The sequence below is a fragment of the Paenibacillus sp. NRS-1760 genome (assembly GCF_050467785.1).
In the GTDB taxonomy this organism is placed as follows: Bacteria; Bacillota; Bacilli; order Paenibacillales; family Paenibacillaceae; genus Pristimantibacillus.
Genome location: NZ_JBITPK010000014.1, coordinates 1 through 57,671, shown reverse-complemented (window position 1 = coordinate 57,671; position 57,671 = coordinate 1). Strand labels below are relative to the sequence as shown.

The window sequence follows — 57,671 nt, the reverse complement described above, 5'->3', positions numbered from 1 at the left end:
AATGGCGAGATTTGGCTATCGTACCGCCTTGTTGTGCAATCGGGTTCGATTTATAACACTTACCTAAAAACCAAAAAAAGTACCGATGGCGGCATCACCTGGTCAGATTTAACGAACGGCCAAATCGGCTCTGCCACAGCAAACTCGTTCAAAGGATTATGGGAACCGCATCTTCAAATGCTTGGCAATACAATAGCTGTATATTATGCGGATGATAGTCCTGCCACTGTAGGCAATACAGGCCTTCAGAAGCTTATTATGAAAACATGGACCGGTAACGGCTGGAGCGGCGAAACGATTGTCAGCGACGGTGTTGCCGCAGGCTCTAGAGATGGAATGCCAGTTATTACCCAAATGGCTAATGGCCAATACATCCTAGTGTTCGAAGCGACAGACGTCGCAGGTCATCCTTTTGTTATAAAATATAAAATATCGTCGGATGGTTATAACTGGAACGTCCCTCGTCAAACCCTTTATGTTCCTTCCAAAGCCGGAAAAAAAGCTGGTGCGCCTTTTGTTGTTAAGCTTGGAGATGGCCGCTTGCTTGCTTCTTTTCAAACGGACAATGACAGTACGAATACCGGTGACGCATTCTCTTCCATGTACACGATGATTAGCGCAGACAATGGTGCAACTTGGCAATATCGGACTAATATTTTCCCAGTAAGCGACTCGACCAGCTCCAATTGGAATGCCTTACTGCCCATAGATTCTACTCACGTCCTTGCAGCGACGAGTGCAGACTATCCAAGCAGCGGAGTGTATATTCGATTTGGTCATGCAGTTACACCATCGAACACAAACCTAGTAACAAATTGGAGTTTTGAAACGGCAAATGTAAGCGGCTGGACGACATTTGGCGATGATTTCCCCGCTCGAATTAAAGTACATGGCACAAACGATGGTGTCGGTGTACCCGCCGCCCAGGGCAATTATTTTATCGGACTAGCCGGAACGAGCGGACCTGCATCAGCTTATGTTGGCCAAACGATTAGCGGTCTTGATAATGGCAGCTATACGCTGCGTGCGTATATGCGGAGCAGCGGCGGTCAAAATTCTTGCGTAATGGAAGTAAAAGATTTTGGCGGAACGTCGCGTCAAACCAACTGCCCCGTAACCACGGCTTGGACGCCGGTTACACTCTCGAACATCGCAGTTGTAAACGGGCAAGCAACCATAGGCTTTTTCACATCAAACAGCCAAGCGAGCCAATGGGTCGATATTGACCGGGTTGAGTTTACTCGCAACGATGTTTACAATGGTGTCGTTTCAGGCGGTGTATACAAGCTTGTTAATACAAATAGCGGCAAAGCGCTTGAGGTTGATGCTTGGGGAACAACGAATGGCTCCAATGTGCAAATTTGGACGGAGGGTGCGAATCAGGCAAATCAGCTCTGGCAAATTACGCATGTCGGGGGCGGAGCATACAAGCTCATTAACACGAACAGCGGCAAAGCGCTTGATGTCAGCGGGGCAGGAACAGCTAACGGCACCAATGTTCAAATCTGGGATTATGCGAACTCAGATAACCTGCATTGGAAAATCATTGACACCGGGAGCGGTTACTTCAAGCTTATCCACTCACTCAGCAATAGGGCGCTGGATGTCGCTGCTTCTGGCACAGCCAACGGATCAAACGTTCAAATCTGGGATGATCTCGGAAACGGCGCCCAAAGATGGAAGCTTGTTCGCGTTAGCTGATACGGCAACCCCTGTTTGTTTCATTAGCATAAAAAAGTATTCAATACATGGGTTGTCCTAGAAGGTAAACAGCTTATCAGACATTTCATCACCGTATTAACGCATCTGTCCTACCGTGGTCTTTCCGGCAACAACTAGTCTAAAATAGGTCACCTTTCTATCCACGAAGCGTTTGGAATTTGATTCTTGTGTAATTGTGTAATATGAAGGATTGCATAAAAAGTAAGCCATGAAGTAAATACTCATCTCGCAGAAGCTCCCTAGACCATTCTAGAGAGGAGTATTTATTCATGGCTTCATTTCAGGTTACACTTGGTCTAAATCACCAATGATGCATCCAGCTGTTTATCGAAGAGTCTCGGGACGCAGGCGTAACAGTTAAAGATGGGGTTTCACACATAAGCATGGACTTCGCACCTTTGTAAAATTGATCTAGAAAATAGTCTTAAATTTGCTCATCACCAACGATAAAGCTCAATAGGAGCCTATCCAGCAAAAATAAGACTAAAATATAGTCCTATATTCATCAAACGTGCCCTTCTCACCAAAATAGATCTAGAAAATAGTCTTATTTTCGCTCATCGCCCAGGATAAAGCACGATAGGAGCCAATTCGGCAAGAATAAGACTAAAATATTGGCCTATTTTCATCAAACGTGCCCTTCTCACCAAAATAGAGCTAGAAAATAGTCTTATTTTTTCTCATCAGCCTCGCTAATGCTCAATATGATTCAATCCAGCAAATATAAGGCTAAAATATAGTCCTATATTCATCAAACATGCCCTTCTCACCAAAATAGATCTAGAAAACAGCCTTATTTTCTCTCTTCACCCTCGATAAAGCACGATAGGAGCCTATTCAGCAAGAATAAGACTAAAATATAGTCCTATTTTTATCAAACATGTACATTTCACCAAAATAGAGCTAGAAAATAGTCTTATTTTCGCTCATCAGCCTCGATAATGCTCAATATGATTCAATCCAGCAAAAATAAGACTAAAATATAGTCCTATATTCATCAAACGTGCCCTTCTCACCAAAATAGAGCTAGAAAATAGTCTTATTTTCTTTCATCACCCACGATAATGCTCAATATGAGTCAATCCAGCAAATATTAGACTAAAATATAGTCCTATTTTCATCAAACGTGCATTTCTCACCAAAATAGAGCTAGAAAATAGTCTTATTTTCGCTCATCACCCACGATAAGCCTTAATAGGAGTCATTTCAGAAAAAATAAGTCTAAAATACAGTCCTATTTTCATGCTTGACTAAGAGGAGCTGAAATAAGTCTATTATTTAGACCTATTTTGGTGAAAAGTGCACGTTGCTCCTCTTAGTCAAGCAAAACCACTGCTTTAAATAAAGCAATGGCAGTCTCAAAAGCAGATAAACTGCTTTTGAGACTGCCTCTTTTCGTTAAACCAATATACTCCATACGGCGCTGACTCACTACGAGATCTGCTCCATTTCCTCTACTTTATGCCATTACACTCGCTCTACATCCCCCATCAAATTACTCCTCATAAATCATTTTTCTCGTCATACCGCCATCAATTGTGATGTGGGTTCCGGTTACAAAATCATTTTGAGGGTCTGTTAAATATAGGCATGCCCGTGCAATATCCTCCGGTTTGCCTACCCGCTTAGACGGATGCTGCTCATGATCCTCTGGGCGCAGCTTGCTGTAATCACCCGTTTCGATCCAACCTGGACATATAGCGTTAACCGTAATATGATCTGGGCCAAGTGACACCGCCATCGCATGCGTTAGCGAGAGAATGCCGCCTTTGGATGCCGCATAGGCTTCTGAATTCGGTTCCGACATCATTGCTCTCGTAGAAGAAATGTTTACGATAGCTCCACCGCCGGTTGTCCGCATCAACTTGGCAGCCTCACGCGAGCAGACAAACGTCCCGCGCAGGTTCGTATTCACAACGCTATCCCATTCATCAATGGATAGGTCGTATGGCGACTTCCATATGCCAAACCCCGCGTTGTTTATGACGATGTCTAATCTCCCGACAATCGTTGCCAAATCACGCAGCATTTTAATAATGTCATCTGGCTTGCTCATATCGGCAGAAAGGGATAAAGAATCATAACCTGCCTCTTGCAGCATCAAGCCAGTCTGCTCCAGTCCTTCTTCGTTTTTATCCACTAATACAGGAAGTGCTCCTTGTTCCGCATAAGCTAGTGCAAGTGCTCGTCCAATACCAGCTCCTGCGCCTGTTATTAGTACCACCTTATCCTCGTATGCTGCTTTCATTTTGAATGCCTCCTTAGCGTGTCCTTTTACCTAAAGAGTCTAAAGCAAATCGAAGCAAAATGAAAATCCAAACCGCTTACCTCCATCAAGAGGACAAATACAGCAGCTTCACGAAATAATAGTCAACGGAACAACGGCAGGATTTTTTAGAAAATCTGAAAAATGGAGCTGATCCCTCTGAACACTAAAGCTGTCTTTTTCGATTTATTTGAAACGTTGATAACTGAATTTACGAATGGTAAGCGCACCATCAATAGATCCACGGACGATTCTGCACTTCTCGGCATGAATCATGGAGATTTCAAGAAAGAATGGCGCATACGCCAAGAAGCAAGAATGACTGGACAATATGTTAACTTCATTGAAGTGTTGAGAGACATTTTGGAGAAGCAGAATTTGCCTTACAACGAACAAGTGGTGGAGCAATTGTATCGAACAAGAATCGATGAAAAACAGGCTCCATTTTTAACGATTCAGCCAGCTGTTCTTGCCATGCTGAAAGAGCTGCAAAGCAAGCACATAAAAATAGGGCTTATTAGCAATTGTACAGAAGAAGAAATTCGCCAGTGGAAAGCTAGCCAGCTTGCTCCCTACTTTGATGATGTCATCTTCTCGTATGAAGTTGGCTTAGCCAAACCAGACATTCGTATATATCAACTAGCCTGTGAACGGTTAGACGTATTACCCGAAAATGCGGTATTTGTAGGCGATGGCGGTTCTAATGAGCTGGATGGCGCATACAACGCTGGCTTAAAAGTTTTCCATGCCTTTTGGTTTAATACCTATATAACAAGCCGTTACACGAAGCTGCTCGATCCTGATCATTTAATAGCTCATTTGCCATAATAAAATAGAAGCAAAAAGATACTTTGACGATTCACAGCTACTGCTCTGAGTTTATTTCATCCAATCGTATGGATAAAAAGTTACTGTGGAAGTTGTGGACAAAACGTGTCAAATAATCTGAAAATTTAATTAATATTGTAAAAACAGCTTGAACACCCCTTGTCAATTTTCTTAAAAGCGAATATGATAAAAGCAATCAAAGGTTGTGAATCTTTTCACACTGTATAGTATATTGTGAATTAATTCACGTTGTAAGGGCGGCTGCCATAGCAGACTACCCTCTACACATCCCATAGGAGGCGTTTTTTATGACAATGAACATTGCTGTTATTGGCTGTACACATGCAGGAACTGCTGCAATTAAACAAATGGCTGCACTTTACCCGGAGGCCAACATTACCGTTTATGAACGGAATGACAATATCTCGTTTCTATCGTGCGGCATCGCACTGCATGTTGGCGGTGTAGTTAAAAATGCTGAGCAGTTATTTTATGCTTCGCCCGAGCAGCTTGCTGAGCTTGGCGTGAAGACGCATATGCGACATGATGTGCTTGCAGTAGATACGGATGCCAAACAAATTGAGGTCCGCAATCTTGTAACTGGCGACGAATTTACTGAAAGCTACGATAAGCTCGTTGTTACAACAGGCTCGTGGCCGATTATTCCGCAAATGGACGGCATCGCGCTTGAAAATATCGTTCTTTGCAAAAACTACAACCATTCGAAAGAAATTATCGAGAAAGCAAAAACAGCGAACCGCATTGCAGTTATCGGAGCTGGCTACATCGGTATTGAGCTCGTAGAAGCATTTGAACAGCTTGGCAAACAGGTAACCTTAATCGACAATATGGAACGCATTTTATATAAATACTTGGATCGCGAATTTACAGATGTTACAGAGCAAGCGTTGGTTGATAAAGGGATAACGATCGCAACTGGCCAGACGGTTACTTCGTTCAAGGGCAGCGAGGGCCATGTAACGACGGTCATCACGACAGCTGGAGAATATGAAGCAGATCTCGTCGTGCTTTGCATCGGCTTCCGTCCTAACACTGAGCTGCTGAAAGGCCAAGTTGACATGCTTCCTAACGGCGCGATTATTGTGGATGATTATATGAGAACGAGCAAAGCGGATGTATTTGCTGCTGGCGACAGCTGCGCCATCCACTATAATCCAACAGGGCAAAACGCCTATATTCCTTTAGCCACAAACGCTGTCCGCATGGGAACGCTCGTAGCCAAAAACCTAATGAAACCAACGGTCAGATATCTTGGAACACAAGGCACGTCGGGTATAAAAATTTACGATTATAACATTGCATCGACTGGTTTAACGGAAACAGGCGCGCTTGCTGCGGGAATGAATGTGAAAAATGTCACAATCATTGATAGCTACCGTCTTGAATTTATGCCTACCTTTGAGCAAGTGACTTTAAAGGTCGTATATGAAGCGGATAGCGGCAGAATCGTTGGCGCACAGGTGTTATCGAAGGTTGATCTTACCCAGTCGATTAATACGTTGTCGGTTTGCATCCAGAACGGAATGACGATGGAGGAATTAAGCTACGTCGATTTCTTCTTCCAACCGCATTACAACAAGCCATGGAACATGCTTAACCAAGCTGGTTTGCAAGCTGTATAATTTTATAAAAGCTGCAAGGATGGCACCCTGCCATCCTTGCAGCTTTTTTATTATCAATTAATAAACAAAAGCCGCCCTGTAACAGGCGGCTCTTGCCTATTCACTACAAATTATCAGCCGGCGGCTTCCCGAAATGAGGGGTTCCATCGGCGTTCCACGTAAATATCTTGGCGCGGGCGTGACGATTGGGATCAAATAACGGATCGCCTTCAATGTCCTTGTAGCTGCGAGCATGATAGATCAAAATATCCTGTTCCCCATCCTCAGACACGGTGAAGCTGTTGTGACCTGGCCCATATTGACTATTTTCCGGGCAGCTTGTAAACACTGGCGTCTGCGTCTTTAACCATGAGAGCGGATCAAGCAGATCGCTGTTCTCCTCAGCAGTCAATAAACCCATTGCATAGTTATGATTGGTGGCGCTGCCGGAGTAGGTCATAAATATTTTCCCGCCCCGCTTCAGAACAGCCGCTCCCTCATTTACCATGAAACCAATGACTTCCCAGTCGAACTCCGGCTTCGTAATTAATACCTGCTTGCTCTTCAGCGTCCAAGGATTGCTCATCGAAGCGATATACAAATTTGTATTGCCTTGAATGGCTGGGTCTTGCTGCGCCCATACTAAATATTGCTCGTCATTATGCAGGAAGCTTGTCGCATCAAGCGAGAAAGAATCCCAATCCGTCTTGATCTGGCCCCTCTCCGTCCACTCGCCCTCAAGCGGGTTAGCCGAATCATTTTCAATAACATACATGCGATGCCTGAATGGCGCATCTGCCCTTGCGGCAGCGAAATATACATACCATTTTCCAGCGATAAAATGCAGCTCAGGTGCCCAAATATTGTGGCTCATTGGTCCCGAATCTTGTTTTTCCCATACTACAACCTGCTCAGCATCAGTAAGTCCTTCCAGTGTTTGTGCTCTTCGCAGCTCAATCCGATCATACTCCGGCACGGAGCCTGTAAAATAATAATACCCGTCTGTATGCTTCACAACCCACGGATCTGCTCTTTGCTCTATTAACGGATTTCGCAGCTGCTTCTGCGACTGTTCAGATGCTTGTGTGCTCATGTTTCTCTCAGTCCTCCAGCTAATATTTCTATTTTTATAAAATAACTTCATCGATTCATTACTTATTCCAGCTTAATATCGGCCGCGGACATTTGTTCTAAGCCGTTGTGGCCGCTATGATTTTCCGAAGTATCATGTTCCATCTCATCGCCTTGTGCATTAGCTGTATGACCACGATGTTCATCTATGACAGCGACATTGCTCACAGCATGCTGGGAATGCTCACTCCCTGCCGGGCTTCCGCAGCCCGCCGCAAGCAAGCCAAGAATTATGATTACCGCAGTTACTGTCCGCTTCCGATACTTTTTTGTATGCAAAACCGATTTATTCATAACCATTCACCTCATGCTTTAAAATCTAATCTCATCCATTATTGCCCATCAACCTCAGCCTCAATCCTGCTAACGGACGATAGTATGTATTATCCCAGTGCTTAGAATATTGTAATAAATAGTACCAAGTCATAGTACCTTGTTATATGATTATAGTAGATATTACCATCCGCTTAAGGAGAGGATCAGATGGATGATTTTAATGAGTATTTATCTACAACTAGAGAGAAATTGTTAAATGAAATATCATTCCTAGATGACGATGAATTCAATCGTACATTTGAAACTTCAATGTGGAGTATAGCTCAGGTTTGCCATCATTTATGGAAAACGGAAAATTTGTTTAGAAAGGCCATTTTATTCGGGCTTAAGCAAAAGATTTTATCCAAAACCGAACGTCAGCCTATTGAAATTGTGTTGGATAAGTCGATGAAGTATCAAGCTCCCCAAATTTCAGAACCTGACTCAGGACCATTTCAAGTATCACAGATCATTCAATTATTAAGCGAATCAAGAATTAAATTAATGGATGTTCTTGTTAAGATTGAGGATAAATCTATTGTGGAGGAAATAGCAGTGAATCACCCGAGGTTTGGCAACTTGCCATTGGATCAATGGATCGAACTGCTATATTTGCATGAGCAGCGGCATACAGAGCAAATTAAAGATTTAAAAGCACTTCGTTAATATAAATGTTATATTTATTGCTTTCATAATAAACGAAATCAGAACCAAAAAAAAGAGGGGCTGTATTCAGCCCCCTACCTGCTTTATTTTATACGATGTCGTAGCCTTGATCCTCGATCGCTGCTTTTACTGCCTCTATCGTAACCTTCGATTCATCGAAATCGACTGTTACTTTCTTGTTTGCCAAATCTACCTTGCCTACCGCTCCTACATTTGCAACGGCCTTCTCAACCGAACTGACACAATGACCGCATGTCATGCCCTCTACCTTCAATACTGCGTTTGCCATCATTAAAATCCCCTCTCCGTCTATTATTTCATTAGTTTGTTAACGGTAATGAGCAATTCATCGATAACTTCACTTTCGCCGGCTTGAATACGTTCAATTACGCAGCTTCGCATATGTCCTTCAAGCAGCAGCTTGCCGACACTGTTCAGAGCGGATTGTGCTGCGGCAATCTGATTAAGCACGTCATCACAATACGTATCCTTCTCAATCATCGCCTTAATGCCTCTAATTTGCCCTTCAATGCGGTTCAAGCGCTTCGTTAAATTGTCCTTCATTTGTGAGGAGTGATGACTCTTCCGCGGACCATTTGGATCGCAGCAGTCATCTGGTGGATGGGAATGCTCATGAGTTCCATCGATTATTGCTTCATTGTCCATTTCGCATACCTCCATGGGGTATTACTTGATGAATTTATCATATCATACCCCTTAGGGGTATGTAAACACTCATTTTAATAATGTAAATTTATCCCTTATCTTACACTTTTATTCTTTTCGCTATTATGCTACGATCATCCTCGTGTTCATCCTAAACCACATCGAATCGGAGGAATATCAGTTAATGGATTATTATGCACATGTCAAATGGTTTACAGACATCATCGCGGAGAAACAACCGCTTGCCGTCATTCTTTCTCCTTTTTTCATGAAGCTGGCAATGATCATCACCGTTCTGCTCGCCGTGCTAACCAAGTTCCTTCCTGAGTTGTCGAGCTCAAATTTGTCTACAAAAGTGGATCGCCAGCTCGTTAAGCTCCGGCGATATTCCTTACCCATCATAAAGTACGGCACAGCTGCTGCTCTTCTCATTCAAGCAGCTTCCGGAACACGCTTCGCACTGGAATTTAAGCTTACAGACGGCTGGCAAACGATCCTCATGTGGGCTGCAATCATATTACTGCTTATTCCGCGGCATTATGCAACAAAGATTGGTGCGCTTGTGCTGCTCGTTCTATTCATTGAAACAGGCATTGAAGCCGGAATATTTCATATGCTTGATTATGGTTTTTATTTGGCCATTATTGGCGCCCTGCTGCTCGAGCGGACCAAACTATCCGAATGGGGATTCCCCCTTCTCTATTTGGGAACAGGCTTATCGCTTTGCTGGGTCGCCGTAGAGAAATGGATTTACCCGACAATGGCAGAAGATATTATTATTAAACATCACGTACCCACGTTTGGTTTTGACACCTCACTATTTATCGTCATGGCTGGTTATATAGAGTTTTTGGTTGGTTATTTACTCGTAATCGGTATTTTGAACCGAATGTTATCTGTGGTGCTAACCTTCATTTTCATCTCAGCAACGATGCTATTTGGCATGAAAGAGCTGATTGGTCATTTTATGATTCACATCGTACTGCTTTTGTTTATTATCGAAGGCGCTTGCATCTATAAGAAACCGCTCTCCGTTTATCGCACGATCTTCACGCAAATGGTGTTTGTTCCGCTTAATTTTATTTTCGTACTAGCTACCTACCTCCTCCTGTATTACCGCTTCGCTTAACTCTTATTGGAATCATTCCGGAGCCCACTTTTTTTTCGTGTTTGACACAGCCATAATATTACTTCTATATAGTTAGTAATAGACTCTATTGTGCAGAAAGGATGAATCGTTATTAAAACTATTATTAATTTCGCCCATCGCGGAGCAAGCGGTTATTGTCCCGAAAACACGCTCGCTGCATTCAAGAAAGCCATTGAGCTAGGTGCTACTGGCATCGAAATTGATGTTCAACTAACGAAGGACGACCAAATGGTTATCATTCATGATGAATCACTAATGCGGACAACCGGCTTGAACAGGCTTGTAAAGGATACAGCATACGAGGAGCTTATGTCACTCGATGCTGGCAGCTGGTTTAACCCCGCCTTCCAAGCCGAACGAGTTCCACTTTTAGAGCAGCTTCTTGAGCTTCTCCGTCATACGGATATCATTTTAAATATCGAACTTAAAAACGGTATCATCCAGTATCCAGGTTTGGAGCAAAAGGTAATTGACATGGTTCGAGCCTTCGGAATGGTTGATCGCATCATCCTATCCAGCTTCAATCATTATTCGCTGTCGCTCTGCAAGCAGCTGGCACCTGAAATTCGTACCGGTGTTCTGTATATGGAAGGGCTTTATCGTCCTTGGGAATATGCAGCGACGCTTCAGGCTGATGCACTGCATCCTTTCAAATACGCTGTAACGCCAGAATGGACAGCTTCCGCCGCTGCACATGGCATTGCCTACCATCCGTTTACGGTTAATGATGCGGAAGAGATGGAGCGACTCATTGACGCAGGTGTAGACGGCATCATTACGGATTATCCTGATCGATTGGCTGAGGTGCTATTAAGGAGAGGGGCATAAGCGGTATGAAAAAAACATGGCTGCTCGGGTTCGGTTTTTTTAGCATCAGCATTACATGGGCGCTTTACAACGCATTCGTCCCCTTTTTTCTCGATAAGTTTTTGACGAGTACGGCGCTGATTGGATTCATGATGACGATCGATAATTACTTTGCTCTTTTTTTGCAGCCATGGATTGGAAGCCGCAGTGATCGTACAAACACGCGCCTTGGCCGAAGAATGCCCTATTTGCTCATCGGCATGCCACTTGCAGCCTTGTTCGGTGCGCTCATCCCTTGGCACACAAGCCTGCTCACGCTCGTATTGTTTATGGTGCTTATGAATCTGTCGATGAGTTTGTACCGCTCCCCGACTGTCGCGCTTATGCCCGACATCACTCATGACAGCAAGCGTACAAAAGCAAATGGCATTATTAACTTCATGGGCGGGATCGGCTCCATTATCGCTTTCGCAGGAGGCTCGTTTCTATATGAGAAACATCACTCACTCCCTTTTCTAGTTGCATCCATTTTAACGCTCATTTGTTTAGTCATTCTCTTGAATAACATAAAAGAAAAACGTGATGCGCTCTCTTACTCGCCTGCTGAGGAGAAAACAAAAATATCGTTCAAAGAACAATGGAACCGTCCTACGATCTTTTTGCTTGGCGCAATTTTCTTCTGGTTTCTTTCCTATCAGGGCGTTGAAGCCTTCTTTACTCTGTACGGCACAAAGCACTTACAGCTGACCGAAGGCCAATCATCATTCTCGCTCGCCTTCTTCTCACTCGCTTTTGTAGCTGCCGCTATTCCAAGCGGACTGCTTGGCAACCGCTTCGGCAAAAAGCTTATTATCACATTAGGGGTTATTGGCCTCATCGTTATTTTTGCAGCAATCTCCTTCGCGGACGCACTACTCCCGCTTCGTACCTTGCTTATAGTTGGAGGCATCTGCTGGGCGATGATCAACATCAATTCCTATCCGTTTATCGTTTCACTCGGCAAAGAGCAAAGCATCGGTACACGGACAGGCATCTATTACTTAATCTCTTCACTTGCTGCTATCGCTTCACCGCCGCTCATGGGCAGCTTGATTGATCTGCTTGGATATTCCGTGCTGTTCTATTTCTCATCAGGAGGCATGGTTATTGCGCTCTTGTTCCTGCTATGTGTAAAAGACAAGGGTCTCGCTAGGCCCGTGAATGATCCATCTATTTCGACAAGCTTATAATATAAAAAAAATCCGGCTGCGCGACTTCTGACGCCGCAGCCGGATTTTATTGTTATACCTTAGTGGATGCTGCCTTTGCTGAATCCGCCGCCCATGACGTCGGATACATGCTCGATAGCAATAAAGGCATTCTCATCGATGGATTGCACGATAGCTTTGAGCTTCGCAAGCTCAAGTCGGGATACGACGCAATAGATCATTTGCGTTTCATCCTTCGAATAGCCGCCGCGCGCTTGGATCAATGTCGTTGTACGACCTAAACGGTCAATAATCGCTTGTGATACCTCATCATATTCAGAAGAAATAATCGTTACCGATTTCGACTCATCGAGACCTTCCACAACGATATCAATTAATTTAATCGCTATATAATATGTAAACATCGAGTACATGGCTGAATCCCATTCAAACACAAATCCCGCAATTACAAAAATAATAACGTTAAATATCATGATAATTTGTCCGACTGGCATGCGCATTTTCTTCGAAATTAGAATCGATACAATTTCTACGCCATCCAGTGAGCCGCCGAAACGTATCGCAAGACCAACTCCTGCACCGAGAATAAGACCACCGAACAAAACAGCGAGCAGCTTTTCTTCTGTAAATGCTTCAACGTGATGGAGCAATGATGTCGTGATCGACATGACGATAATGCCATAAAGGGTTGAGATCGCAAACGTTTTCCCAATTTGTTTGTATCCAAGAATTAGGAATGGTACGTTTACTGCGAACAAGAACACGCCGAGTGGAAGCGATGTGAGGTGCGCCAACATAATCGATATACCGGCAATGCCACCATCGATTACATTATTCGGAACGAGAAACAATTCGAGTGCGACGCCCATTAAAATCGAACCAATCGAGATAAAAATAAACCGCTTAAAAATTTCTAAAGATGATAACCCCTTATGCGTTTTTGCCAACTGCCCATCCTCCGTTTTCCCGATTTCATCCTATAACTTTAGCATAAAAAAGCATTTTTTTCAAAAACGCATGTACCTCGTTTAGAACATATGCTGTACTATCCTGTCCTTATTCCGTCGCAATAACCGTGCAAAACATCTATTTTCATCTAGTGTTTACAAAAATATTATAAACTTTCCAACACAAGAAGAACTGCTTCAGCCAACATGCGCTTGGAAGCAGTCCTTCATAGACTTACCTTTTTATGCTCACAGGTTAGTCTACGTAACCTGCAAGGCCTTTGTCCATCAAATAATCCATTTCTGCGTCCAAGATTGATTCCACGACCAGCTCATTGGACTTTACATCAGGACGGCTCAGTACATAATCTACGAGCTCGTCGCCGTCAATATCTACCTCGCCATTTTTATCTTCCTTCGCGCTGCTGATGAACGCTTGCTCATGCTTTAATACAAGCTTAATCAGCTTCTCATCCGCGTTCGTTTCGTTTGCTATATACTGTAAAAGTTCTTGCTCATTCAATTGCTCACTCATCGTCTGTCATCTCCTAATTGTATCGCTCGTCTCATTGTACCACATTCATATGACCTTTATGAGACCGCATGTCTAAACTTGCTGTAAAAATTGACTGCCATGCAGTTGATCATACAAGCCTTTTTTCGCGAGCAGCTCATCATGTGTACCGCGTTCAGCAATTTCACCATCTTTAATAAATAGAATGGTATCCGCATTTCGAATGGTACTGAGTCGGTGCGCAATAACGAAGCTCGTTCTACCGCTAAGCAGTTTCTTCATCGCTTCTTGAATTTGAAGCTCAGCCAGTGTATCTACACTGCTCGTTGCTTCATCGAGTATAAGCAGCGCAGGGTCTCCAAGAATAGCACGAGCAATCGTGATAAGCTGGCGCTGCCCGTGACTTATGTTCCCGCCTTCCGCTGTCAATTCGGTCTCATAGCCTAGCGGAAGCTTCGTGATGAAGCTATTCGCATTCGCTTGGACAGCCGCCTCCTCGACCTCTTCATCGGTAGCATCCAGCTTGCCATAGCGGATATTCTCACGAATGGTACCCGAGAACAAATGGGCATCCTGGAGTACGATGCCAAGCTGTTTACGCAAGCTGTTTTTGTCTATCGTGCAAATGTCTTCGTCATCAATCAGTATTTGACCGTCCTTGATCTCATAGAATCGCCCAATTAGATTAATGATCGTAGTCTTGCCCGCTCCAGTTGGACCGACCAGCGCAACGGTCTCTCCCGGCTTAGCAATAAAGGAGATGTTATTAAGCGCTGCCGTTCCGTCGTTATATTCAAACCGCACATCGCGAAACTCTACCTTGCCGCCAATCGATTCCATTTCTTTCACAGACTCGGGTTCTTCATATTCTGATGGAATATCCATCATCTCAAATACCCGCTCCGCGCCTGCTACCCCCGACTGAATCATATTGTATTGATTGGCGACCTCGTTCAAAGGGCCGGAGAATTGCTTTGAATAACCGAGAAAGCTTATGATGACGCCCACTGTTGCGTGGCCGTGAATCGCCAGCCAGCCGCCGACACCTGCAATGATCAAATAGCTGATATGACCAAACATGTTCATGAACGGGCCCATCGTACCCGAATAAATTTGAGCTTTGGTTCCGACTTTCTTCAGCTTGGCATTAGCGGCGCTGAACTGCTCAGCCATTCGCTCCTCTTGATGAAACAGGGCTACGACCTTCTGTCCCGATACCGTCTCCTCGATAAACCCATTAAGCCCGCCAAGCTCCTGCTGCTGTCCTTTGAACTGACGCTGTGTTGCCTTCGCAATTCGTTTCGTTACCAAAACAATGACCGGAATAACAATGAGTGCTACAAGCGTTAGCCACACATTTAAGAAAAGCATCATCGCGAACGAGCCTATGAGCATGATGACGCTTGAGATGATCTGAATTAAGCTTTGGTTCAGCGTATTCGTAACATTGTCAATGTCATTCGTCGTACGACTCATGAGTTCACCGTGATTTTTACTCGCAAAAAACGGAATAGGCAGCTTTTGCAAATGATTAAATAATTCCTTGCGAAGACTCCATACGGTCCGCTGCGATACATCAGCTAAATAAATGGCTTGAAGCCAGCTGACTAAGCTGCCAGCCGCGTATATGCCAAGCATAAGCAAACAAATAGAAAGCAGCCCATCGTATCGCTTCGCTACAATATAATCATCCAAAGCTTTGCCCAAAAAATATGGACCGGCGAGCGTAAGTCCTGCGGCAACTATCGTTAGTGCAATAACCGCCAGCAATCTAGCGCGGCCATGAAGCAAATAAGTTCCAATTCTTCTTAATGTCGTTAGCGTATGATTCATCTATCAAGCTCCTTGCTGGGAAAAGGCCATTTTCTGGTATAGCTTGCTTTGTTCAAGAAGCTCCTGATGCGTGCCAATTGCAGTAATTCTTCCATCCTCAAGCACAATAATCCGATTTGCCTGCTGTACGGATGCAATTCGCTGACCAATGATAAGACAAGTGCTGCTCTTCATAATCTCTTGCAACGATTTGCGTATGAGTAAATCCGTTCTCAGATCAACCGCGCTTGTACAATCATCAAGGATGACAATTTTGGGTTTCAGCAGCAACGTCCGCGCAATGGACAACCGCTGCTTTTGGCCGCCGGACAGATTGACCCCGCGCTGGCCAAGCAGCGTATCGTAGCCATTCTCCAGCTTCATAATGAATGCATGAGCCTCAGCTGCCTTGGCTGCTGCCTCTATTTCATCCTGACTCGCATCCGGTTTGCCATAGCTGATATTTTCACGAATGGTTCCACTGAACAGATGCGCCTGCTGAAGCACCATTCCGATTTGGCCATGCAGCTCTACAGAAGCGATCTCGTTAATCGGATGGGAATCAATGCGAATCATTCCCTCTGTCGCTTCATAAAACCTTGGAATGAGGCTGACCAGCGTTGATTTTCCTGAACCGTTTATCCCTACGATCCCAATCGTCTCGCCCGGCTCTATATCCAGATCTATATCGTGAAGTATGTTTTTCTCCGAGCCTTCATAGCTGAAACTCACATGGTCAAACGTAATTCTGCCAGCCTGTATTTTCTTGGACTGCTCGTTAGCTTTTCGTTCAGCTGTCCATTTATCTGCCGGTACCTCCAATATCTCGTTGATGCGGTCAGCAGAAGCCTTGGCCCGAGAGATTGCAATCAATTGATTTCCAAGTCCTAGAGTAGAGAAGAGAAGCTGTGTAATATAAGTTAAAAAGGCGGCGAGACTGCCCACCGACAGCGCACCGTGCTCAGTGAGCATTCCCCCATACCATAATGCAGCTACAATACTAAAATTAAGAATGATCGACACAAGCGGCGTATTAAGCGCAACGATCTTAGCTGCTTTTAGACTGGCATGCAGTAGATTTGAGTTTGTTTCATTAAAACGTTCTTCCTCGTAATCGGACCTTACAAATGCTTTCACAACGCGGATACCGGACAAATTTTCTTGCATCACGGTATTCACTTGATCAAGCCGGTGCTGCATCATTGAAAACAAAGGAACGGTAATCCGAGTTGTAATGATGAGGAAGAGAGCTAATAAGGGTATCATTGCGAGCAAAATAATAGACAGGCGCGGGCTTATTACAAAAGCCATGACCAGACTGCCGATAATAATGAATGAACTGCGTGCAAATACGCGCAGCAGCAGCAATACTAAGCTCTGAATTTGTGTGACATCACCCGTCAGTCTCGTCACGATAGAGCCTGAACCAAAACGGTCAAGCGATCGAAGCGAGAGCGACTGGATTTTTTGAAACAGCTCCTGCCTGAGATCAGCCCCAAAGTTTTGTGATGCTATCGTCGAGAACACCGTGCAGCCGACACCTGCTATTAGTCCGATTAATGCGGCGATCAGCATTTTGGGCGCGGTGCTCGCGATTGCTGTGAGATCCCCCGCTATAATACCATCATTCACAATGCTCGCCATGAATTGCGGCTGCAGCAAATCCATGAACACCTCTAGCAGCATAAACAACGGTGCCAGCACAGCACTCAGCCAATATTTCCTCAAAAATCTAGTGAGCTTTAACAACTTACCACCTCTATCTCCCATCATTTTACGCAAACTGCAATAAAGAGGGCAGCGCGACCCGCTCCCTCTTGATAAAGTAATTATAGCATCCATCCTCTCGTTTCTACACCTAAATAATCATAAAATAACGTTGGATGACTCGCTTTTGAACTTTCCACCTGTTAAAATCAAAATACCAATAAAAAGCTGTGCGTAACTGGCGGAACATGGGCAACCATGAGGAAGCGCACAGATCATTAGCCGTACGCCTGGGCAAAGGTAAGGGGACATACCCCTTGCCTTTTTATGCTTTTTTAACATCTATTTATAAGGGGCTGAGGTAGAAGATGACGGAAAAACTGATTTTGGATGGAGCCATTGTGGCCGATGCAATTAAAGAGCAGCTAAAAGCAAGAGTTGAGACTCTTAGCAAGCGGGGAATCATTCCATGCTTAGCGACAATACTAGTGGGCGATGACCCAGCCTCTGAAACCTACGTTCGAATGAAGGGAAATGCATGCAAGCGGCTTGGCATTGATTCCAAACGTATTCATTTGAACAAAAACATCTCCACAGATGATTTGATTGATGTTATTTTGCAGCTTAATGCAGACCCGCTTATTCACGGCATCCTCTTGCAGCACCCCGTACCGCATCAAATTGATGAACGTGCTGCCTTTGAAGCGATTAGTATCCATAAGGATGTTGATGGTGTAACCGCGTTAGGTTTTGCTCAAAATGCATTTGGTTATGCCCAGTATCCGTCATGTACCCCTGCTGCTATTATGGCTATTCTTGATTACTATGGAATCAAGGTTGAAGGCAAACATGCCGTCGTCGTTGGACGAAGCCCGATTCTCGGCAAACCCGTTTCTCAGATGCTGCTGAACCGCAATGCAACCGTAACAACCTGTCATTCCAAAACAGAAAATGTAGCGGAGCTATTGCGCCTTGCCGATATCGTTGTTGCTGCAGTCGGCAAACCAAGCTTTATTCAAGGCGAATGGATTCGCGATGGCGCTGTAGTGCTTGATGCAGGGTACAATAAAGGGAATATTGGGGACGTTGACTACGAAGCATGCCTAGCAAAAGCAAGTGCGATCACCCCTGTGCCAGCAGGTGTAGGTCCTGTTACGATCGCCACGCTTCTGAAGCATACAGTTGACTCCGCTGAGCGATTTGCACTTCATTAAAAGATATAGGAAGAAAAACGAGGGGATCTTATTTGCTGCCTTGCAGCTAAGATCCCCTCGTTTGTTCTATAGGATGTTTACACATCCCGTTCTAATAAATACCTCGCTGTAAACTGATCGGTAATGAGTACATTCGTGTAGCCGCCGCGCAGCGCGCCATAAATGCCATCTACCTTCTTCGCTCCGCCTGCCACAAGTATTGACTGGTCCTTGCGCTTCAGTTCATCAAGACTGATTCCAATCGTGCGCTGGTTCATGAGTGTAGAACAAATATTGCCTGCAATATCAATATAGCGTGAGCATATATCGCCTGCTGCCTTCTCGCGAATAATTTCCAGATCGGAATCTGTGAAATAATTGGCTCTAATTAATACAGAATCATCCGTAGGCGCTCCTACGGTTACAACGGCAATATTAGAAAGCTTCCCTAGCTCCAAAATATTGCGGATATGGCGATCCGATTCAATCGTCCGCTTGACGACCTCATGGTCAACAAGCGCCGGCAGCGGAATAAAGTAAGGTATCGTATGGAAAGCCTTGCCGAATAAATGAACAATTTCATAAGCGTATGTATTGGTTTCCGAATGGCTAACCCCGCCGTTGAGCTGCACAACCTTAACGTCGCGAACCGGCTTATCCTTAAGCTGGGAAGCCATTTGAAAGAGCGTCGTCCCCCATGTTGTCGCAATGATATCGCCGTCTTTTACCGTATCGTATAAATAGTTCGCTGCCGCTTCGCCAATATACCTCTTTACGATGCTGTCCTCATACTGCGGCACAGAAACGATAACCGCTTTTTTCAGCCCAAACTTCGCTTCCAAACGATTCGCCAGAACAAAATTGTTTTCGTTAGGGTGTACGATTTTTATTTGAACGTACCCCTCATCCTTCGCCTGCTGTAAAAATCTTGATATCGTAGGGCGCGATACCCCCAGCTTCTGGGCGATTTCTTCCTGATTATAATCCAGTTCATAATACAGCCTTGCTACATCAATCATTTTGCTAAGCTTATCATCCAGTCGATCATCAGCCATCCAAGTTTCACTCTTTCTATTTATGTCTAGAAATGCAAACGGTATCTACTCCCTCTAATTTAACATAGGTTTTAAATGAAGTGTCGCCTTCTTTGCATGAAAACAACAAATCTTACTAAAAAAAACGTCCCACCCCACTCTTATCAAGTGGAATAGGACGCTTTTGCTTAATTAAATTCCGTTTCTTCCTTCATACTCTAGTGCGGACAAAATCAGTGTAACCACATCTGCTCTTGTTGCATTTTTCTTAGGTGCAAATTTATTGCCGCCCATGCCTGCTACTAGTCCTTCGGCTTGTGCCGCAGCGATATAAGGACGTGCCCATACAGGAATGTCACTCAAATCAGCAAACGTCGGCTTCGCCTTCGGATCAACTTTAATGCCTAGTGCGCGAACAAGAATTACGGTCATTTCCGTTCTTGTTAATTCACTTGATGGTCGAAGCGTATTATCCTCGTAGCCTGCAATGACCTTATCCTCGATAAGCTGTGCAAAGAAGGAGCGTGCCCATGCAGGAACTTGACCCGCATCTGCAAAGTCCAGCTTGCTTGTCGACGATTCAAGCTTCAGCGCTCTGCCTACCATTGTAATAAATTGTGCTCTTGTTGCTGTGTCTCCAGGGTGGAACGTACCGTCTCCATACCCATTAACAAACCCAATTTCCACTGCCTTCGCAATAGCATCTGCCGCCCAGTGGCCGCGTACATCACTAAATGTGATGGACGGTGTCGGCGTTGGTGTCGTCACCGGCGGTGTCGTCGGTGTTGGCGTTGGTGTCGGCGTCGGTGTTGTCACCGGCGGTGTTGTTGGTGTTGGAGTAGGTGTTGGAACTACAACATTCACATCAACAATACGTCCTTCTGTCGTTGCATTAATCGTACCTAATTGATTGATATACTCCAAGAATACCTCGTAGTCAACAATGTTCATTTCGTGCTGACGTCCAGCATCTTTGGCTTGCTTCATCGAGCGATAGAAATCGCCGCCATTAGCCATAAATGAGTTTGTTGCTACAAAATAATAAGCATTCAAATCAATTGCACTGTAGCTGCCGTCTGCGTTTTTGATTTCAACCTTCGTAATGCGTTCGCCAGCCTGCTTAAGCTTTCCGTCTGCATCCAATATTTCAGGTTTTTTATTGGAATCGTAGTAGAAGCGCATTCCTGATACTTGCGGGAAGCGACCTTGTCCTGTTTCGATTCCACTTACACCGTTCTCAAGCGCAGCAATAATTTCTTGGCCTGTCATTCGAAGCGCTGTAAGGTTGTTTCCGAAAGGCATCACCGTAAGCAATTCACCCATCATGATGTCTCCATCTACTTTACCTTCAGCTGTCTTCTTAATCGAAGCGCGAATGCCACCGCCATTCTGAATACCTACATAACCTTTTACATCTAATTCCTTTAATGCCTCATTGCTGTTTACAAAGCTTTTTACTTTGGAGACCATTCCGTCTGTCATTAGGTTTCCGAGATTGGTTTCCTTTGCTCGTGCAGAAGCACGTTCACCATCTAGGAACACATTTGTTTTGCCGATCACTTGTTTCTGAATACTCTCAACACCCGCACTGTATGGCTTCAGCATTTCAACAGCTTCCGGGTCTGCTGCATAACCGCTAACTGTAAGCAGCTTGCCATTCCATGCGGTCAATACCCCTTTGTTATTGAACTCGAGGTCCAAACGGCCCAAATAATTGCCATACTCTTCTGCCTGTACAACGAGAGTTGGTTCTCCCGCAGCATGATATACAAGCGGTGTGTCAACCTTCGTGTGGCTATGTCCACCGACGATAACGTCAATGCCTGTAACCTTCTCAGCCAATACTTTATCAAATTCATTTCCTAGATGCGTCAATGCCACAATCTTATTGATGCCTTCTTTTTGGAGCATTTTGACCGTTTCTTCAGCTTTCTTAATATAATCCTCGAACACAATATTATCTCCTGGCGAAGCAAGGAATTTTGTGTCCTCCGTTGTTAAGCCGAATACGCCGATCTTTTGCCCGCCTTCATCCAATATGATCGCGTCATAAATTTTACCTTTCGCAGCTGGTTTACCGATTGCCTGCTCAGACACAAGTCCGTTCATTGCAGGTTCCTTGCTGAAGTCGATATTTGAGCTTACAAACGGGAACTCCGCTTTTTTGATAAAATCAGCAAGTACGGATGGACCTTTATCGAATTCGTGGTTTCCGAATACCATCGCGTCATAACCGATCCTATTCATAAACTCCAAGTCCGCTTGACCAAGATATTTGTTGAAGAAGAGCGTACCTGAGAACACATCACCTGCATCAAGCAAAATAGAGTCTTTTACTTCTGCACGAATTTCTTTAATCGCTGTAAAACGTTTTGCAATCGAATCAAGGTGAGCATGCGTGTCGTTAACATGCATAATCGTTAGCTTGAATGGATCGTTCTCGCCTGGAAGCGGCTCGCCTTTTAGATCTGTAATACGGCCTTCCAACCCCATATTAATAGTGCCAATTTTCGTTAGATATTCGATAAACACCTCATAATCAACGATGTTCATCTCGTACTGACGACCGTCATCCTTCGCTTGTTTCATGGAGCGGTAGAAGTCACCACCATTAGCCATAAAAGAATTTGTTGCTACAAAATAATAAGCATTCAGATCAATAGCACTGTAGCTGCCGTCAGCATTCTTAATTTCTACCTTTGCTATACGCTTACCCGCAGTTACAAGCTGTCCATTGGCATCTAGTACTTCTGGCTGCTTCTTGGAATCATAGTAGTAACGCATGCCAGATACTTGTGGGAATCGACCTTGAACCGTTTCAATTCCGCTTACACCATTCTCTAACGCATCCACAATTTCCTGACCCGTCATACGAAGTGATGTAAGATTATTGCCGAATGGCATAACTTCCAAAAGCTCTCCTAGTGTAATGTCACCATCCGCTTTGCCTATAGCTTTCAGCGGAATAGGTTTACGAATTCCGCCACCATTTTGAATCGCCACAAAGCCTTTTACATCAAATTTCTTTAAATCTGGATTGCTGTCAACAAAGCTTTTCACTTTAGAAACCATTCCATCTGTCATTATGTTTCCAAGATTGACTTCCGCAACACGACCAGACGGGTTGCCTCCATCTAAAAATACATTCGTTTTACCAATAACCTGTTGTTTAATAGCTTCAATACCCTTTGTGTACGGATCAAGCAATTCAGTCGCTACCGGATCTGGAGCAAATGTTGCAATATCGAGCAGTTTGCCATCCCATTTAGTCAGTACGCCTGCTTGATTGAATTTGAGATCCAAGCGTCCCAAATATTTGTTATACTCCTCCGCCTGTACAACTAGCGTTGGCTCTCCATGTGTCTTGACTACCTTCGGAGCATCTACTTTCGTATGGCTGTGACCTCCTACGATAACATCAATTCCAGCTACTTGCTCAGCCAATTGAAGATCGAATGCATGACCAAGATGAGTCAAAGCAATGATTTTGTTAATGCCTTGATCTTGCAGCATTTTGACGGTTGCTTTCGCTTTAGCGATATAATCATTAAATATGATATTTTGTCCCGGAGACGCAAGAAACTTCGTATCCTCTGTAGTTAAGCCAATTACGCCGACTTTCGTCTTGTCCTCGCCTACTTCAAGAATAAGTGAATTATAAATCTTTCCATCCTGAGCCGCTTCACCAGCCGCTTGCTCGGATAATAATCCGTTAAGTGCAGGCTCCTTGCCGAAATCAATGTTGGAGCTAACAAATGGGAATTTTGCTTTTTTCACAAAATCCGCCAGCACCGATAATTCTTTGTCAAACTCATGATTACCGAAAACCATCGCATTGTATTTCATCAAATTCATAAACGTTAAATCTGCCTGGCCTAAGTATTTATTAAAATACAAAGTGCCCGAGAATACATCGCCAGCATCAAGAAGGAGTGAATTAGCTGTTTCATTACGAACCTGCTGAACTGCAGTAACTCTCTTTGCAACATTCGCCAAATTCGCATGTGTATCATTCGTATGCATGAGCGTCATGGTAAACTCAGCAACTTTTTTAGCCGACAGATCCAGCTGCGCAAGAAGCGGATCATGATCGCTCACTCTGCCCTGTTCTGTAGAGAAATCAGCATTGACATGTACTACGTCGATTTCTGCTTTTGTCCCATTTGCTTTATCAACGAGAATGTGATCAAGCGTTTGAGAGTTACCGTCATAGATATACGAGTAACGTTCTGAAACCGGCAGCGTATCTACAAGGTTTGTCAATTCATTGCCTTTAATTTTGTTCAATGTGCCAGAGAATTGGAAATCGTTAAAGTCGCCTAGCACGACTACACTTGCTTCAGGGTCTTTCGTTGTCAAATCCTTCACAAAGCTGTTAACAGCTTCCGCTTGCTTCGCGCGCTGCACTTCGCTGCTGCGAACAACCGGCTGAACATCACCCCAAGGCTTGCCGTCTCCACCTTTTGAATTCAGATGGTTCGCAATCGCAACAACTCGTTTTCCTTGGAACATAAATTCTGCTACAAGCGGTTTACGAGATGAAGCAAATGTGGAAGCATCTGCAGAGCCAATACGGCCAGGATTTTGAGTTAAGCCGCCAATTCCGTCTACCTTAATTGTTGATTTGTAATCGCCTTTCGTTCTTTGAGCAAGCGTTACACGGTCGGCTTTATACAAGAAACCAACACGGATATTACCGCCAGGAGCGCCGCCATCTTTATTTCTCTCAGGAGCAATATCTGTATAAGAATACGTTGGTCCGCCTTTTGCTTTAATCGCATCAATCAGCGTTTTGAAGCTTTGGTCAGCATCCGTATTTTCGGTATCCTTTTCACCATCGTTGTCTTGTACTTCCATTAAACCGATAATGTCTGGCTGCTTCATATTCGTTACAATAATTGAAGCAATTTTTGCGGCTTTAGCTGTTTGATCTGCGCTGAAGTTTTCCACATTAAATGTAGCAATCGTCAGCTTGTCCGGGTCCGGTACAATATTCGTTACCTTCTGGACGTTTATACTGCGTACGATAGTTGGCAAAGCTTGTGTAGGCAACAGTTTATACAGATCACCAGCGTATTGAATTACGCCAACGATATTGCCGTTAAAAGCATCGCCTGTTTTAATCTCTGCACCAGCTGGCTTTGATCCGCCTACATACAGCTTCTGTGGATTCAAGCTGCTATCAATAGCAGACAAACCATTTCCTTGCAATACAATTCCGCCTACAGCGGTTTTCACTGGATTGTTAGCACCATTATCAAACGTAATTGGAGTTACCGCATTCGCGTAAGGTCCAGTAATCGTTGGATTTTTCACTTCAACGAGAATGCTCTCCAAACTCTCGAAGAAATCAATTGCATCGTTTTCTGGGTTGAACTTGCTGAAGCTGTCGGTATCGATCAGGTTAGGAATGATTCGACCGCCTGTTCCTACCAATGTAGCTTTAGGAAGCTGGTTATCGCTCGATACCTTAGTAATTGTTGCTGCATTGATTTGCGTTACAGTCAAAGATGGACTGTTTCCAAATTCCTCTACAGTACCTGTGACTGATACTTCATCCTTAACAGATAGACCATGTGCAGGCTTGTACACCTGAATAGCCTCGGACGTATTCGGATTTTCATCCTGCTTCTCATCAGGTGCCTGCATGTAGAAGGAATTCGCGCTGACCGAAGTAATAATACCAGTAACATTCGAAACCTTTACATTGGTATAGATCGATTTATGCGTCTCACCTTGAATTGTATGAATGGCAATACCATTTGTATTTTCTAATACTTTATACGTAAATGTCGATACATCGCTTGTCACTCCACCAGCTGTCACAACCGCTTTAATGACCATATCCGCATTTACGACAATGGCTTTCGTGTAAAGCGTTCCTGTAGTAGCTGTCGGAACAGTTCCGTCTGTCGTGTAACGAATCACACCATCCGGAACTAGTGAGCTTAGCGATACAGCTCCTCCTGCGTTAATGCCGCCTGACGGAGTGCTAGCTTGAACAGCCAACTTTTTCTCAACAATGTCGAGTGTATTACGCGGCAATAATTCCAATCCTACACTGGAATGGAACGTCATAACGCCAGTAACCTGCTCGAAAGTTTTACCTGCCACGAACGAAGCATCGGAAGAATAAATAATAACTTTGCCGCCATTCACAGCATCGGTAGCTGTAACAACGCCGCTGGCAACACTTTCAACTTTAATATTTTTGACTTGAACCAAACGACCTTCGAATTTGTTGCGATTTTCAGTCGTTTTGCCAAAGCTCGAAGAATCAACAACGATCTGATCTGGAGTAGGAGCAGAGCCCGTTACTTTTGCATTTTCAGCTGTTGCCTCCAATTGAAGCAATCCCGAAAATTCAGTCAGCTTGCCGTAAGCCTCAATTAGGTCACCCGGCTGTGCGGAGACGCTGTTTGGAACTCTAACAATAATGCCTCCGTTTTGATCCTGTACGAAAAGATTTACAAAAGCGCCTGAATCCGCTCGATGTGTTACAACACCACTAAGCGTTACGCTTGTACCAAGTGCAGCCGCACGTGCTTGTGCGATAGTCACTAGTGTAGAAATCGTATAAGAATATTCACGCAAAGCACTATTTGGAAAACCTTCTTTTTTGGCATAAGTATGAACCGTTGTAGGCACATTAATTTTGATTTCTGTTACATTTGGTTGATACCATGTAAAGTCCTCTGGAGCAACTTGCGTTTCTCCTGCACCGTATACACTATAGTAAACACTAGCGCCAACTGTTGGCGTCGAGAGCTTAATGATTGTACCCGGAAGTACAGCTCCTTCGTTTACGTCTGGCGTTACTGCTTCAATCTTGTCAGAAACAACGCCGTAAGAGGAGTTGCGCGGGTCAGGAGTGCCCATTTCGAAATCCGCTTTATTGTTATCAGTGTCCTGAGCGCGATTGCCTTTACGAATCACTGCTGTAACATTAGTAAGTGAAGTACCAGCAGGACCTGCGCCTTCAAATTCAATACTGGTACCATAACCAATCAAATCGATGATATTATTTTTACTATCTACTAGCTTTACCTTTCCTCCCGCTGCTCCCAAGGCAAGGGTGCCAGTATCATCCGGACTAGGCAGGTTAGGGGCATTAACATCTGTACCCGCAGACTGTTGAACTAAATAATATTTTCCAGCTCCAACCTTAATATCTTTTAATTGCATGAAACTATCCGGCCATACCCCCACTTTCGAAGATGCCGATCCGTAAATCAATTTCATTCCATCCAAGGAAATTTCATGATTCGTTGGGTTGTAAAGCTCAATAAAATCCTGCTTAAACGTCGAGCCAGTTCCGTTTCCCCCACCGCCATACACTTGTGAAATAACGATATTATCTCCTGCAGGCGACGCCTGAACTGGCGCACCTAAGCTGCCGAGCGTACCTCCAACCAAAAGAAGAGCCGCTAACAGCATGCAAGCTTTTCTTTGTATTCGTATGACCAGTTTGTGCATCCTACATTTTCCCCTCTCCACAACCATTAATGAATAAAATAGTTTACCCAACAATTAGATTAGCTACAAAGTGTAATCACAACATCAAAATGAAATTAAGTTCTCGTAAACATGCACATTTGTTCATAGATGGCAATAAAAAATCCCCTTACTCCAAAAACATGCATAACATCCGTGAACAGACTATTTGCATTGATGAAGGAAGGGGAATTTAACTTCGGGCCCAAAGTTTATAAGCCATCTACTTATTAATGTGATGTAAACTAACACAAGACTTTATGGAGAGTATACAACGGAACATTTTTCCTGTCAATTGGTAGAAGGATTTGTTTTAAACAGACTGAAATTGTGTTTGAAGTACCATATACATAACTTAATATGTAACTTTAATGGGTCGTTTTGTCTATTTTATAAATGCCGAAGTGGTTCTTTCCGTATATTCATGCTTAATGTTACAATATTTTCAAATACCTAAGCGCGCCTAGAGATGTGTTGCCCTTCTGAATTTTCTACGAAACTACCATTAATATGTCGAAAGATACGGTATTCATAGGACTGAGAAGCAAAAAACAGGACTTATCAAACAAGCGGGAAATGCAAAGATGAGCAATAGATCACTGCAACTGAAAACTAACGAACACCAGACACCTTATTTGCTTTAAAATGTAACCTTTTTAGTTCTAACGAACCTAGGGGGCCTTATTAGACCTCAATTGATGTAAATGAGCTCTATTTTACACATATAACGTTATCTGAGTTCGTTAGAATTTATTTAGGACCTGATTATTGCAAATAGCAGCATATAGGTTCGTTAGAATTCAGTCTCTGCTCATTGCTTCTTAGTTCATTAGCATTCAGTCTCTGCTCGTTGCTTCTTAGTTCATTAGCACTCAATCTAAGCTCGTTTCTTCTATGTTCATTAGAATTCAGTCTAAGCTCATTACTTCTATATTCGTCAAAGCCAGCCGCCCCAAACCCGACAAGCACTACTCTCTACAATAAATCCACATCCACAGGTGATTACTTTGAAAATAGAACGATTGCTCGCTGTTATCATTTATTTATTGAACCATGGCAGAACAAGCGCTTCGGTTTTGTCCCAAAAGTTTGAAGTGTCAAACCGAACGATTCAGAGGGATATGGAAGCCATTAATATGGCAGGCATCCCCATCCTTTCATTTCCGGGGCTGCTCGGAGGTTTTGAAATTATGGAGGGCTACCGCTTAAGCCATCAGGTTCTCACTAAAGATGAGCTCGTTTCCGTAATGACAGGGCTTAAAGGGCTGCAAAGCCATTCAGATGATCTTGATGTTGCCCGCACGCTGGAGAAGATGCGAGCCCTATTGAAAAAAAGCGATATTCATTATACAGACAAAGCACTGGAACAATGGATTATTGATTTATCCTCATGGGGCTGCAATGAGGAGGAGAAGAAAAAAACAACTCTCCTTCGACAGGCCATTCAGAAGAAAATGGTCGTAACCTTTGACTACACCAACTCACAAGGCTGCTCAGCTAAAGCTGTCGTGGAGCCGGCTTCCGTCGTTCATAAAGGGTTCCATTGGTATTTGTACGGCTATTGCAGAGACAAAAATATAACAAAACTTTATCGACTATCGAGAATGCGAAAACTAGCTGCCATATCCGAAATCTTTGACCGAGAAATCACTGCTTATGACGCTGCAGCCATTGAAGCTGAATGGAAAATGAATACGAAGACGGTACATTTGGTGATGCGTTTTCAACCTAGCGTTAAAGTGAGAGTCGAAGATTCTTTTCAAGAAGGAATCATTCGCTGCGAGAACGACGGTACAATGGTTGTTGAAATCGTCTATCCTGAGGATGAATGGGTTTATGGCATGATTTTGAGCTACGGGGACGCCGTGGAAGTAATAGAGCCGATATATGTGAGGGATATTATCCGAGATAGAGCTAAAAATATATGGCGGCTTTACAGCTAAAAAAAGGAACGAAACGATGACAGGCAGTTGTCGTGGTTTATGTACTACAATTCAGTTATATCTGATTGTAGGAGGATTATATGATTAAACAAAATGAACTTATTCAACAGTTTGGCAGCTTAGCGCCGTGGTATTCATCCTTATCCCATATCACACCTGAACCGGCATGGCTAAATCCGATTAAAGAGGGCAAATGGTCCGCCGCAGAAATCATTGCCCATTTAGACAAATGGGATCAATATTTCATTACAAGCGTACTGCCCGAAGCTGAAAAACACAGCAATGTTGAATTCCCGAACCACGATGATTATAATGCTGCCTCCTCGGCTTACGCATTATCCGGCATATTGCCTTCTGAAATTTTGAATCAAGCGATTGAGACAAGACAAAAACTCGTACAAAAATTAACCGAAATGAAAGAACAGCAATTTTTTCATCCTATTATTGTACATGGAAATACACATTGTCCACAAACGAAAGCTCCCTATTCGATCGGATATTTAATCTTTGATTTTATCCAGCATGACGAGCATCATCGCAAACAAGTGGAAGAGTTTCTACTTCAACCGCAGTCTAAGAAGTGATACAAGAGATCGCATAAATGAAGCCGAGTTCAACTAAATCAGCACACGGTTTAAATTATAGACTCTATTACGGTCATAAAACAGCAGCGGCAGCCTCGGAATAATTCCATTCCTTGGCTGCCGCTATTCTCATTCCTATTCAATGCGCTAATAGTAAACTTCTATCGTCCTTGTGTTTCCATCGTTACACCAGCAGGCTCAGACGAAACCTTCTCACCCTTCTGCAGCTGATACATTTTATAATATCTGCCTCGCAGCGCCATTAAAGCATCATGATTGCCGCGCTCTACGATTTCACCGCGATGCAAGACGAGAATTTGATTCGCATCTCGAATGGTGGACAAGCGATGAGCGATAATTAGTGTTGTCCTGCCTTCACTGACTACCTTCAAGGCTTGCTGAATCAGACCCTCCGTCTCACTGTCGATGCTGGCTGTCGCCTCATCCAATATAAGAATAGAAGGATCGAAGGCTAAAGCTCTAGCGAAGGAGATAAGCTGCCGCTGTCCCGAAGACAACGTACTGCCGCGCTCAACTACAGGTTCATCATAGCCGCCAGGCAGCTGCTCTACAAAAGTTGCTGCCCCAACATCCTTCAGCACGCTTTTCACACGATCCATTGTGATGTCCTTGTTGTACAGGCTGACGTTGAATTTAATATCACCTGCGAACAAGTACGGATCTTGCAGCACAATGCCCATATGCTTGCGCAGCTCCTGCTTCGAATATGTCGCTATATTACGTCCATCAATCGTAATGTTCCCTTTGTCCGGCTCATAAAAGCCAAGCAGCAGATTCATGATCGAGCTTTTGCCCGAACCGGTATGACCGACTAATGCAACCGTCTCTCCTCTGCGCGCTTCGAATGAAATTTGCTTCAGAACGTTTTCGCCCTCTTTATATGCAAACGTAATGTTATCGAATTTCACGACACCATCCGGACGTTTCACCTGAGCTACCTCTTCGACCTCCATGCCTTCCATGTCCAATATCGCAAATACCTTCTCCGCAGAAACAAATGCACGCTGTGCATTCGTCAATTGATCGAAGATACCGATTATTGGCTGAAAAATACGACCCAAATAATCGATAAAAGCATAAAACACGCCGTAAAGAATTACTGTTTCCAGTGAAGCCCGCCCAAAGTACCAAATAACCATCGCTGTTACCAAGCTTCCAATGGTACCCACAATGTTTCTTGAAGACAAAGAGAAAACTCTAAACTGCTTGATCTGGTTAACGTAACGATCCTCGTTCAGCACCTCAAACTCTTCGAGCGTCACCTTCTCGCGGCGAAAGGCTTGAATAATCGGCATAACGACAATCGATTCGTTGATCATCGCATTCATGTCGCTGAGACGTGCGCGCATAATCGTAATGTATTTCTTTGAGTATTTTAAATGAATGACCATAATGATCGCGAAGAGCGGCGGCAAGAGCAAGCAAAACATCGCGAGCCGCACATCCAAAATAAACAATGCAGTAAAAATACCGAGCAGCTGTACGAAGCTGACAACAAAGGTCGCCATGAAGCTCATGAATAAATCCCTGACCGCCTCTGTGTCGTTCGCAATTCTCGATACAATTTGCCCGATCGGCGTATTGTCGAAGTAGCGCAGCGGAATTCGCTGAATATGACTCATTAAATCCATACGCATATTTTTGATAATGCGAAGCGCCGTCGTCTGCAAAATATAGGATTGCGAGAAATTGCTAATACTCGCAACAAGCAGCAGCCCCATATAAACGCCCAGCAGCCCGAGAATTGGCATAATATCATTCCCGCCGACTGATAAATGCTTGTCAATTATCGTTTTTATAATAAAAGGTCCGCCGAGCTCAGCACCTACCGCGCAGCACAGAATAAGCAGGGCGCCGATAATTCTAAACTTATAGACGAGAGCATATGCGAATAGTCTTCTCGCCGTTGATTGTTTTGGCATTCTAAGCCTCCTATTCTTCCAAGCTAGCTTCCATTTGCTGCCGTTCCCATTGTTCCTTGTACCAGCCGCCAAACAGCATCAGCTCTTCATGGGTGCCTTCTTCGATGATTCGGCCCTCATTCAGCACAAGTATCCAGTCCGCATGACTAACCGCTGATAGGCGATGAGTCGTAATAAAGGTCGTCTTTCCTTCACGCTCCAAACGAATATGGTGAAGAATTCGACTTTCCGTCCGTGCATCAACTGCCGAAAGTGAATCATCCAGCAGCAATATTTCGGAATCAACGAGCAATGCCCGTGCAATCGCCAGCCGCTGTTTTTGTCCACCTGAGAGCATAACACCATTTTCCCCGACGACCGTTTCAAGTCCTTCTGGCATTTGTGCAATATCTTCTGTAAAAGAAGCCATTTGAACCGCTCGAGCGATTTCATCCTGTGTTGCGTTCGGCTTGCCTAACGCAATATTTTCTCGAATGGTCTTGGAGAGAAGCAAATGCTCTTGAGGCACATAGGCAATCCAGCGTCTCATCTGGTCTATCTCAATTTGCTCAACTGGAACTCCCGCTACCATTAAGCGATCCGCTTCAAGCGGATATTGACGCAGCAGCTGCTTAAGCAGCGTACTCTTCCCACTCCCCGTTTTCCCTACGATTCCAAGTGTCTGGCCTCGTTCAAGCTGAAAGGATACATTGTTCAAGCTAGGCTGGCTAGCCGTAGGATAAGTAAAGGTGAGCTGTTTCATCTCAATGCGCGTAGGCAGCTTAATGGCAACAGGCTTATCTGAATCTTGAAGATCCGGCTTTTGCGTTAACGCCGAGTCCAATCGGTCAGCAGAAGCACTGCCGCGCTGCAGCACATTAATAAACTCGCCAAACGAAATCATTGGCCAAATGAGCATGCCCAAATAGATATTAAATGAAATGAGCTGGCCAAGTGAAATCTCATCTTGGAATACGAGATATGAGCCATAACCTATTCCAATAGAATAACTGACACCTACAATTAACGAGATAATTGGCTGAAACATCGCATTTAGAATCGAAACCCGTTTATTTTTGTTCATAACTTCTGAGGTCACATGATCGAATGCAACAAGGTCATTGTTTTCCTGCACGTACGAACGAATAACGCGTATGCCCGATATCGATTCCAGCGCATGTTCATTCATTTTCCCAAAGGAAGCCTGCGCGTCCAGAAAGCGGGTTCTTACTTTTTTGCCCAGCTTGCTAATTACGACTGCCAGCAATGGAAGCGGAATAAGTGCCGCGATCATTAATTTATAGCTGACTAATGAAATCATCATAATAATGACTACCGATGCTCCTACCAGCGTATTGACGAGCGTCATTACACCATATCCAGCTGTCTGGCCAATTGCGAGTACATCATTTGTCGCGAGCGCCATCAGCTGTCCCGTGCTGTTGCGCTGAAAGAAAGCAGGCGTCATCCTTGTTAAATTTGCGAGCAGCTTCCCTCTCAGCACCTTCTCGATAAGCGCCGAATTGCCAAACAGCGTCGTAATCCATATATAGACCATGACGTAAAGAAATAACGCAAGCAGCACTAGTGTCAACACCGTCTGCGTTAAACCAGCTGAGGTCAGCTGGCCATCGCGGATGTTATCAACCGTTCGTCCAATTAGATTAGGCGGTATTGTGGAGAGCAGGCTAACTAACGCCATAATGCCTATGGCAAGCGCGTAGCTGCCCCATCTATCCTTAAAAAACCATCGCAACCGTTTTACAAAAGACATGAGATCCCCCTTTTCCGCTAATTCAACGACCTTTTCTCCCTAACATTTGAGACTCGAAATGGCAATCGAAGAAATAGCAGCTCCATAATGAATAACAATATTCCAAAAGCGATTAACAGCATGACCCAGCTATCTTCTACATTCAACAAGAACGGATATATTATAACCATTAAAATGTTGAACACCAAATAAGTATTTCTGCGGCTAATCGCAGTATCCAACAACTGAACAGCCCCATCCTGTTTCAGCATTTCAATAAGTCCATTAAAAATCCAATACGCCATCAAAATATGAAGAATAAACAGCAGTTGCGAATAAAAATGGACGGCCAGCGGTATAGACGAAAATTCCGTAATCGTTACATTTGTTTGGATAAACAGAACTGGAATAGTAAGAATGATCAGAACAATAGAAATGTACTTCGCTTTTTTATATGCCGAGTGTATGGAGCCCAGATGCTGCAGGGCTGACAAAACCATCAAGTAACCTATAATGTCAGGCAGCAAATCAAAGTATCCAAGCCTTATATCTATCATTGCAATAACAAGGCCCCAGCCAAGTCTCCTTAGTTCACGTCTGAAAGGGGTGCTCAATGCATTTCACCTCCCGAACGGACTAAACGCTTCAGCTGCCGCTCACTAAAATTAAGGTTATGATTAATCGGAATGTTCTCTATCATTTCCTGTCCGTCATCCAGCTTGAAGTGAAGAATGATTTTGGATTTAAACATCGTGTAGGCTTCGAGCTCATTATCCGGAATAGACCATTGATATGTAAATGCTAATGAATCATCTTGTGACAGCTTCATAGGGAATTCAACCAACGCAAGCGGCTTCCCAGATAGATCAAGCTTGAACCATGGCTTCACTTTATCGCTGAACGTATATTCAATCTTCTCCAAAACAGCCGCTTTCCTTACATAAACCTTATAGCTTCCAGAGCCATTTGAGGATGAGCTTCCCGAAGCAAAGTCCAGTATGCTTTCTCGTTTATTCCACAAGACATTAATCTCACCAATCGGAACTTTTCTAGACTGCCCTTTCTCGTAATACACCTTAATCTCTCTTATTGTGAACGGTATTTTCCTCTCCTCATTGATAAGATCTGGAATCAATTGTCCAGATGCTCGCATCTCAGATTGATGAGTATGTATGTTGCTTTTATAAATTTGAAATCGGAATTCCGGCAGTTCTTCTATTTGAATGCTGCTTACTTTATTAGATGCTTGTTTATTTTCAAAAAATGTAAAATCAAGTATTTCACCAGTGCTCCCATTTATGGTGCTGTCATGCTTTAGAAACAGCGCCTCCTTCAGCTGCATGCTCTGAAAATACCAAAGATTTCCTAGCCAGCTTCCCGCTATGAGAAACACGACGACATACCATCTCATTTTAATTTTCAGTCCTGTCACCCCTCTCCTCATCTGTTCATATTACCACTTATTTGTGCTAGAGATAATAATTGGTTTTAAAATAAGAGGTTGTTCTTTATAACGAATGTGATATGATTATTTTGAACATTGCTTTATGAAATTTAAACGATCGAACACGTCAGAGGTGTAGCCTATGAATTACGCGATAAGTGCGATTGTACCTATATTTAATGCCGAAAATTGGCTGCGTCCCTGTTTGAAAAGCATTCTTAATCAGGCATTTCGAAATATTGAGGTGCTGCTAGTCAATGACGGTTCCACTGATCTCAGCGGTGCAATATGCGAAGAATTCGCTATAACAGACATTAGAGTTAAAGTGATTCACAAGCCAAACGGCGGTGCGAGCAGCGCCAAAAATGCCGGTTTACAAGCGGCAAGCGGCAAATACGTCGCCTTTCTTGATGCTGACGATGAAATCGATCCGCTTTTTTTCGTAAAGCTATACGCCATGGCAGAAGAGCATGCTTGCGAAGTGTTGATTGGAGGTTACGCGACAATTCCAACCAAACAGAACGTATCGCCCTGCTTTCGGCTGCATACCGTTATGAACGGTAAAGATTTAATACTAAGCGCCGCAGCTGTTCATTCTAATAATGATCTTTGTTTTACTTGGCGCAGTCTATTTCTTCGCGCATCGCTTGAAAAAAACGGGATCCTGTACAACGAGGGATTAACGGTAGGAGAAGATACCATTTTCCATTTGGAAGCCTTGCTAACCTCTGATCGTGTCTGCGCGATTCCGGACCCTTTGTATTATCACAACACGGTTAACAATCTGAACAGTCTGATACGTTCTCCCTATAAGCATTATCTTGAAGAAAGCCTTGTTCTGCAGTACCAGCTGCGAAAGAGCTTATCCGAGAAATTCGGTTTATTAGCGCATGCCCATTATAGAAAGGACATGGCGTCCTACCACATCCAAACGATCCTTTCGATGCTGATCAACAATTTCAAAAACAATCCTGTCGCTCCTGCAAAAAAAGATATGGCAAGAATCGTCAGCCTTAAAATGATGACAGACAGTACGAAGGAGCTTGGCTGGCTTCACAATTACAGCAACATCAAGTCATTTCTTTATTATTTAACGCTTAAATTCAAGCTTGCGGCATGGCTATATCACTTTGAATTCCGCTTGCCGCGCCAATCGCCATTGCTGTTTCTCAAACTTTTTGGAAGGAAAAAAACCGTTCATAACCGACTGATTCGCTACACTAAGCGTTAATTGCACATCGCCATTCCTTTGTCCGCCCATCCTTTTCATGTATACTAGAGGCTTCAATTCAATTATACAAAGGATGCGACAACAACTTGGAAAATAGAAACAATCTATTCGTATATACCTATGGCTATCGCATTGAAGAGGCTGATTTATGCCGCTTGGAGATGCGTTCTTTATTTGGAAAACAATCAGAAACTGATCTTTTATTTAGCGAAATAGACGTACATCCCGACCGAAGTCCTTTTATGAGAGAGCGGCTTGAAGTTTTATATCAAGGCGAACGGCTTGAGGATATTTTGGAGCAGGTGAAGCAAATTCAATTAGGAGAGGCTACATTTAAGGTGATTTTCCTAAAAATGAATGACCTGACGGCGGAAAACAAAATCGATTTTGAAGGACAACGCGCAATTGAACGTGAACTTGGCGTTTATATCGAAGGCGAGGCTGATGTACGCAAACCTGATTGCGTTTTTGGCATTATAACTTGGGGCGGTCGCTGGTACTTTGGCAATTATATAAAAAGCAAAGCCGTATGGCTTGCACACATGCAAAAACCGCGCAGCTATTCCATTGCACTCAGTACGCGAGTTGCGCGCGCTATAGCCAATATCGCTATTCCGAATCCAGTCGGGATTAAGGCGATCGACCCTTGCTGCGGCATTGGGACGGTACTGGTAGAGGCGCTGTCCATGGGCATGAACATCGTAGGCCGAGATATCAACCATTTTATCATTCGCGGGACACGTGAAAACCTGGCTCATTTCGAATATGAAACGGATGCCGTTTGCGGTGATATTGCTGATATCTCTGACCATTATGATGTAGCCATTGTAGATATGCCTTACAATCATTTCTCTAATACGACACCCGAGGCACAATTCTCCTTGCTGCAGCATACTCGCCGAATCGCAAACAAAGCTGTCATTGTGACTGCTGATCCAATGGACGAGCTTATTGCAAACGCAGGCCTTACCATCTTAGATCGCTGTACGACTCGAAAAGGCAGCTTCGTCAGACAAATAATCGTCTGTGAATAGTAGATTACAGCTATTATTTGTACCCATTAAATGCTAGCCACGATGCGCAAGCAGCCGTCCATTCTTTTGTATGCTCCTCATCCTCGGCTAAGCCAAGCCCATGACGTCCTTTCGTATACACGTGAAGATCAAAAGGAACCTGGTGCTTGCTCAGCGCGGATGCGAACAAAAGGCTGTTCTCGACAGGAACGGCGCCATCATCTGCTGTATGCCATAAAAAAGTTGGCGGTGTATCCGAGGTTACCTGCGTTTCATTGCTGAGCTGTTCGATTTGATCCAGCTTCGCTTCTTTGCCAAGCAAATTTTCTCTTGAGCCCTCATGCGTGAAAGGGTCTTTGAGTGTGATGACAGGATAACATAAGACGAGTAAATCCGGACGGCAGGACTGTCGTTCAATAACATCCTCTGCATTTTCATTCCCTTGGTCATAGCTTGTCCCCGCGTTCGAAACTAAATGCCCGCCTGCTGAAAATCCAAGAATGCCTACTTTATTCGGATTAATTCGATACATTTCTGCTTTGAAACGGACGGTACGTATCGCCCGTTGAACATCCAGCAGTGCGCAAGGATATTGATAAGGCGCCACCCGATATCGCAAAACGAACGCAGAAATACCTAAACTGTTCAGCCACTGTGCAATCGGTTCTCCTTCATGGTGCGCTCGCATGCCATATCCTCCGCCTGGACATACGATAACAGCTGGTCTGTCTTCGCCATCTACAAGATATGGTGTTATGGCTGGACAATCCTCATCTGCATTTCCCAGTGCATACGGTGCTCCGTGCATCCACAATAATTGCTCTGCCACCTTATTTCCCCCTTATGCTGCATAAGAATTGAAATCTTTTACCATTATATAACTAACGGTTCGGCCAGTCATCTGCAAAAGCATGTATTCAAATAAAAGCAGGCTTAAGCCAAAAAAGCGCCTAAGCCTGTCTGTTCATTTTACAATTGCTGCTTGCCTTATTTCTTGTTAATCGTCAAAGCTCCAACGAAACCGATAAATGCTCCGAGCAGTGAGCCGGCTAAAACTTCAATAGGCTGATGACCGAGACTTTCCTTAAGCCGTTCACGCCTGCGCGCATGATACAATCCAGGATGCTCTCCAGCCAGCTTCTCCACATCCTCGTCCAAATCATTTACCTGCACAGCAATTTCACCTGTATGTCTGCGAATATTCATCGCATCGTACATCACAATAATGCCAAGCATCGCGGATATGGCAAATTCCGGCGTCTTTACGCCATATTTGGTCGCCGTATATGCAGCTAGCGCGGAAACGCCGCTTGAATGTGAGCTCGGCATTCCACCTGAACCAATAATTTTCCGCACATCCCATTTGCCGCTTCTCGCAAAATGTACAGGCAGCTTAAGCAATTGGGCTGTCCCAACAGCCGTCAACGCTGTCACAAGTCCTCTGTTTGACATATCCGTCAACCTCCAGTCCTTATTCCCATCTCATTTTGCCCTGCTGAGCGTAAATTATTTCATATAAATAAATCGCTCACCAGGTGCGAACATATGGAACTTCTGGGCTGGATAATGACGCTGGATATAATCGACGAAATAAGCCGGGTTCTCATCATTGTGTGGAAATAAGCCATAATGCATCGGAATCAATAAATCAGCATGAATTTGTACCGCAATCTCAACAGCCTCACGATAATTGCAATTGCCAACGATCCCCTGTTCATTTCGAACAAAATCTCTTCCATTGATCGGCAATAATGCAATATCGATTTGTCTGCTTTGCAGCCAAGTGATAAGCTCTGGGAAACCAACGGTATCGCCAGAGTGATAAAGATGAATGCCATTAAAATTCGCAACATAACCTAGAAACTTATGCTCACCTGCTTCATCCTGTTCGAACTGTTCATGCTTGGCAGCGAATGCATCGAGCCTTATGCCGCCTGCAAGCTCAATCGATTGTCCATGAGAGATGCCAATCAGCTGCTCATCACGGAAACCCCATTCCTTCAATAGCGGAAGATGAGCTCTCGGTACGATAAATCGTGTTTTGGATGATTGCTGAATAACTTGCAGCGTCTGCTTGTCCATATGATCCTCATGGTGGTGGGAGCATACGACATAATCGACATCGAGGCAATCCGAAGGCGACAGCGGCGATTCAAAGGCTCGTGACCACGGCGGTCCTGCCATCTCATACACCGAGTTCGTCAAATACGGATCAAATAAAATCGTTTTTTTGTTCCATTTGACGAGAAAGCCCTCTTGTCCAAGCGCCCATAACGCCAAAGCTTGATCTGGAAGTGCAGTTCCAGCTATTTGCTTTACTAAATTTTCCCCACTGTTATATACGTTCACGACGGTCATCACCCTTTTTGCTCCATATTTTGAATGCGAAGGTCTTTCGTAAACCATAGCTTATAGCTTAATAAACTTAAAATAATGCTCGTAACCGCAGCTGAGCTTGCGAACGCAAACACAATTAATATTTGGTACCGAACCGCTTCGATCGGATTCGCGCCAGCGATAATCATCCCTGTCATCATACCGGGAAGCTGAACTAGACCTACCGTCTTCATCCCGTCTATCGTCGGAATCATGCTCGATTTAACCGATCGCTTCATTACGTCTTGAATCGCTTGCCTTGCTGTCGCTCCAAGTGAGAGCAGCGTCTCCATCTCGCCTTTCGAGGATTCGACCTCTCTTCTCATTTGATTGAGCAGTAAACCCGAAACGACCATCGCATTGCCGATCGTCATGCCGCTAATCGGAATAATGTATTGCGGTGTCGCTTCTATAATTCGAAAGCCGAGCAGCAGTCCCATCATAAGCAGCTCTGTCGATGTAATTGCAATCGCGATTTTCCAAATGATGCCCTTCAGTCCAGCTCCCCTTTTACCAGCATGATAAGACGCTACACTAATCATAAGTACAAGGATCATTGTAATAAACAGCGGATTGCTCGTATTAAAAATAAATTGCAGCACATAGCCGACAAGCAGCAGCTGTACCGCAGAACGTATGGTGCCAATCGCGATGTCTCGCTCAAGCCCAAGCTTCTGCCATACGGAGATAAGCATCGTAATCATCACAAACAACAAGGTGAAGCTAAGTGCTACGATTGACATGGCTGCTCCTTTTGTATCGGCGCTTTTAAATAATTTTGTGCGAGCTCAGATGTTGGATGTTCAAAAAAAGCAGGCGTGTCGCTGTTCTCCAGCAGCGTTCCTTCCCCCATGAACCATATCGAGCTGCTCATCTGCTGAGCCTGCTCCAAATCATGTGTAACCCAAAGCATCGTTGCCCCTTCTTGATGATGCCACTCTCGCAGCACTTCCTCCACCATTTCCTTGCTGCCTCGGTCAAGCGACGCGGTAATCTCATCAAGAAGAAGCACGGTAGGATGAAGAAGCAAGGAACGGAGCAGCGATATTCGCTGTTTCTCTCCTCCTGACAGCTGTTCGGCGCTTTTGCCCATATCAAGATGATCCAGCCCTAGCCTTGGCAGCATGTGGCGTACGAGCTTCTCGTCATACGGTATGCGATGCAGCATACTCACGGTTCTCAAATTTTGCTCAATGCTCCCATTCAGCATAACGGACTGCTGAGCAACGTAACATACCTTCATTCTCCAAACCCTTGGATCTAGTTCTCGCTGTGAAACATTATGTAAACGGATATCACCCTCATCGGCGTTATCCAGACCTGCAAGCAAACGAAGCAGCGTGCTTTTGCCTTGTCCAGATACACCTAATATAGAAATAATAGCCGGATCAGCAATCGTTGCAGTAACATTTGCGAACAACTGAACATTTCCATCACCACTGCGGTTTTTCCTAATACTATGAAGTTCCAAAACACTAGCCACAAACGTTCCTCCCTTCGGCTTCCCTTACATTATAGCTGTAATGCTTGGCTCTAAAAAGAAAATTTAATAAGCCACACACCCGCTCGTATGCTAAAAAAAGGCTGATGACTACTGCCGCAGTTGCGGAAGTAGGCCACCAGCCTTCATAGTCCATCTATGCTTGCTGCTATTATTTTATCGCTGCGTCAATTTCTTTAACCATTTCCGCTACAGAGATAAGTCCGCCGCCGGAAAGGTACCAGAAATCTGGATTAAGATATACGATATTTCCTTCTTTGTACGCTTTAGTGTTTTTCACCAAAGCATTCTCAACGGAGGAATGTGCATCCCCAGATCCCTCTGTCACTGCATTGCGGTCAACTACGAATAAGTAATCAGCATCCTTCTCTGCTACATATTCAAATGTAACAGGGTCGCCGTGAGTAGAAACTTTAATGTTCTCATCTACAGCCGGTATGCCAAACACATCATGAATGATACCGAAACGCGATGCTTTACCATATGCGCTGATTGCACCTTCGTTTGCCAAAATAATAAGGCCATTTTTTCCAGAAGCTGTTGCTTTTTCATTCAAAGCTTTAATGGAATCATTAATCGCTGCTAGCTCTGTATCTGCTTCAGCTTCTTTAGAGAAGATTTGAGCCAGTGTTTTCACGTTAGTCGTAAAGGACTCCATGAAGTTTTTGTTGTCCACACCCATAAAAATCGTAGGAGCGATCTTCGTAAGCTCTTCGTAAGCATCCTGTTGACGACCTGAAATAATGATCAAGTCAGGTGCAGTTTCATTGATTTTCTCAAAGTCCGGCTCTTTCAAGCTGCCTGCGTTTACGTATTTTGCATCTTTAAATTTTTCAAGGTATGCAGGAACGCTAGCTTGCGGAAGTGAAGCAACCTCTACACCTAGCTTGTCTAGTGTATCGAGAGTACCATAGTCAAATACGACAACCTTGCTAGGATTAACGGGGACAACCGTTTCGCCAAGCTGATGTTTAACTGTAATTTCTGTAGGTGCATCTGTTGCAGGTGTTTCAGATGCTGGTGTGTTCGTAGCGCTGTTAGCGCCTTTATTTCCGTTGTTATTCGCGCCGCATGCTGCAAGCACCAAGCTTAGAATGACTAAAATAGCCAATACAGGTATAGATTTTTTCAAAACATTCACCCCTAAATCAATTTTTTATATTGAAAAACTTGAAAACCGGAAGTAAGTAAATCTTGCATGACTACTTAAAATAGACGCCGATACGATTCCCGTTTATGAGCTCAATCGGTATGTCCATGTCATAGATGTCATGAAGCACGGCATTGTCGATGATCGTCTCGGTTGAACCTTCCTTGACGACCTTTCCATCCTTCAACGCCACGATATAATCGGAGTAGCAAGAAGCGAAATTGATATCGTGAATAACGAGCACGACCGTTTTGCCAAGCTCTTCAACGAGCCGCCGCAGCACCTTCATAATTTGGACGGAGTGCTTCATATCCAAGTTGTTGAGCGGTTCATCCAGCAATATGTATTCGGTGTTCTGAGCGATAACCATCGCAATAAATGCACGCTGGTTTTGTCCACCGCTTAGTTCATCAAGGTACTTGGCTTGCAGATCAACAAGATCCATATAAGCAATGGCTTCATCTACTTGCTGCCAATCTTCCTTTGTCAGCTTGCCTTGTGAATAAGGGAACCTGCCGAAGCTGACGAGCTCTCGAACCGTTAAACGAAGATTAATATGATTCGACTGTTTTAAGATCGATATCTTTTTGGCAAGGTCAGCACTTTTCCAGCTACTTACTTCCTTCCCCTCAATTAACACTTGACCGCTGTCCTTCGCTAACAATCGGCTAATCATAGAGAGAAGCGTACTCTTGCCTGCACCGTTCGGACCGATAAACGAAGTGACCTTTCCCTTCGAAATCCGAATCGATACATCCTCGATCACCGGCTTGCCGCCATATGATTTGGAAACATTTTTAACCTCTATCATGCTTTTTTCTCCCTTAGCAGCAAATATAAAAAGTACGCTCCGCCGATGAAGTTAATAATGACGCTAATCGTCGTTTCAAACGTGAACACATGCTCTACGAGCAGTTGACCGCCAACGAGTGAAATGATGCTGATGAGTATCGCTCCTGGAATGAGATAGCTATGCCGATAGGTCTTCATGAACTGATAGGCTACGTTGACGACGAGCAGTCCAAGGAAGGTAATCGGGCCAACTAAAGCCGTGGACACAGCGATCAGAATAGCAACGATGACGAGCACTCTTTTGACAACATAATCATAAGGAATGCCAAGATTGACTGCATGCTCCTTACCCAGCGACAACACGTCAAAATATTTGCTTAGCCGCATGCCATAAATAGCTACAAGAGCGACGATGATGATTGAAATGATAAGCAGATCCGTGTTGACGTTATTGAAGCTGGCGAACATTTTCCCCTGTACAATTAGAAATTCATTCGGATCAATAAGAACCTGCATGAACGTCGACATGCTCCCGAACAATGTGCCCATCACTAGCCCTATTAATAGAAGGAAATAAAGATTTCTGCCTTCCCTTTTGAAAAGAAACTTATAGAGCAGCAAGGCGAATGCTATCATTGCCGCTATCGTAATAAAAAAATTAAGATGCTTGTTTGTGCTTGGCAGACTCATCGATCCAAAGGTAAAAACGACGAAGGTTTGAATCAGCATATAAAGGGAATCCAACCCGATAATGCTCGGCGTCAAAATACGGTTGTTCGTAATTGTCTGGAAAATCATAGTGGAGTAAGCAATAGCGCCCCCGGTTACGACAATCGCCAGTACCTTCTTCAATCTTCTTGGCAGTGCATAATCCCAATGGGTTCCAAGATCGATGAACAAAAATACGGCAATTAATGCGACGCCCAGCACCGCAAGCAAACTTAGTTTAAGCTTCATATGCCTTTCTCCTCATCAACAAGTAAAGAAAAATAATGCTTCCGACAACGCCGATCGTGAGTCCGATTGGAATTTCATACGGAAAAATAATTAGGCGGCCAAGCACATCGCACACCAGTACGAATATGGCTCCAAGCACCGCCGTGTGCGACAGGTTTTTTTTCAAATTGTCGCCCATATACAGCGTCACGATATTCGGAATAATAAGGCCAAGAAAAGGCAGCGTACCGACAGTCAAAATGACGATAACCGATACAAGAGCTACAATTACAAGCCCGATGTTAACGACAAGCTTATGATTCATTCCCAAATTGGTTGAAAACTCTTCGCCAAGACCAGCAATGGTAAACTTGTTCGCGTAGAGATAAGCTACTACGAGCAGCGGCAGGCTTACATACAGCAGCTCGTAACGTCCGCTCATTACAAGCGAGAAGCTGCCTTGCAGCCAAGATGAGATGTTTTGAATAAGATCATTTTTATAGGCAAAAAATGTAGTAACAGAGCTGATGATGTTACCGAACATCAATCCTACCAGTGGAATGAAAATCGTATCTTTAAATTTCAGACGATCGAGAATTTTCATGAACAGATAGGTTCCTGCGAGTGCAAAAGCAAACGCGATCAGCATTTTCTCAAGCGTACTCGCCGATGGGAACACCATTAAGGCAACGAGGATACCGAGTCTAGCGGAATCATCCGTTCCACCGGTCGTAGGCGATACGAATTTGTTGCGGCTTAGCTGCTGCATTATCAAACCTGTAACGCTCATGCCGACGCCGGCAATAATAATACTGATAAGCCTAGGAAAACGGCTGATCGTGAGAACCTGAAGCTGCTCATCCGTCAGACTGAACAGATCCAGCGGCGAGATGTCTTTTACTCCGATAAATAAAGAAGTAATCGATAATACAATAAGCACGACAAAAAGATACCATAGCTTCATACTCAATCCTCGAATCATCACGAATATTATCAGAGATAATCATTCTCATTAATTATCAAAAAAATACATTGCCTCCGCTTATCATCATTCAATGATAACCATTATCAGCAACATTCACTATGTTACACGATTTTCAGATGATCGGAATGGACTTTCCTGTTTTCAAGGATGGACATTTCTATACAGCTGGGAGGTGTGACGGGTTGGTGAACATGGATATGCTCCGTCCGGGGAAGCTAATTAGCGGTTTGTGGCTCTATTCTCACCAAAATCACCAATCCAGCGCAAATAGAACTAAAAACTAGTCTTATTCAATCAGCTCATCTCGCAAATGTGCCTCTAAAGTGTGAATTAATCAGAAATAGAGCTAGAAACTAGCTCTATTTTCACAAAAATCACTATTTCAGCGCAAATAGAGCTAGAATTTAGTCTTAACTAAGCAGCTCGACTCGTCAAAACACCTCTAAAGCGTAAACTGATCAGAAATAGAGCTAGAAACTAGCTCTATTCTCACCAAAATCACCATTTCGGCGCAAATAGAACTAGAAACTAGTCCTATCCATGCTGCTCTGCTCGTCAAAACACCTCTAAAGTGTGAATTGATCAGAAATAGAGCTAGAAACTAGCTCTACTCTCACCACAATCACCATTTCAGCGCAAATAGATCTAAAAACTAGTCTTATCCAAGTAACTCATCCCTCCAAAGTGCCTCTAAAGTGTAAATTGATCAGAAATAGAGCTAGAATCTAGTCCTATCCATGCTGCTCTGCTCGTCAAAACACCTCTAAAGCGTGAACCAATCAGAAATAGAGCTAGAAAATAGCTCTATTTTCACCAAAATCAACATTTCAGCACAGATAGAGCTAGAAACTAGTCTTATTCAATCAGCTCATCTCGCCAATGTGCCTCTAAAATGTGAACTGCTCAGAAATAGAGCTAGAAACTAGATCTATTTTCACCAAATTCACTATTTCAGCCCAAATAGATCTAAAAACTAGTCTTATCCAAGCAGCGCATCTCGCCAAAGTGCCTCTAAAGCGTGAAGTGATCAGAAATAGAGCTAGAAACTAGCACTATTCTCACCAAAATCACCATTTCAGCACAAATAGAGCTAAAAACTAGTCTTATTCATGCAGCTCATCTCGTCAATCAACCTCAAAAGTAAAAACATATTAAAAAATAGAGCTGGAATCTAAATCTAGATTCCAGCTCTATCTCCATACAAACAGCCTAACTTACTTACTGCTTCATACAATGCATCTAATGCTGCGCCATGAGCAGCTGTTGATACACCTTGCCTGTGGCGAGCAGCTGTTCATGGGTGCCGGTCTCGGCTAACGATCCTTGATCCATAACGAAGATCACATCAGCATTCTCAATAGTGGACAACCTATGTGCGATCATAATTGTTGTTAGCCCCTTCCGTCTTGCTTCTAGGCCAGCCAGCAACTGACGCTCTGTCTCCAGATCGAGCGCTGACGTCGCTTCGTCCAGCACCAAAACTTCCGGATCACTGACAATTGCCCGTGCAATTGCAATACGTTGACGCTGTCCGCCGGATAGCTTGATACCCCGCTCTCCAATATTTGTGTCATAACCATCTGGCAGCCCCAGAATAAAATCATGAATCTGAGCGATACGGCATGCTTCCTCCACATCCGCTTCGCTTACCTCGTCTCTGCCTAACATCAGGTTTTCACGAATGGTATCAGAGAACATATACGGGTCTTGGAATACAACAGACACCTTACTCGCCCACTGCTCGCGGTTGAAGATTTGGGCGTCCATATCGTTCAGCTTAAAAGTCCCCTTCGGCGCATCAAAGAAACGAACCAATAGCTGAGCAATGGTTGATTTGCCTCCCCCGCTCGTCCCTACAAAAGCAATTTTGCTTCCGATCGGCAGATCAGCCGAAAATCTGCGAATGACCTCCGGCAGCTCTGGCGAATAGCGAAAGCTCGTATCTTTAAAGGACAACTGCTCAATCGGTCCCGCTATACTCTTTTGACCCTTATCTTGCTGCTCCATCTCCAAAATACGCTGAACCCTGTCCACGTTAGCAAGCTGCGACGACATGCCCATAATAAATTGAAATAGATTATAGAAGGAATCCGACATTTGCGTAGAAAACTGAAACAAGATGACGAACGTTCCGATCGACATTTGTTCATGAATAAGCTGCATACCGCAGTAGCCAAGCACAAGAATGCCAATGCCCCATTTCATCGGGTCGCTGTAGCGAATTTGCCGATTCACGAGTTTTCCTTCAGCCATTACCTGCTCAAAGTATTCCGCAAACATTTTATCGTAAAGCTTCATTTCCCACTTCAATCGGTGATAAGCAACCACTTCTCGTGTAGAGGCTACTCCCTCTTCAATTTGAATGAGCAGCGCCGTACGTTTCTCCGCCACTTTTTTGGCTTGCTCCTTCAGCTTGGGGGTGAAGTAAAAGCCAATAAGTACGTAAATGGTACAAAGCCCCACAATCATAAGCAGCAAAATAGGGCTGGAAATGCCAATGATCGTCATCAATATGCAAAGGTTTAACGTCTCCTGTATACCGCGCGGAATCTGCCAGCCCATCACGCTAGCCGAAACGAACAGATCCTGCGTGAACGAATATACGTATTTGCCGGTCCGCTCATTTTGGAACCGTTCGACTGGAACACCTTCAAGTCGCTTCAGCATTCGGGAGAGCAAAGAGCGGCTCACTGCAAATTCATTGCGAACGAGACTTCGGCTCGTCATTGTAAACATTAGCGAGTAAACGAGACCTGCTAGCGCGAATATGGAGATGACAATCGGCATCAGCTCATACTTGCCTTCCGTAAATACGTCATCAATTAATATTTTTTGAACATATACAATCGTATAATTGGATACGGACTCCAGTGCGAGATAGAGCAGCACAATGAGATAGGTACCTCTCAGCATGACGGAGTTCGACCAAAAGATTTTAAGATACTTCATGTGCCACCCTCTCTTCCGCTGCTTCGGATTGCCCGATTTCCAGCTCATACAGCAGCCCTTTGCGTGCAATCAGCTCTTCATAGCTTCCTGCCTCCGCAACGCGGCCCTCGTGAATGACGACGATTTTGTCAAAATGCTTCACCGTCGACAGCCTGTGTGCAATCGCAATCGTCGTACGGTTAACCAGTACTTCATCAAGCGCACGCTGCACTTCATATTCACTTACATTATCTAGAGATGAGGTCGCCTCATCGAGCAAAATAATAGCTGGCTGCTTCACAAACATCCGTGCAATCGATACTCGCTGCTTCTGTCCGCCTGATAGCTTCATGCCTCGCTCGCCAACGAGCGTATCGTAGCCTTCGGGCAGCTGCATAATGAAATCATGCGCATAAGCAGCTTTGGCGGCTGCAACCACTTCTTCATCGCTTGCTTCTGGTTTGCCGAATCGAATATTCTCTTTGACAGAAGATCCGAACAGATAGGTTTCTTGAAATACATAACCGATCGACTCTCTCAAACGCTCTAGCGTCATTTGCTGAATTGGTACACCATCCAGCTTAATCATGCCAGCAGTCGGATCGTAAAAACGTCCAATCATTTTAAACATCGTGGTCTTGCCGTTGCCGCTTGCTCCTACAAAGGCGACCTTCTCTCCTGGCTTGATGGTGAGCGAGAAGCCGTTAATAACAGGAGGCTGCTCCGGATACTGAAAGTAAACATCCTCGAACGTAAGTCCGCCGCGAACCTCATCAAGAGCGATGGGATCGGCCGGATCATCAATCTCAATTTCTTTGTGCATGAATCTATATAGCGGAATCGTTTGGTGGATGATAAGCTTCTGTTCCGTAAGCTGGGTGACGAGCAGCGTGAGGCGGAACATCGTCGTCATGTATAAGAGGGTAAAGGCGATAAAACCGCCTAACGTAATCCAATTATTTTGGAGAGAGTAGTAGCCCGTAATAAATAATGCAATGGCTCCCAAATAAAATGTGAACCGCCGAAAGCTGCCTCGCCCGAAGCTATACGTAGCAGCGAGCAAGTAAACATGCGACCACTCTTTATGTTTCCCGAGCGTCCGTCCATGGTACCAGGGCTGCGAGCCAAACGCTCGAAATTCGCGCAAGCCGGATATGCTTTCGTAAACCGATTGATTATAGGCAATTCGTGATTGACCGGATTCTCTCCCGTAAAGGGAAGCTTTCCGTTCAAAATAAGGCCCAAACAAATAATAAAGCCCGAATGTTGGCAGCATGATGAGGCATAACCAGCCGCTAATGCTGAGCAGCAAACAAATAGCTACCGCTATAAAAAGCAAGTTTTCGATGACGCTCGGGAGGACATTGCGATATATTTTCTGAACCGAAGCTACCTCGGAGTTAAACATCGACAGCGTCTCACCTGCAGGGTGCCGCTCATAATGAGCAAAGCCGAGCTTGCGCAAATGCTTGAAAATCGCCGTTTGCATATCGCGGGATGCTAATTCGCCAATTGTCCGCTGAAGTAAATTACGGTAATTTTTAGCGATAAGCATGAGCAAATTGATAGCTACAAGCGCTCCCAAAATCATCATAAAAAGCGAGGTATCTTTGTTGACTACGACATGATCGATAACATATTGGATCATCTTTGGCGTTAATGTTTCACCAAGCACCGCCATCGTACCGCAGGCCGCAAGTGCTGCGATTTGCTTCTTATAAGGCGTCAAAAACTTTAGCGCCCAAATGTAGGAGCTTTTTGATTCATTCAGCTCAGCCTTCTGTTTTCCTTTGTCCGCTTGCTTGCGAGCCTGTTCGCTCATCTGCTGCGATGGCCTATCGGCTTCCGCAGCTTTTTCTGTTTTTAGCATCGTTGTTCCCTCCTCGTTTCTGTTTGTTAAACCCCTTTAAACAACCTATTTTTTGGCAGTTGGCTACCTATCATAATTCTGGGTACACATTTTGTCAACGCACAAAATGATTATAATCATTCATTACCAAGCAGCATCGCCACTGCACATAAACACGTAAAAAGCCCGGCTCAAGGCACCAGCGCCTGTAGACCGGACTCTCTATAATAGTTGCGATATCTTGGCTATAATTCCACAATCGCTTTAATAACCTTTGATTCTGGCTTCAGCCAGCTATCGAAGTGGTTGATCATTTCCGCAAACGGCACACGATGCGTAATGAAACTAGCCACATCAATGCTGCCGCTTCGCACAGCTTCTTGAACTGCTGAGAAGTCCTCAATAGTCGCATTTCGGCTTCCCATTAATGTCATCTCCCGCTTGTGAAACTCGGGATCGTTGAAGGAAAGCTCTGCTTTGACGAGGCCAACGTAGACAAGCTTACCTCCGTGTGCGACAAAACTAAATGCATCGCTCATCGATCTTGCGCTGCCGGTAGCATCGAATACAACGGTTGGAAAATCTCCATCTGTTAATTCTGAAATTTTAGCCGCAGCGTCTTCCAAAGCATTAACCGTCTCATCCACCTTCGCCCATTGCTTGCAAAAGGCTAGGCGATCCTCCTGAATATCCATTGCGATCACCCGCGCACCACGATGCTTGGCAAAAGCCATAACACCAAGACCAATCGGCCCAGAGCCAATAACGAGCACCGTTTCGCCAGCTCGAAGCTCCGCGCGTCGAACGGCATGCGCGCCAATGCTCAGCGGCTCCAGAACGGCCGATTGATCAAGCGTCAGGTCGTTCGTCACGAGCAAATGCGTAGTCGGTACGACAACTAGCTCGCGCATGCCGCCATCAATATGCACGCCTAGCACCTTCATGTCCGTGCAGCAATTCGTTTTCCCATTGCGGCATGCAATACATGTCCCGCAGTGCATATATGGAATAATGCTTACCTGATCGCCCGCTTTAATCTTGCCTTGCTGATCATCCACCTGCTCAACGATACCAGCCAGCTCATGACCCAGCACGCGCGGATAAGAGAAGAAAGGTTGATTTCCTTTATATGCATGCAGGTCGGTTCCGCAAATTCCTATTCTCTGAATACGAACGACTGCAGTCCCTGGCTGCAGGACAGGCTCCTCTTGCTCAACCAGCCTTAGCTGATCGATTTGTTCACATACGATTGCTCTCACCCTGCAGCTCTCCCTTATACGTCAATTCTGGTATTGTATTCTTCTCTTCCACTTTTCCAGCTAAGGTTATGAATCGGCTCCAATATAGCAAGAACCTCTCGCAGCAGCTGTTCATTAATCGGCTCGTCCGTCCATTCTATGTTTTTACGGATATTAGCCGGATTAGCTGTACTCACCAGAGTTGTTGGGATTCGTTCATTCGCCGTAGCGAATTGTACAGCCAGCTTGGCGATATCCTCGCCCTTAGCAGCACAATACTCGGCGGCTTTCGCACATAAAGTACGTATCTGTTCACCAGCAGGATGCCAACTCGCAACTGCGCGATTGCCAAGCAAGCCCATCGAAAGCGGCGATGCACTAACAAGCCCAACCTGCTTTTGCTCCAAAAGCGGCAATAGCTCCAGCAAAGAGGTATCATTTAAAGAATAATGGCAATAAGAAAGTACAGCATCGAGCTCGGTATACGCCAGCGATTTCTCAAATACAGCAAGCGGAAGTCCAGATACGCCCGAGTATCGGATTTTCCCCTGCTGTTTCAGCTTATCGAGTGCTAAGAACGCACCCTCTGCAACTTGCTCGAAGGGAACAAATTCAATATCATGCAAAAACAATATATCGATATAATCCGTCTGCAGCCTATTAAGGCTTTCATCCACACTGCGGATGATACGCTGCTCCGAGAAATCGAACTCATCCTCGCCATACCTTCCAGCCTTCGTTGTCAGAATAAACCGATCTCTCGCAATCTCAGTTATCGCCTTGCCGAGTACCGCCTCCGCTTTCGTTAAGCCATAATACGGCGAAACGTCGATCAGATTAATGCCCATATCCACCGCAGTATGCACGGTACGAATGCTTTCTGCTTCGTCCGTCTCTCGAAATACAGAACCTAGCGAGGATGCGCCAAAGCTGAGAGCTGACACCTCAAGTCCCGTCTTGCCAAGTTTACGATATTTCATTTATATCCACTCCGATTTTTGAGGATCAATCTGTTATTGCCATCTATCACCGTTCGCCACCGCTTTTACAAAATAACGCCGTCTTTAAAAATCGCGATTTCTTTAAACCCGTTTCGCTCATTGTGGGTTTGCAGCTCGCCTGATGCTAAGCTAATTAATTGCTCCCACAGCTCATCGGTCAGCATCTCCATGCTTTTGCTCTCAAGCAGCTCACCTGCGTTAAAGTCGATCCAGTTTTTCTTGCGGGCAGCAAGCTCACTATTCGTCGCAATCTTCACCGTTGGAACCGGCCCGCCAAACGGCGTTCCCCGTCCTGTCGTGAACAGCACGATATGCGCTCCTCCGGCTGATAGTGCCGTAACCGATACCAGATCATTGCCAGGCGCTTCTAATAAATTGAGACCGCTGCTCGTAATGCGCTCCCCATAAGGCACAACATCCCTTACAATAGCGTGTCCGCCTTTTTGAGTGCAGCCGAGTGATTTTTCCTCTAACGTACTGATGCCCCCTGCCTTATTGCCGGGCGATGGATTCTCATAAATTTCTTGATCATGCTTTATAAAATATTGCTTGAAATCGTTTATTAGATGAACAATTTTGTGAAATACCTGCTCATTTGCTGCGCGACTCATCAATATCGTCTCCGCGCCAAACATCTCAGGCACCTCGGTCAATATAGCTGTACCGCCCGCTTCGATCAAACGATCCGATACCGCGCCTACGAGCGGATTCGCCGTTATGCCGGACAAGCCATCCGAGCCGCCGCATTTCAGGCCAAGCTTCAGCTTCGATACGGAAACCAGCTCGCGCTTGAATCGTTCTGCATAACTTACGAGCTCTTCTACCAGTCCCAGCGCGTCCTCGATCTCATCCTCTGCCTCTTGCGACTTGAGAAATTTCACTCGTTCCGCGCTATGTTCGCCAATTGCCCGCTTGAACGCATCAATCTGATTGTTCTCACAGCCTAAACCGATAACGAGTACGCCAGCTGCGTTCGGATGGTTTACGAGTGAGGCAAGCAGGTTCTGTGTGTGCACAAGATCATCGCCAAGCTGCGAGCAGCCGAACGGATGTGCAAAATGGTACACCCCATCCACACGTCCTTCATAAAGCGCATGTGCTTTTCTTGCTACAATCTCACAGGTTTTATTAATGCAGCCGACCGTGTTAATAATCCAAATTTCGTTTCGTATACCGACATCGCCATTCTCGCGAATAAAGCCTTGAAAGGTACGGTCAGCATCACGCGATACTGCTTTCACTTCTGCTGGCGACGTAGTCTGCTCATACGAATAATCGAGAAATCCTTTTAAGCCCGTGCCCATGTTATGGGTATGAATCCAGCTGCCTGGCTCAATATCTTCCTTCGCAACTCCAATCGAGTAACCAAACTTGAGCACATGCTCCCCTTTGCGGACAGCTCGCGTCAGCACCTTATGACCCTTCGGCACCTCATCTTGCAGCTCAAGAACTAGCCCCGATTCAAGCGTCAGCTTATCCCCTTTTGCAAATGACTGCAGCGCAATAACGACATGATCATCCTCATGCAATCGAATCCAGCTATTCATTCGCTACTCGCTCCATTTCCTCTATGCTCGTGCTTACCGCAGCTGCTAGTTCTGGCCATAGTGCAGCCAGATCACATCCCCACACGTTTTCCAAGTGCAGCAGTCTAGATACGGTCTGTTCCAGCGGCCATTTCTGCTCTTTCGCTTCCGCCCATATAGACGCAATGATGGCAAGCAAGCTGGCATCATCCCGCACCACGTACGACAATCCGCTTAACGTTTTCCCTTCGTAACCCGTCTCACCAGGCATTACTTTGTAATACCTCAACAAACCAGCAAAACCTTGTATAAGCCCAGTTGGCAGCATATTACCATCTTCTGCATAATGAAGCAGGGATGGAAGCAGACGCACTTTAAATTTACTTAAGCTGTTCATCGCAATATCCGCAAGTCGATGACGAATGAACGGATTAAGAAAACGTTCATAAACATCCTGTGCATAGGCGTGCAGCTCCTCTTCAGAAATGGCAAGTGACGGAATAATTTCTGTCTCTACTGTTGCTCTCACCAGAGGACCAAGCACTGTATCCTCCATCGCTTCCCGCACCTGCTCCATATCACGCAGCAAGCCAAGCGGCGTCATTAACGTGTGTGCACCATTCAAAATTCGTACCTTCCTCAGCTGGAAAGGCTTCAAATCCTCGACATAATGTACATTCAGACCCGCCTTGCGCAGTGGGAGCAGCTCATCAAGCTCCGGTCCTGTCTCAATCGCCCATAAATGATATGGCTCTGCTGTGCTCAGCATGGAATCGGAGTAACCCCATTCACCAAACCAAGCTTCGGCCTGCGCTGCATCGGGATAACCAGTTACAATGCGATCGACTAATGAGTTCAGAAAACGGTTATGCTGAGTAACCCAATGTTTGAATTCTTCGGAATATCCCCAATCATCGCTATAGCGCAAAATACAGCTGCGAAGCTCATCGCCATTACGTTCCAGCAGCTCGCAAGGCAAGCATACTAAGCCGCGCTTCGGATCGCCTTTAAAATAATTAAATCTGCGGTACAGCAGCTGTGTCAGCTTGCCGGGAAACGACTGAATCGGTTGTCCCTCGATGAGCTCCTCCGGTCGATAAACAAGTCCCGCTTCCGTCGTGTTGGATACGACAACCTGCAAGTCTGGGCTTTCGGCCAAAACGAGATATTCATCCCAATTGGAATACGGATCAAATACTTTGCTAAACACAGAAACAATCTCTGTACGCTCCACGCTGGCACCATTCTCCAAACCGCGAACAACAAGCGTATATAGACCGTCCTGTTCTGCCAGCGCATCAATCTTTGGTTTGCCTCCGGGACGCGGCTGCGTCACCGCAATGCTTCCCTCGTATAAGCCTTGATTCTTGCAAGCTTGAATCATCCAGTCAAAAAAGCCGCGCAAAAAATTGCCTTCGCCAATTTGCAGTACCGTAATCTTAGCTTGCTTCATTGCCCTATATTGCTGTGTCTGTTCTTCATTTAATTGCTGCTCGTTTAAAGTATTCATATTCGATAAAACTCCTTTGCGTTTCGTCCAAACAACCGCTCTCGCTCTAATTCCGTCCATGTCTGCGGCAGCGCCTGTTCAAGCACGGACACAACCTCGTCGTAGCTTGCCGCAAGCAAGCTGACCGGCCAATCGCTGCCAAACATGACCCGCTTGTAACCAAATGCTTCGAGCGTATGCTCGATATAGGGCAAGAAATCAGCTGGCTGCCAATTATCATGATCCGCCTCTGTGACCATTCCCGAGAGCTTGCAAAATAGATTAGGATGAGCAGCCATTTGGCTAATCTGGCTTTTCCAAGGCTCAAGCTCCCCAGCTTTTATTCTAGGCTTCGCGATATGGTCAATGACCGCATGAAGGCCTGGCACTTTATCCAGCAGTTCAACTAGAGGAGTAAGCTGATGCGACACAACTAACAAATCTATCGGTATTCCTTTGTCTGCAAAATATGTGAACGCTTCCAAATAGCTTGGTGCTAAAATCGCATTCGCATCGGGCATCTCCTGAATCATGACACGGAAGCCTACACATTTCGGATGCTGCGCAAAACGCTCGTAATGATTGCGATAATCCGGATCGGCAAGATCCAGCCATGCGACAACGCCTAATATCGTATCGGATGACTCGCTTAATGTCAGCAAATAATCCGTTTCTGCAAGCGTCGCTGCCGCCTGCACAACAATCGTACCGTCCAGCTTATGTTTATTTAGATGAGGCTCCAAATGCTGAGGCAAAAAATCGCGGTAAAGCACCGGAATGTCTGGTGTGATCCAGCCGTAATCCCCTCGTTCAATCTTCCAATAATGTTGATGCGAATCTATTCTCATCTCATCAGCCTCTTTTCTAACAAAGTAGCTTCCTCTTCATTATAAAAAACAATATTGATAGCTGAAATAATCAATTCATGCATATTTGTACTCTTTTTTGATATTTGTTACAATCAGGCTGATGCTAGGAGGACTAGCGCTTTTTGAAACTTAAAATAGAATGGAAAAGGTGATCGGATGATCCGTCCGTTTAAATTAGAAGATGTAGATTACATCATTAACTCCCACTACAATCTTTACAATAAGGAGTTCCACTACGATCTTTCTTTCCGAGCGTTTATTGCTGATCGTGTACATGGTTTTATCGAGAGGTCAGATCCTAATGAGAACATTTGGATTTTGGAAAGCGAAGGAAAGCAGTCTGGTTCGATTAGTATTCATAAAGTAAATGAGGAAACCGCTCAGCTCGGTTTGTTTCTCATTGAGCCTGACGTAAGAGGAGCTGGTTATGGGCAGCAGCTGGTACAAACCGCCATTGATTTCTGTAAGGGGTTAGCTTTCAAAACCATCATCCTCTGGACCAACAGTGAGCTCGTAACAGCAAGACGAATCTATGCTAAAAATGGATTTGTTTTAAAGGAAAGCCATACTGAAGTGTTGTCTAATAAACAACTTATCGAAGAGAAGTGGACGTTATCTATTCATACAGGAGAGTGAGGGAAAGCTATGAATCCCTATCGTAAAAGGTTCGATGCCCACACACCGTTTCCGTTTGAATGCGTATATCGTGACACCAAGAGCGCGCAAAACGAATTGCCTGATCATATACACGATTGGTATGAACTCGTTTATATTTATAGCGGCAAAGGTACGTTCTTTATCGATCAGACGTTTTATGATGCTGTTCCCGGCGACATCTTCCTTATTCCAGGAAACACAATCCATCGCTCCTTTCCAGATTCGAATGACCCGAAAACATCAACTGCGCTTTTCTTTAATGCTTCACTCGTGCACAGTCCGCCACTTGGCGATCCTTTCTCCTATTTGCGCTGCTTCGAGCAAGCTAAGCGCCATAAGGCGTACAAGCTGTCGAAGGCATCTGCTGAAAAGAAACAACAAATAGTCGATTTAATCGATCGGATACATTTGGAGGAAATGGACAAGCTGCCAGGCAATCGTCTAGCTATCCTTCTTCATCTCCAGCAAATATTGCTGTTCCTCGGGCGCATCCTCGCTCCCTCTGAAGAAGGCCAAACGGTATCCTCATCCGCTCCAAGCTGGATGACCGCTGTATTAACCTATATCGATGAGCATCCGAGCAGCCCTCTTGGGTTGTCACAGCTTGCCAAACGCGCATCGGTTACGCCCGCTCATTTTTCGCGTGTTTTCAAAAAACTAACCAGCATGAACGTTACGGAATATGTCACGACCAAACGAATAATCCGTGCGAAAGAACTTTTGATGGAGAGCGATGCCAATATTGCCGAAATAGCCGAGCAATGCGGCTTTGAAAGCCTTCCGCATTTTCACCGTATGTTTAAGAAATTAACAGGCATGACACCCTCGCATTACAAAAGGAATGAATAATTGATAGATTTGACGGTTAATATTAGCGGATACAGGCCGCCTGTTTCTCTCATATGTTATCTAGTAAAGAGAAACTTGCTAGTAAGGGAGGCTCATAGATGGTTCGTTCAAGTGTGAAAACTATTAAGTACCGCGTAGGCAAAAACAAATATTTGATCATTAATATTTATCAATCATCCGAAGCAAGTGCACAGCAGGGCAATGTGCTGGCAAGCAATGCAGCTACTGTGCAAATTTTCAAAAAATCAAAGCGCAGCTAGTTCCCTCTCATCCCTCATCCCTCCACTAAGCAGCAATATTTTACACACGCCTCAAAGGAGGTGATAACATGTCCTTTAAACATTCTAAGCAGGGCAACACAGTAAAGAAAAACAACGGTAAAACCTTTGTTAATGTCAAGCAAAACGCACATGCATCCATTAATCAAGGCGGAAATGCATTTGCAATCAATGCAACAGACATCGGAGTCGTCCGTATTCGTCCCGGCCAACAATAATAAAGCAGAATCAAAGTAAAAAGGCTGCCTCCACAATGATATGCTCCCCAAATAGTA

47 protein-coding genes and 1 riboswitch (1 of these 48 running past the window's edge) are annotated in these 57,671 nt (G+C 44.6%); of the genes, 16 read left to right on the top strand and 31 right to left on the bottom strand.

The window, feature by feature from the left end:
- Window positions 1-1,701 carry the 3' portion of an RICIN domain-containing protein gene (locus ACIFSR_RS19615; RefSeq protein ID WP_430059406.1) on the top strand. 345 nt of this gene lie to the left of the window's left edge, so the window shows 1,701 of its 2,046 coding nt (coding positions 346-2,046); the start codon falls outside the window, past its left edge; the stop codon is at window positions 1,699-1,701.
- 1,516 nt (window positions 1,702-3,217) lie between these two features.
- Here ACIFSR_RS19615 and ACIFSR_RS19610 read toward each other — a convergent pair.
- Window positions 3,218-3,970, bottom strand: coding sequence for an SDR family NAD(P)-dependent oxidoreductase (locus ACIFSR_RS19610; RefSeq protein ID WP_430059404.1), 753 nt, complete (start codon window positions 3,968-3,970; stop codon window positions 3,218-3,220).
- Window positions 3,971-4,132: 162 nt separating this feature from the next.
- Between ACIFSR_RS19610 and ACIFSR_RS19605 the strand changes: the two genes are divergently transcribed.
- Together ACIFSR_RS19605 and ACIFSR_RS19600 are read left to right on the top strand one after the other, a co-directional pair.
- Window positions 4,133-4,816 (top strand): HAD family hydrolase, encoded by a 684-nt coding sequence (locus ACIFSR_RS19605; protein WP_430059402.1) that lies wholly within the window; start codon window positions 4,133-4,135, stop codon window positions 4,814-4,816.
- A 314-nt stretch (window positions 4,817-5,130) separates the two neighbouring features.
- The gene (locus ACIFSR_RS19600) at window positions 5,131-6,459 is read left to right on the top strand and encodes an FAD-dependent oxidoreductase (RefSeq protein WP_339209747.1); all 1,329 of its coding nucleotides are present in this window, start codon (window positions 5,131-5,133) and stop codon (window positions 6,457-6,459) included.
- 103 nt (window positions 6,460-6,562) lie between these two features.
- On the opposite strand, the gene ACIFSR_RS19595 is transcribed toward ACIFSR_RS19600, so the two are convergent.
- Together ACIFSR_RS19595 and ACIFSR_RS19590 are read right to left on the bottom strand one after the other, a co-directional pair.
- Entirely contained in the window at window positions 6,563-7,531 is a 969-nt protein-coding gene (locus ACIFSR_RS19595) for a glycoside hydrolase family 43 protein (RefSeq protein ID WP_430059400.1), read from the bottom strand.
- Window positions 7,532-7,593: 62 nt separating this feature from the next.
- Window positions 7,594-7,863, bottom strand: coding sequence for a hypothetical protein (locus ACIFSR_RS19590; protein WP_430059399.1), 270 nt, complete (start codon window positions 7,861-7,863; stop codon window positions 7,594-7,596).
- A gap of 189 nt (window positions 7,864-8,052) precedes the next feature.
- Here ACIFSR_RS19590 and ACIFSR_RS19585 point away from each other — a divergent pair, with 189 nt between their 5' ends.
- Window positions 8,053-8,550, top strand: coding sequence for a DinB family protein (locus tag ACIFSR_RS19585; RefSeq protein WP_339204875.1), 498 nt, complete (start codon window positions 8,053-8,055; stop codon window positions 8,548-8,550).
- Between the two features lie 88 nt (window positions 8,551-8,638).
- Here the strand turns inward: ACIFSR_RS19585 and ACIFSR_RS19580 are convergent, their stop codons facing one another.
- Together ACIFSR_RS19580 and ACIFSR_RS19575 are read right to left on the bottom strand one after the other, a co-directional pair.
- On the bottom strand, window positions 8,639-8,839 hold the full coding sequence (locus ACIFSR_RS19580; RefSeq protein WP_054023077.1) for a copper ion binding protein: 201 nt from the start codon (window positions 8,837-8,839) through the stop codon (window positions 8,639-8,641).
- 23 nt (window positions 8,840-8,862) lie between these two features.
- Window positions 8,863-9,216 (bottom strand): metal-sensitive transcriptional regulator, encoded by a 354-nt coding sequence (locus ACIFSR_RS19575; protein ID WP_339204876.1) that lies wholly within the window; start codon window positions 9,214-9,216, stop codon window positions 8,863-8,865.
- Between the two features lie 184 nt (window positions 9,217-9,400).
- Here ACIFSR_RS19575 and ACIFSR_RS19570 point away from each other — a divergent pair, with 184 nt between their 5' ends.
- The 3 genes from ACIFSR_RS19570 (at window position 9,401) to ACIFSR_RS19560 (ending at window position 12,402) form a co-directional block, all read left to right on the top strand.
- The gene (locus tag ACIFSR_RS19570) at window positions 9,401-10,345 is read left to right on the top strand and encodes a hypothetical protein (protein ID WP_430059397.1); all 945 of its coding nucleotides are present in this window, start codon (window positions 9,401-9,403) and stop codon (window positions 10,343-10,345) included.
- A 111-nt stretch (window positions 10,346-10,456) separates the two neighbouring features.
- Window positions 10,457-11,194 (top strand): glycerophosphodiester phosphodiesterase, encoded by a 738-nt coding sequence (locus ACIFSR_RS19565; protein ID WP_339209748.1) that lies wholly within the window; start codon window positions 10,457-10,459, stop codon window positions 11,192-11,194.
- A gap of 5 nt (window positions 11,195-11,199) precedes the next feature.
- Window positions 11,200-12,402, top strand: a complete 1,203-nt coding sequence (locus ACIFSR_RS19560; RefSeq protein WP_430059395.1) for an SLC45 family MFS transporter — start codon at window positions 11,200-11,202, stop codon at window positions 12,400-12,402.
- Window positions 12,403-12,461: 59 nt separating this feature from the next.
- Here the strand turns inward: ACIFSR_RS19560 and ACIFSR_RS19555 are convergent, their stop codons facing one another.
- The 4 genes from ACIFSR_RS19555 to ACIFSR_RS19540 form a co-directional block, all read right to left on the bottom strand.
- A complete protein-coding gene (locus ACIFSR_RS19555; protein ID WP_339204879.1) occupies window positions 12,462-13,328 on the bottom strand; it encodes a YitT family protein in 867 nt (288 codons plus the stop codon).
- Window positions 13,329-13,584: 256 nt separating this feature from the next.
- Window positions 13,585-13,863 carry a hypothetical protein gene (locus ACIFSR_RS19550; protein WP_339204880.1) on the bottom strand — a complete coding sequence of 93 codons (279 nt, stop codon included), beginning with the start codon at window positions 13,861-13,863 and terminating at the stop codon, window positions 13,585-13,587.
- Between the two features lie 72 nt (window positions 13,864-13,935).
- A complete protein-coding gene (locus ACIFSR_RS19545) occupies window positions 13,936-15,675 on the bottom strand; it encodes an ABC transporter ATP-binding protein (protein WP_430059392.1) in 1,740 nt (579 codons plus the stop codon).
- A gap of 3 nt (window positions 15,676-15,678) precedes the next feature.
- On the bottom strand, window positions 15,679-17,403 hold the full coding sequence (locus ACIFSR_RS19540) for an ABC transporter ATP-binding protein (RefSeq protein WP_430059390.1): 1,725 nt from the start codon (window positions 17,401-17,403) through the stop codon (window positions 15,679-15,681).
- Between the two features lie 182 nt (window positions 17,404-17,585).
- Window positions 17,586-17,664, top strand: a riboswitch (ZMP/ZTP riboswitch).
- Window positions 17,665-17,729: 65 nt separating this feature from the next.
- On the opposite strand from ACIFSR_RS19540, the gene ACIFSR_RS19535 reads away from it, so the two are divergent.
- Complete coding sequence (locus ACIFSR_RS19535; RefSeq protein ID WP_339204883.1) at window positions 17,730-18,575, top strand: bifunctional 5,10-methylenetetrahydrofolate dehydrogenase/5,10-methenyltetrahydrofolate cyclohydrolase; 846 nt, start codon at window positions 17,730-17,732, stop codon at window positions 18,573-18,575.
- Window positions 18,576-18,652: 77 nt separating this feature from the next.
- On the opposite strand, the gene ACIFSR_RS19530 is transcribed toward ACIFSR_RS19535, so the two are convergent.
- Window positions 18,653-19,609 (bottom strand): sugar-binding transcriptional regulator, encoded by a 957-nt coding sequence (locus ACIFSR_RS19530; RefSeq protein ID WP_430059388.1) that lies wholly within the window; start codon window positions 19,607-19,609, stop codon window positions 18,653-18,655.
- Window positions 19,610-19,780: 171 nt separating this feature from the next.
- Window positions 19,781-27,064 carry a 5'-nucleotidase C-terminal domain-containing protein gene (locus ACIFSR_RS19525; protein WP_430059386.1) on the bottom strand — a complete coding sequence of 2,428 codons (7,284 nt, stop codon included), beginning with the start codon at window positions 27,062-27,064 and terminating at the stop codon, window positions 19,781-19,783.
- Window positions 27,065-28,089: 1,025 nt separating this feature from the next.
- Between ACIFSR_RS19525 and ACIFSR_RS19520 the strand changes: the two genes are divergently transcribed.
- The gene (locus ACIFSR_RS19520; protein ID WP_430059384.1) at window positions 28,090-29,025 is read left to right on the top strand and encodes a helix-turn-helix transcriptional regulator; all 936 of its coding nucleotides are present in this window, start codon (window positions 28,090-28,092) and stop codon (window positions 29,023-29,025) included.
- Window positions 29,026-29,105: 80 nt separating this feature from the next.
- A complete protein-coding gene (locus tag ACIFSR_RS19515; protein ID WP_430059382.1) occupies window positions 29,106-29,609 on the top strand; it encodes a DinB family protein in 504 nt (167 codons plus the stop codon).
- A 161-nt stretch (window positions 29,610-29,770) separates the two neighbouring features.
- Here ACIFSR_RS19515 and ACIFSR_RS19510 read toward each other — a convergent pair whose 3' ends face one another.
- From ACIFSR_RS19510 to ACIFSR_RS19495, 4 genes are read right to left on the bottom strand one after another with little or no spacing between them, the layout of a single operon-like run.
- Window positions 29,771-31,552: an ABC transporter ATP-binding protein gene (locus ACIFSR_RS19510; RefSeq protein ID WP_430059380.1), complete on the bottom strand. Its 1,782-nt coding sequence runs from the start codon at window positions 31,550-31,552 to the stop codon at window positions 29,771-29,773.
- A 10-nt stretch (window positions 31,553-31,562) separates the two neighbouring features.
- Window positions 31,563-33,305, bottom strand: a complete 1,743-nt coding sequence (locus ACIFSR_RS19505; RefSeq protein WP_430059378.1) for an ABC transporter ATP-binding protein — start codon at window positions 33,303-33,305, stop codon at window positions 31,563-31,565.
- A gap of 17 nt (window positions 33,306-33,322) precedes the next feature.
- Window positions 33,323-33,898 carry a hypothetical protein gene (locus ACIFSR_RS19500; RefSeq protein WP_430059376.1) on the bottom strand — a complete coding sequence of 192 codons (576 nt, stop codon included), beginning with the start codon at window positions 33,896-33,898 and terminating at the stop codon, window positions 33,323-33,325.
- Window positions 33,895-34,716, bottom strand: a complete 822-nt coding sequence (locus tag ACIFSR_RS19495) for a hypothetical protein (RefSeq protein WP_430059374.1) — start codon at window positions 34,714-34,716, stop codon at window positions 33,895-33,897. Before ACIFSR_RS19495 ends, ACIFSR_RS19500 begins: the two co-directional genes overlap by 4 nt.
- A 154-nt stretch (window positions 34,717-34,870) precedes the next feature.
- On the opposite strand from ACIFSR_RS19495, the gene ACIFSR_RS19490 reads away from it, so the two are divergent.
- Together ACIFSR_RS19490 and ACIFSR_RS19485 are read left to right on the top strand one after the other, a co-directional pair.
- Window positions 34,871-35,959 (top strand): glycosyltransferase, encoded by a 1,089-nt coding sequence (locus tag ACIFSR_RS19490; RefSeq protein WP_430059372.1) that lies wholly within the window; start codon window positions 34,871-34,873, stop codon window positions 35,957-35,959.
- An 86-nt stretch (window positions 35,960-36,045) separates the two neighbouring features.
- Complete coding sequence (locus ACIFSR_RS19485) at window positions 36,046-36,993, top strand: TRM11 family SAM-dependent methyltransferase (protein ID WP_430059370.1); 948 nt, start codon at window positions 36,046-36,048, stop codon at window positions 36,991-36,993.
- A gap of 13 nt (window positions 36,994-37,006) precedes the next feature.
- On the opposite strand, the gene ACIFSR_RS19480 is transcribed toward ACIFSR_RS19485, so the two are convergent.
- From ACIFSR_RS19480 to ACIFSR_RS19405, 16 genes are all read right to left on the bottom strand, one after another.
- The gene (locus ACIFSR_RS19480) at window positions 37,007-37,780 is read right to left on the bottom strand and encodes an alpha/beta hydrolase (RefSeq protein WP_339209749.1); all 774 of its coding nucleotides are present in this window, start codon (window positions 37,778-37,780) and stop codon (window positions 37,007-37,009) included.
- 179 nt (window positions 37,781-37,959) lie between these two features.
- The gene (locus tag ACIFSR_RS19475) at window positions 37,960-38,424 is read right to left on the bottom strand and encodes a divergent PAP2 family protein (RefSeq protein ID WP_339204894.1); all 465 of its coding nucleotides are present in this window, start codon (window positions 38,422-38,424) and stop codon (window positions 37,960-37,962) included.
- A 54-nt stretch (window positions 38,425-38,478) separates the two neighbouring features.
- On the bottom strand, window positions 38,479-39,330 hold the full coding sequence (locus ACIFSR_RS19470) for an MBL fold metallo-hydrolase (RefSeq protein ID WP_430060391.1): 852 nt from the start codon (window positions 39,328-39,330) through the stop codon (window positions 38,479-38,481).
- Window positions 39,330-40,091 (bottom strand): ABC transporter permease, encoded by a 762-nt coding sequence (locus ACIFSR_RS19465; RefSeq protein ID WP_076267194.1) that lies wholly within the window; start codon window positions 40,089-40,091, stop codon window positions 39,330-39,332. Before ACIFSR_RS19465 ends, ACIFSR_RS19470 begins: the two co-directional genes overlap by 1 nt.
- Window positions 40,079-40,831 (bottom strand): ABC transporter ATP-binding protein, encoded by a 753-nt coding sequence (locus ACIFSR_RS19460; RefSeq protein ID WP_430059367.1) that lies wholly within the window; start codon window positions 40,829-40,831, stop codon window positions 40,079-40,081. The genes ACIFSR_RS19465 and ACIFSR_RS19460 overlap by 13 nt, the downstream gene beginning before the upstream one ends.
- A gap of 169 nt (window positions 40,832-41,000) precedes the next feature.
- Window positions 41,001-41,981 carry a siderophore ABC transporter substrate-binding protein gene (locus ACIFSR_RS19455; protein WP_339204896.1) on the bottom strand — a complete coding sequence of 327 codons (981 nt, stop codon included), beginning with the start codon at window positions 41,979-41,981 and terminating at the stop codon, window positions 41,001-41,003.
- A gap of 70 nt (window positions 41,982-42,051) precedes the next feature.
- Window positions 42,052-42,810, bottom strand: coding sequence for an ABC transporter ATP-binding protein (locus ACIFSR_RS19450; protein ID WP_076267195.1), 759 nt, complete (start codon window positions 42,808-42,810; stop codon window positions 42,052-42,054).
- Window positions 42,807-43,748, bottom strand: a complete 942-nt coding sequence (locus ACIFSR_RS19445; RefSeq protein WP_076267196.1) for an iron chelate uptake ABC transporter family permease subunit — start codon at window positions 43,746-43,748, stop codon at window positions 42,807-42,809. The genes ACIFSR_RS19450 and ACIFSR_RS19445 overlap by 4 nt, the downstream gene beginning before the upstream one ends.
- Window positions 43,738-44,691 (bottom strand): ABC transporter permease, encoded by a 954-nt coding sequence (locus ACIFSR_RS19440; protein ID WP_076267197.1) that lies wholly within the window; start codon window positions 44,689-44,691, stop codon window positions 43,738-43,740. The genes ACIFSR_RS19445 and ACIFSR_RS19440 overlap by 11 nt, the downstream gene beginning before the upstream one ends.
- A 1,260-nt stretch (window positions 44,692-45,951) precedes the next feature.
- Window positions 45,952-47,661, bottom strand: coding sequence for an ABC transporter ATP-binding protein (locus ACIFSR_RS19435; RefSeq protein ID WP_430059364.1), 1,710 nt, complete (start codon window positions 47,659-47,661; stop codon window positions 45,952-45,954).
- On the bottom strand, window positions 47,648-49,510 hold the full coding sequence (locus ACIFSR_RS19430; protein ID WP_339204900.1) for an ABC transporter ATP-binding protein: 1,863 nt from the start codon (window positions 49,508-49,510) through the stop codon (window positions 47,648-47,650). The genes ACIFSR_RS19435 and ACIFSR_RS19430 overlap by 14 nt, the downstream gene beginning before the upstream one ends.
- A 224-nt stretch (window positions 49,511-49,734) precedes the next feature.
- Window positions 49,735-50,748 (bottom strand): zinc-binding alcohol dehydrogenase family protein, encoded by a 1,014-nt coding sequence (locus ACIFSR_RS19425; protein ID WP_430059362.1) that lies wholly within the window; start codon window positions 50,746-50,748, stop codon window positions 49,735-49,737.
- A gap of 14 nt (window positions 50,749-50,762) precedes the next feature.
- The gene (locus tag ACIFSR_RS19420; protein ID WP_430059360.1) at window positions 50,763-51,707 is read right to left on the bottom strand and encodes an aldo/keto reductase; all 945 of its coding nucleotides are present in this window, start codon (window positions 51,705-51,707) and stop codon (window positions 50,763-50,765) included.
- Between the two features lie 65 nt (window positions 51,708-51,772).
- Window positions 51,773-53,275: a UxaA family hydrolase gene (locus ACIFSR_RS19415; RefSeq protein ID WP_430059358.1), complete on the bottom strand. Its 1,503-nt coding sequence runs from the start codon at window positions 53,273-53,275 to the stop codon at window positions 51,773-51,775.
- Window positions 53,268-54,764 (bottom strand): tagaturonate reductase, encoded by a 1,497-nt coding sequence (locus ACIFSR_RS19410; protein WP_339204904.1) that lies wholly within the window; start codon window positions 54,762-54,764, stop codon window positions 53,268-53,270. Before ACIFSR_RS19410 ends, ACIFSR_RS19415 begins: the two co-directional genes overlap by 8 nt.
- The gene (locus tag ACIFSR_RS19405; protein WP_339204905.1) at window positions 54,761-55,591 is read right to left on the bottom strand and encodes an amidohydrolase family protein; all 831 of its coding nucleotides are present in this window, start codon (window positions 55,589-55,591) and stop codon (window positions 54,761-54,763) included. The genes ACIFSR_RS19410 and ACIFSR_RS19405 overlap by 4 nt, the downstream gene beginning before the upstream one ends.
- A gap of 177 nt (window positions 55,592-55,768) precedes the next feature.
- Here ACIFSR_RS19405 and ACIFSR_RS19400 point away from each other — a divergent pair, with 177 nt between their 5' ends.
- The 4 genes from ACIFSR_RS19400 (at window position 55,769) to ACIFSR_RS19385 (ending at window position 57,614) form a co-directional block, all read left to right on the top strand.
- Entirely contained in the window at window positions 55,769-56,248 is a 480-nt protein-coding gene (locus tag ACIFSR_RS19400) for a GNAT family N-acetyltransferase (protein WP_430059356.1), read from the top strand.
- A gap of 9 nt (window positions 56,249-56,257) precedes the next feature.
- Complete coding sequence (locus ACIFSR_RS19395) at window positions 56,258-57,118, top strand: helix-turn-helix domain-containing protein (RefSeq protein WP_430059354.1); 861 nt, start codon at window positions 56,258-56,260, stop codon at window positions 57,116-57,118.
- A 98-nt stretch (window positions 57,119-57,216) separates the two neighbouring features.
- The gene (locus ACIFSR_RS19390; RefSeq protein ID WP_339204908.1) at window positions 57,217-57,378 is read left to right on the top strand and encodes a hypothetical protein; all 162 of its coding nucleotides are present in this window, start codon (window positions 57,217-57,219) and stop codon (window positions 57,376-57,378) included.
- 68 nt (window positions 57,379-57,446) lie between these two features.
- Window positions 57,447-57,614: a hypothetical protein gene (locus tag ACIFSR_RS19385; protein ID WP_339204909.1), complete on the top strand. Its 168-nt coding sequence runs from the start codon at window positions 57,447-57,449 to the stop codon at window positions 57,612-57,614.
- Window positions 57,615-57,671 lie beyond the last annotated feature (57 nt).

Bases quoted from the DNA above. Each gene is read 5' to 3' on its own strand.
- ACIFSR_RS19475 (WP_339204894.1), bottom strand. From the start codon at position 38,424: ATGTCAAACAGAGGACTTGTGACAGCGTTGACGGCTGTTGGGACAGCC.
- ACIFSR_RS19490 (WP_430059372.1), top strand. From the start codon at position 34,871: ATGAATTACGCGATAAGTGCGATTGTACCTATATTTAATGCCGAAAAT.
- ACIFSR_RS19415 (WP_430059358.1), bottom strand. From the start codon at position 53,275: ATGAATAGCTGGATTCGATTGCATGAGGATGATCATGTCGTTATTGCG.
- ACIFSR_RS19610 (WP_430059404.1), bottom strand. From the start codon at position 3,970: ATGAAAGCAGCATACGAGGATAAGGTGGTACTAATAACAGGCGCAGGA.
- ACIFSR_RS19470 (WP_430060391.1), bottom strand. From the start codon at position 39,330: ATGACCGTCGTGAACGTATATAACAGTGGGGAAAATTTAGTAAAGCAA.
- ACIFSR_RS19440 (WP_076267197.1), bottom strand. From the start codon at position 44,691: ATGAAGCTATGGTATCTTTTTGTCGTGCTTATTGTATTATCGATTACT.
- ACIFSR_RS19605 (WP_430059402.1), top strand. From the start codon at position 4,133: ATGGAGCTGATCCCTCTGAACACTAAAGCTGTCTTTTTCGATTTATTT.
- ACIFSR_RS19585 (WP_339204875.1), top strand. From the start codon at position 8,053: ATGGATGATTTTAATGAGTATTTATCTACAACTAGAGAGAAATTGTTA.
- ACIFSR_RS19570 (WP_430059397.1), top strand. From the start codon at position 9,401: ATGGATTATTATGCACATGTCAAATGGTTTACAGACATCATCGCGGAG.
- ACIFSR_RS19410 (WP_339204904.1), bottom strand. From the start codon at position 54,764: ATGAATACTTTAAACGAGCAGCAATTAAATGAAGAACAGACACAGCAA.
- ACIFSR_RS19530 (WP_430059388.1), bottom strand. From the start codon at position 19,609: ATGGCTGATGATCGACTGGATGATAAGCTTAGCAAAATGATTGATGTA.
- ACIFSR_RS19405 (WP_339204905.1), bottom strand. From the start codon at position 55,591: ATGAGAATAGATTCGCATCAACATTATTGGAAGATTGAACGAGGGGAT.
- ACIFSR_RS19435 (WP_430059364.1), bottom strand. From the start codon at position 47,661: ATGAAGTATCTTAAAATCTTTTGGTCGAACTCCGTCATGCTGAGAGGT.
- ACIFSR_RS19445 (WP_076267196.1), bottom strand. From the start codon at position 43,748: ATGAAGCTTAAACTAAGTTTGCTTGCGGTGCTGGGCGTCGCATTAATT.
- ACIFSR_RS19390 (WP_339204908.1), top strand. From the start codon at position 57,217: ATGGTTCGTTCAAGTGTGAAAACTATTAAGTACCGCGTAGGCAAAAAC.
- ACIFSR_RS19385 (WP_339204909.1), top strand. From the start codon at position 57,447: ATGTCCTTTAAACATTCTAAGCAGGGCAACACAGTAAAGAAAAACAAC.
- ACIFSR_RS19480 (WP_339209749.1), bottom strand. From the start codon at position 37,780: ATGCACGGAGCACCGTATGCACTGGGAAATGCAGATGAGGATTGTCCA.
- ACIFSR_RS19600 (WP_339209747.1), top strand. From the start codon at position 5,131: ATGAACATTGCTGTTATTGGCTGTACACATGCAGGAACTGCTGCAATT.
- ACIFSR_RS19580 (WP_054023077.1), bottom strand. From the start codon at position 8,839: ATGGCAAACGCAGTATTGAAGGTAGAGGGCATGACATGCGGTCATTGT.
- ACIFSR_RS19525 (WP_430059386.1), bottom strand. From the start codon at position 27,064: ATGCACAAACTGGTCATACGAATACAAAGAAAAGCTTGCATGCTGTTA.
- ACIFSR_RS19595 (WP_430059400.1), bottom strand. From the start codon at position 7,531: ATGAGCACACAAGCATCTGAACAGTCGCAGAAGCAGCTGCGAAATCCG.
- ACIFSR_RS19590 (WP_430059399.1), bottom strand. From the start codon at position 7,863: ATGAATAAATCGGTTTTGCATACAAAAAAGTATCGGAAGCGGACAGTA.
- ACIFSR_RS19420 (WP_430059360.1), bottom strand. From the start codon at position 51,707: ATGAAATATCGTAAACTTGGCAAGACGGGACTTGAGGTGTCAGCTCTC.
- ACIFSR_RS19395 (WP_430059354.1), top strand. From the start codon at position 56,258: ATGAATCCCTATCGTAAAAGGTTCGATGCCCACACACCGTTTCCGTTT.
- ACIFSR_RS19515 (WP_430059382.1), top strand. From the start codon at position 29,106: ATGATTAAACAAAATGAACTTATTCAACAGTTTGGCAGCTTAGCGCCG.
- ACIFSR_RS19560 (WP_430059395.1), top strand. From the start codon at position 11,200: ATGAAAAAAACATGGCTGCTCGGGTTCGGTTTTTTTAGCATCAGCATT.
- ACIFSR_RS19400 (WP_430059356.1), top strand. From the start codon at position 55,769: ATGATCCGTCCGTTTAAATTAGAAGATGTAGATTACATCATTAACTCC.
- ACIFSR_RS19465 (WP_076267194.1), bottom strand. From the start codon at position 40,091: ATGTCAATCGTAGCACTTAGCTTCACCTTGTTGTTTGTGATGATTACG.
- ACIFSR_RS19505 (WP_430059378.1), bottom strand. From the start codon at position 33,305: ATGTCTTTTGTAAAACGGTTGCGATGGTTTTTTAAGGATAGATGGGGC.
- ACIFSR_RS19545 (WP_430059392.1), bottom strand. From the start codon at position 15,675: ATGAATCATACGCTAACGACATTAAGAAGAATTGGAACTTATTTGCTT.
- ACIFSR_RS19450 (WP_076267195.1), bottom strand. From the start codon at position 42,810: ATGATAGAGGTTAAAAATGTTTCCAAATCATATGGCGGCAAGCCGGTG.
- ACIFSR_RS19510 (WP_430059380.1), bottom strand. From the start codon at position 31,552: ATGCCAAAACAATCAACGGCGAGAAGACTATTCGCATATGCTCTCGTC.
- ACIFSR_RS19575 (WP_339204876.1), bottom strand. From the start codon at position 9,216: ATGGACAATGAAGCAATAATCGATGGAACTCATGAGCATTCCCATCCA.
- ACIFSR_RS19550 (WP_339204880.1), bottom strand. From the start codon at position 13,863: ATGAGTGAGCAATTGAATGAGCAAGAACTTTTACAGTATATAGCAAAC.
- ACIFSR_RS19430 (WP_339204900.1), bottom strand. From the start codon at position 49,510: ATGCTAAAAACAGAAAAAGCTGCGGAAGCCGATAGGCCATCGCAGCAG.
- ACIFSR_RS19535 (WP_339204883.1), top strand. From the start codon at position 17,730: ATGACGGAAAAACTGATTTTGGATGGAGCCATTGTGGCCGATGCAATT.